Genomic DNA, 57,671 nt, shown 5'->3' with positions numbered 1-57,671 from the left:
GTACCGGCGATGGTGAAAAAGGGCTATAACCGCCCCTTCGCCTGTGCCGTGACAGCCGCCGGCTCAATCATTGGGCCGACCATTCCGCCTTCTAACCTGATGGTGATCTACGGATCCTTAATGGGAGTGTCGATCTCAGGTCTGTTTGCCGCGGGGATCATTCCCGGCCTGCTGATTGCCGTTACCTGTATGGCGATGATCGCCGCCTTCGGCCGCCGCTGGAAGCTCCCCAAAGATAAACGCGGCCCAAGCCTGCGACATATCCTAAGCAGCTTCCGCTCCAGCCTGCTGGCGATCATCATGCCGGTGATCATCCTTGGTTCTATTTTGGCCGGGATCACCACCCCCACCGAAGCGGCGGCAGTGGCGGTGGCCTACGCCCTGTTTGTGGGTACGGTGATCTACCGCAACATCAGCCCTAAAGACCTGCTGGATATGCTGGTGCGCACCGCCAAGATTACCGGCGTGGTGTTCCTGATTATCGCCTCGGCCTCGATTGTCGGATGGTGGATGACCTTCAACCAGATCCCGCAGATGATTGCCGACTTGTTCCTTGGCATCTCCAGTGACCCGGCGATTATCACCCTGTTGATCCTACTGATGCTGATCACCATCGGCATGTTTATGGATATCAACGCGGTGCTAATCATCTTAGCGCCAGTGCTGGTGCCGTTGACTACTGCCATTGGCATGGACCCTATCCACGCCGGGATCATGATCATCCTGGCCCTGAATATCTCTTTGATGACCCCACCGGTGGGCGCTTGCCTGTTTGTGTTGTCATCGGTCACCGGCGAGAAGGTAGAAAAGATCAGCGTTGCGCTGTGGCCCTTCTTGCTGGTGCAACTCACGGTACTGATTTTGATCGCTTTTTGGAGCGGTTTAACCCTAACCATTCCTCGTTATCTTGGTTTCTAAAAGGAGCTTGACCCATGACACTATTTAAAACCGCTGCGAAGTACACCTTGGCAGCCCTACTGGCCAGCAGCTGCCTGGTAAGCCCAGCTTTTGCCGCGAAGACCCTGAAACTGCACCACCTAAACAACAACGACCCGTTTGATAACCCGACCGGTGCGATGGCTACCGTATTCAAAAGCTTGGTGGAAGCGGGAACCAACGGCGAAGTGGAAGTACAGCTGTTCCCTAACTCCCAGCTGGGTAAAGACAGCGAGGTGATCTTCCAAGTGAAAGCCGGGGCGATCCAATCGGGCAGCCACTCGGCGGGCGGTACAGCAGCAGCCTACCCGCTGATCGGCGTGTTAGATGTCCCCTTCGCCTACCCTAATATCAGCTCGACCTATGAAGTGTTCGACGGTCCCTTTGGCCAGCAACTAGCAGAAGATATCCATGCCAAAACCGGCATCAAGGTACTGGGCTTTGGCGATTCAGGCGGCTTCTTCGCATTGACCAACTCTCGCCGTGAAGTGCGCTCGCCAGAGGATATGAAAGGCCTGAAGATCCGCACCATGGGCCTCGATTCACATAAAGCGGTGATTCAATCACTGGGCGGACAGCCCGCCGCCATCGCTTGGTCTGAGGTGTATACCGCACTGCAAACCGGCGTGGCCGATGGCCAGATGAACCCCGTGCCAATCATCTCCTTCGCCAAGTTTGCTGAAGTACAAGAGTACCTGACGCTAACCGGCCACCTGTTCACCCCTTACGTGTGGACCATCAACGATAAGTTCTACAACTCACTGACACCAGAGCAGCAAGAGGTGATCAACTATGCCGCCCGCTCGGCGATCACCGCAGGCCGTGGTATGGCCCGTGCGATTGAAGCCTCTGACCGTGGTCTGGCCCAACTGCAGCAAAGCATGAAGGTCTACACCCCAACCGCCGAGGAGCGTGAAGCCTTCCGCGCCGCCTCTCAGCCGGTGGTGAAGCAAGTGATTGTTGATAAGTACGGCGAAGAAGGGGAAGCGTTGATGAATGCCTTCCTGGCCGCCCTGCAATAAAACCGATTAAGCGAGGGCCGCTCGGCCCTCAAGCTGTAACGAGGATAGAATGAGTTTTCAGATTACTCCCGGGTTTGAGCTGGTTGCCAACCCACAAGTACTTGCGCCTGCAGCGCTCGGCAAGCCCCAGCAAGCCACACTTAGCCCCGCAGGCTTTGCCAAGGCCAAACAAGAAATCACTAGTTGGCCGGGCTATCAGCCCACGCCGCTGATCGCCTTGGACCGAGCGGCTGACGCCCTCGGCTTGGGCCAGATCTACTACAAACATGAAGCTGACCGCTTCAATCTGGGCAGTTTTAAAGCACTGGGCGGCGCCTATGCGGTGGCCAACCTACTCAAGCGCGAGCTGGCCAAGGCTGGATTGTGCGACGAAGCCAGCTACCAAGATCTTACCTCTGGCAAGTATGCCGAGTTTATCTCAAAGGTAGCGGTAACCTGCGCCACCGATGGCAACCATGGCCGCTCAGTGGCCTGGGGCAGCCAGCTGTTTGGTTGCCAGTGCATTATCTACATCCACGCCACGGTGAGCGAAGGCCGCAAACAAGCCATTGAAGGCTTTGGCGCGCAGGTGGTGCGAGTGCCGGGCAACTACGACGACGCGGTTCGCCAAGCCGACGAAGACGCGAAAGCGCTGGGCCGCTTTGTGGTCTCAGACACCTCCTACCCCGGCTATCTGGAAGTGCCCAAGGATGTGATGCAGGGCTACACGGTGATGATCGATGAGGCCATCGGCCAGCTGCCTAAGCAGCAAGCCCCCACCCACTTGTTTGTTCAAGGTGGCGTTGGTGGATTGGCCGCCGCTGCTGTGGCTCAGCTATGGCAGCACTTTGGCGATGCCCGCCCGCATTGCGTGATCGTCGAGCCCGACAAAGCCGATTGCCTCTATCAGAGCGCCCGCAAGGGCGAACCGGTGGTGGTGCATGGCGAGCTGGATACCCTGATGGCCGGCTTGGCCTGTGGCGAAGTGTCACTGCTGGCTTGGGACATCCTGCGCGATGGTGCCAGCCATTTTATGACAGTCAGCGATGAGAGCGCGGTGGATTGTATGCGCCTGTTGGCCGACAACTCGGCCTGCTCCAGCCAAGGCATCGAGGCTGGCGAGTCGGCAGTAGCTGGTTTAGCTGGGCTTATCTTAGCTTGTCAGGACCCAGCGGCGCGCCAGCAACTGCAACTGGATCAACACAGCCGGGTACTGCTGATTGGCAGCGAAGGCGCCACCGATCCCGAGCTCTACCACCAGCTGGTAACCCAAGCCTTGCAACAGGAGCAGAGCTAATGGCCGACTCACTCCAGATTAACAGCGAGCGCTTATGGCAACGCCTGCAGCAGCTGGGTGAGTGTGGCGCCCTGCCCGGTGGCGGCGTCTCCCGCTTAGCACTGAGCAAAGATGACCAAGCCGGCCGTGACTTGGTAGTGTCTTGGATGCAGGCCTTGGGCCTGACAGTGCACACCGATGCCATCGGTAACGTGGTGGCGGTGCTGGAAGGAAAGAATCCACAGTCTTGCGTGATGATGGGCTCGCACATCGACACCGTCTCCACTGCGGGCTTGTTTGACGGCAACTTAGGGGTACTGGCAGGGCTTGAGGTGATCGAGACGATTATCGAGCAAGGCACACTGCCTGAGTGCTCGTTGGCGGTGGCCTTTTTCACCAACGAAGAGGGCTCGCGCTTCGCACCGGATATGATGGGCAGTGCGGTATTTAATGGCTCACTGCCGCTGGAGCAAGCGCTGGCGACCCAAGGCATCGATGGCGCAACGGTCAGCGATGAGCTTGCCGCCATTGGCTATCAAGGCGGCGCGCAGTTTGCGCCAGTGTCTGAGTGGGTTAAGGCCTTTATCGAGCTACATATTGAGCAAGGGCCGATCCTCGACCAGCAAGGCGTCGATATTGGCGTGGTCGAGGGAGTACAAGGGATCTCATGGCAGCAAATCACCCTTAAAGGCCAGTCCAATCACGCCGGCACCACCCCAATGGCCTATCGCCATGACCCGGCAGTGGCGGCCATGCAGTGCATCAACTTTGCCCACAACTTAGCCAGTGCCAACGAAGGGCAGTTGGCCACAGTGGGCTCGCTGGAACTCAAACCCAACCTGGTGAATGTGATCCCGCATACTGCGAGCTTCACTCTGGATATGCGCAACAGCAATGAGCAGCAGCTAAGCGGGGCAGAACGCGAGGTCGATCAACAACTGCAAGCGCTCGCCGAGCAGCATCAGCTGAGCTACTCCAAAACCTCGCTGGCACGCTTTGAGCCGGTGCCTTTTCACACCGGCTTAGTCAGCCGTATTGAACAGCTAAGCCAAGCTCAGGGCTACAGCACCCAGCGCATGTATTCCGGTGCGGGCCACGACTGTCAGATGTTTGCCCCGCACTGCCCCAGCGCCATGATCTTTGTGCCAAGCATCGCTGGCATCAGTCACAACATCGAAGAATTCACCTCACAGCCACAGATTGAGAAAGGCGCCAATGTGCTGCTCAAGCTGGTGATGGAGCTAAGTAATAAGGATATTGATTATGTCTAGAATTTTGGAGGTTGCGGTTGCGCAACTTGGGCCAATTGCCCGTGAAGAGAGCCGCGCTCAAGTGGTTGAGCGCCTGTTAGCCCTACTGCAGCAAGCCAGCCAGAAAGGCTGCAACTTTGTGGTGTTTCCCGAGCTGGCCCTGACCACCTTCTTCCCACGCTGGTACTTTGACAACGAGCAAGAGCTCGACAGCTACTACGAGCGGGAAATGCCGAGCGACGTAACACGCCCACTGTTCGAGGCAGCCGAACGCTTGGGCGTGGGCTTCTACCTTGGCTACGCCGAGCTGGCAGAAGAAGACGGCCAGACCCGCCGCTTTAACACCTCGATCTTGGTGGATGACCACGGGCTGATCGTTGGCAAGTACCGCAAGATCCACCTGCCCGGCCATACCGATCACGAACCATGGCGGCCCTTCCAGCATCTGGAAAAACGCTACTTCGAGGTGGGCAACCTCGGCTTTGGTACCTGGGACTTTATGGGCGGCAAAGTAGGCATGGCGCTATGCAACGACCGCCGCTGGCCTGAAACCTACCGGGTAATGGCATTGCAAGGCGCTGAGATGATTGTACTGGGCTACAACACCCCACTGCACTACCCGCCTGTGCCACAGCACGACCACCTGCAGAACTTCCACAACCATGTGGTGATGCAATCTGCCGCCTATCAAAACGGCTGCTGGATTGTTGCCTGTGCTAAAGCGGGCAAGGAAGAGGGCTGCGACCTGATTGGCCAAAGCTGCATTATCGCTCCCACTGGCGAGATCGTCGCCCAAGCCTCCACACTGGCCGATGAGCTGATCGTCGCGCGCTGCGATTTAGAGCGTACCCGCGAGATCAAAGAGAATATCTTCAACTTTGATCTACACCGGGCTCCCAAGGAATACGCCATCATATCTAAAGAAAAAGACTAGCTAAATTAGATCCTTAGCAGAAATATAACGACAAATTTGCGGCACTAGAAGAGCAAAACCCTGTAGAGTAACGACAACGGAATCGTCACAACAATTAAGGCGCCCTGAACCCGCTAACTGCGGATAGCGGCGCCAAGCACCGAGAGTCAACGATTGCTACTTCCTCGCCTCAGTGACACCAGGCCAAGCACCAAGTCGTATCTCTACTTTCAGTAACACCTTATTGAAAGTTAAAGAGAATTAAGTGTATGAGTAAGCTACTAGACAACACAATTTGCCATCTCAGCGCCGCTGATTTAGAGCAGATCAACCGCAGTGAGAATTGCTACAGCAGCGATTCTGCGCCCATCCCTTCCGCCGAGCGCTCTTGGTCAGGAATAAACTACTTCACCCTGTGGCTGGGCATCATGATTTCCATCCCAGTCTATATGCTCGCCTCTGGCCTGATTGCCAAGGGCATGAACTGGTGGCAAGCGATATTCGTGGTGGTTCTTGGCCATGCATTGGTGATGATCCCCGCAGTACTGCTGGGCCATTTCGGCACCCGCTATGGTGGCTCGTTTACCATGCTCTCTAAGTTGGTATTCGGCCCCATCGGCAATATCGTTCCAACGATGATCCGCGCCTTGCTCGGCTGCTTTTGGTTTGGCGTGCAATGTTGGATTGGCGGTCAGGCAGTAAACACCGTGCTTAGCGGCCTGCTCGGCAGCGCCTGGGAGGGCTTTGCCTATGGCAACGCGCTTGGCTTCTTATTGTTCTTTGCCGGAAACCTGTACATCGCCCTAAAAGGCGCCAACGGCATTAAGGTGCTGCAGAACTTCACCGCCCCGATTCTGGTGTTCCTAAGCTGCGCAGTGGTTTGGTGGTCCTTGGGGGTAGCCGATTACAGCTTGGATACGCTGTTCTCGGTAAGCCAAGAGTTTGATACTGGCGCAAGCTTCTGGCTGCTGTTCTTCCCAGCACTATCGGCGATGATTGCCTTTGATGGCACCTTGGCACTTAACACCAGCGACTTTACCCGCCACGCCAAATCGCAAGGCGCACAGGTGTGGGGACAGCTAACCGCTGCTCCGCTGATGACCCTGTTCATCTGCTTGGTGGGTGTGATTGGTACCAATGGTTCTTACTTGGCCTTTGGCGAAACCATCTGGAATCCGGTGGAGTTGATCGCCCGCTTCGACTCCACCCTTATCACCGTCACCTTCTCGGTGTTTATCATCATCGCCACCATTACCACCAACATTGCTGGCAACCTGGTGCCCCCTTCAATGGTGTTCAGCTCGCTGATGCCCAAGCAGTTTAGCTACAAGCGCGCGGTGCTTGCCGCTGGCGCATTGGCCCTGCTGACACAGCCTTGGGCGGTACTCGATAACCCGGATAACTACATCTTTGTGGTGCTTGGTAATCTGGCAGCGTTCTTGGGTCCGATGGCCGGTATCTATATTGCGGTGTACTGGTTTAGCCTGAAAACCCAGGTGGATATGGTCGACCTGTACAAGACCAACGGCGGTAAGTACTACTACCGAAACGGGGTAAACGGCCAAGCCTTTGGTGTATTGGTGGGGACCACCCTGGTCTGCCTGTTATCCCAGTTTGTGCCGGTGCTGCGGTTTATCTTCGATAACTCCTACGTGATTGGCGCGCTGATGAGCTTCGCCATCACATTGCTGTTGCAACGCGACAAGTCTTAACCGAGTGCTAAGGAGCCCGTTTTGTCATTACTGATTCGCAACGCCAATATCGCCAATGCCGACAGCTCTCAGCTAGCCGACATATTCATTGAAAAGGGCGTGATTCAGGCGGTTGGCGTTCACCTAAGCACCTCGGCTGAGCGAGTCATCGAAGCGACGGGCAAGGTGGTGATCCCCGGTGCCGTGGATGTGCACACCCATATGAACATCGATATGGGCTTTTGCCAAAGCTGTGACGACTTTTACAGCGGCACCGTGGCTGCAGCATTTGGCGGCACCACCGCCATCGTCGACCATATGGGCTTTGGCCCGGCTGGCTGCTCGCTGATGCACCAGCTTGAGGTCTACCATCAGTGGGCCAGCGCACAGGCGGTGATTGACTATGGCTTCCATGGCACCATCCAGCATGTGGATGAGCAGATCCTCAATGAGATGCCCGAGATGATAGCCAAGGGGGTAAGCAGCTTTAAGTTGTACCTGACCTACGGCTACAAACTCAGCGATTACGACGCGCTGCGCGCCTTAAAGCGGCTGGGTAGCTTGGGCGCTATTACCTGCGTGCATCCCGAGAACGATGATGTCATTCGCCTCAACAAAGAGCAGCTACAACGCTCCGAGATGATGCACCTGCCCATCGCCCATGCCTTGAGTCGCCCTGCAGAGTGTGAAACCGAGGCCATCACCCGGATGCTTAATCTGGCCAAGTTGGCCGATGAAGCGCCGCTGTACATCGTGCACCTATCTAACGGGCTCGGGCTAGACTACCTGCGGCTAGCTCGGCAAAAGCAGCGCCACGTGTATGTGGAAACCTGCCCCCAGTATCTGTTTCTCAGTGATGAGCGCTACCGCCAGCCCAATATCGAGGATGGACTGTGCCACATCTTGTCGCCACCACTTCGAGAGAAGCACCACCAAGCCCAGCTTTGGCAAGGCCTGCAGGATGGAAGCATCGATACCGTCGCCACCGACCACTGCGCCTTTACCCGCGCACAAAAACGGCTCGGGCTTGGCGATATCAATCGCTGCCCCAACGGCCTACCGGGTGTCGAAACCCGCTTGCCGCTGATGTTCTCAGAAGGCGTATCCCAAGGGCGTATCACCATCAACAAGCTGGTCGAGCTGCTATGTACCCGACCCGCCCAGCTATTTGGCCTAACCAACAAGGGGGCCATTAAGCCGGGCTTTGATGCGGATATCGTGATTATCGACCCCAGCACCTCAGAGACTATCCAGGCCAATATGGAGCACTCAAAAGCGGGGTTTACGCCTTACGCGGGCATGGAGTGTAACGGCTTCCCCGAGTACACCATTGCTCGCGGCGAGGTGATTGTGGAAGGCGGTGAGCTGCACGCGCAAGCAGGACGAGGCCGCTATATCGCACGCAGCTTGGCTAAGTTGTAAGGCCACACTCTGTTAGAGCTGGCTTTTAGAGCTGGCGCAGCGCCGCCAGCAAGCCAATCACTGCCACGGCCACCATCACCGGTAGCGCAACGTTCTTGAACGATTCCGGCGGGCGGCGGGCAAACAGGTATTGCCCGAGCATAACCCCAACTAAGGTCGGCAGTAGCAGGCGGGCGACCAAGCTAAGTTCCTGCTGGCCAAACAAGCCCTGACCAAACAGTGCGGCTATCGAGATAAGCTCGGTGAGAATAAAGAACAGGATCATAGTGGCCCGCTGATTTTGCGGCTTAAGCGGGCTGGCCAGCATGTAACAGACGATCATCGGGCCGCCGACCGATGCACCGGCCGTCCCCATCCCCGAGGCCATGCCAAAGCCTACCGCCATCTTGGGGCTGCCAGCATTGGCCGGTCGCCAGTCCTTGTGCAATGCCCAGGCAAAAGCGAGTACCGACAGGCAGATCAACAATTTCAGCCAGGCCGCGGGCAACAATAGCAGCAGGCTAAAGCCCACCGGGATCCCCAGTAAGCTGCCCAAGCCGAGCAGCTTTAGCGTGGCAAGATCCACATCCTTCAGAGCGGCTTTGAGCAGGCTTAGGCTGCACAGCACATCCAAGGCCAACACCACTGGAATACTTTGCTGGGGCGAGAAGTAGATATTCATCCCGACAATGGCAATGGCCGCATAGCCAAAGCCGGTATAGCCGCGCACTAGCGCCGCCAAAAACACCAATGGCAAGGCCACTAACAACTCGTTCACGCACTATCTCCCGACTGCTTCACGCAGGTTTATCTTTCTTTGTTAGTGGCATTGTCGGGGAAGGCCGCATAGCCATTTAGCACCAGATCCCAATTTGCATGGAGCCAGATTTTGCAGCCACTTTTGGCAACCACATCGCGCTGGCTCCATTGATTCAAATTACTGGCGCTAAGCCCGTTTTTGCAGCAGGGGTAAGGTCGAGATAAGGGAATAACGCCAAGAGCAACATGATTTCAAGGAGTAGCGAGATGGCCTCTTTCGAACCCGCGGTACAAAGCAAGAAACAGATCAGCCAGGCAGTAGAGCAAGATCGCGCCAATGTTTGGCACCACCTAAGCCAGCACAGCGTCTATCAAAACCAAGACCCAATGATGATGGTGCGCGGCGAAGGCTCAAAGGTGTGGGATATAAACGGTAAATGCTATCTGGATGCCTCCGCAGGCGGTGTCTGGTGTGTCAATGTGGGCTATGGCCGCGAGTCGATCTCCAAAGCCATCAGCGAGCAGCTCACCCAACTTAACTTTTTCGCTGGCACCGCAGGCACTCTGCCCGCCGCCGAGTTTGCCGAGAAGCTGCTGGAGAAGATGCCGGGAATGAGCCGGGTCTACTACGCCAGCTCGGGCTCCGAGGCGAACGAGAAGGCCTTTAAGATTGTTCGCCAGATTGCCCACCTCAAATACGGCGGCAAAAAGCATAAGATTTTATATCGCGAGCGCGACTACCACGGCTCCACTATTGGCACTCTCAGTGCCACCGGCCAGGAAGAACGCCGCAAGCAATACGGCCCCTTCGCCCCGGGCTTTGTGGAATTTCCGCACTGCTGCGAGTACCGCAGCCAGTTTGGCGACGTGGACAACTACGGCATCCTGGCCGCTAAAGAGCTGGAGAAAGCCATCCTGCGCGAAGGCCCCGATACCGTCGGCGCGGTGATCCTTGAGCCAATCACCGCCGGTGGTGGGGTGATTACCCCACCCGAGGGCTACTGGCAGGAGATCCAAGCCATCTGTAAGAAGTATCAGGTGCTGCTGCATATCGATGAGGTGGTGTGTGGCCTTGGCCGCACCGGCAAGTGGTTTGGCTACCAGCACTACGGCATCAAGCCCGATATTGTCACCTTGGCTAAAGGGGTGGCTTCGAGCTACGCCGCCATCTCCTGTGTAGTCACTACCGAAGAGATCTTCGAAGAGTTTATTGCCGAGCCGCGCGACCGTGATGCCTACTTCCGCGATATCTCCACCTTTGGTGGCTGTACCGCAGGCCCTGCGGCAGCGCTAGAGAACCTGCGTATTCTGGAAGACGAGAAGCTGGTTGAGAACAGCGCCCAGATGGGCGACTACTTGCTACAAGGCCTGCAGGATCTGCAAAAGCGCCATGCGCTGATTGGCGATGTACGCGGCAAAGGCTTGTTGCTGGGGCTAGAGCTGGTTAGCGACCTGGCCGCCAAAACGCCAGTGGCAGAAACGGTAAGTGCTCAGGTGGCGGCGAAATGCATGCAAAAGGGGCTGATTATCGGGCGCACCAACCGCTCGTTCACCTTCTTTAACAACACCCTGTGCCTGTGCCCGATCCTGACGCTAACAGAGCAGGAAGCAGACTTTATCATCGATACCCTGGATGAGGTATTTAGCGAGCTGGCCTAAGCCTCGCTGCGCTGAGTCAACCTTGGCTCAGCGCGCTCATTCTCCTGCAATTGCGACTTCCCCCACAGCCTCAACATATCGCCTTTATGCACGTTTCTTGTATTTTTCCCCGTTGCTACTTACTTTTAATTCAACAACTTGACGAAAAAACCCAAGAGGCATCCCTCCATGGTAATCCGATTCAGCGCAGCCTTGTTGGCTGCCGCGTTCTCATTTTCTAGCGTCGCGACTGAAGTGCTTCTCTACAAATCACCCAGCTGCGGCTGCTGCCAAGAGTGGGCCGATATCTTGGAGGGCAAGGGCTATCAGGTGAAGGTGCAAACCGAGCGCGACTGGAGCGAGGTGCGCCGCGCTCACGGACTGCCGCCTCAGGCACTGTCTTGTCATAGCGCGATTATCGACGGCTATTTGATAGAGGGGCATGTACCAGTCGCCGACATCAAGCGTTTGCTGGCAGAACGGCCCGAGCATATCGCCGGGCTAAGCGCCCCGGGGATGCCAATGCACAGCCCGGGCATGGCTGCACCGGGCGAGGTCTATCGCGATTTTGATGTGGTGAGCTTCGATAAAGACGGCAAGCTCACTCTCTTCAACGCGTACTAGTGACCGCACCTGTTTTGGTCAGCTCTAATTCTCGATACCACTTTCAAGCCACCGCTCTATGAAAGGTTCGAACTGTAGTGGTCAACTAATCCCAGCCGATTCTAGTTCATTAAAAACTGTTTTAATGAACTTTTACTACTGATACTTAAAAGTTACGACCTATCTCATAGCCCCTATAGCAAAAGCATGTTCCCACTGATCTGCCAACCCACTTCTCGATAACGCGACAAACGCTAATCTTGCAATCACCTGTTATGGTGATGTCCACTCCATCTCACGCAGCACACCCGCGCCGCTACCACCAACCAAACTAGATACCGGCCCCGATACATACTCAAAACGAATATACTGATACGGGGTAGGATCGGTGATCGCAATACCCTCATTAGTACGCAATCCGAAGTTGCCGCTGATAGGGGTTAAGTTGCTACAAGCCGGATTGGTGCAGGCCAGTACACGCCACGTACCCAGAGCGTTGGCTCGGTTGAGTCGCCAATAACCAAAGAAGGTAATTGTATCTAGCGCTGTAGGCGTGCCAAAGTTGTAGTCGAAATAGGTGTCTTCAGCTACGAAGCCCCAACTATTGTCAGCGCCTGCTGAGAGGCTCATTGCCAAACAGTCAGTGCCATAAGAAGTGTCTTTGTTACCATCGGTCAGGCAGCTCTCACCATCTTCGATACTCCAACCCACACCTACATTCATCACCCCTAATGCATCGACAGTGATAGTAATAGAGTTAGAGCTCAAGCCCGCCAAAGAAGCCGATACATCACTAAGGCCTGAGCGCACGGCCCTAGCCGTTCCAGAAGCGTCGACCGTTAACACGCTGCTTTGCGAACTGCTCCAGAAAACTAAGTTAGTAATATCCAATATATTGCCATCACTGTACGTGCCTTCCGCGGCAAAGCTGATAGTCGTGCCGACCTCAGCATAACTGGCTGAGGTATTAATCGCGATGGACTCTAGAGTTGCCTGAGTCACCGTGAGGGTATACGTGTTGCTCGAGACTCCATCTAGTGAGGCCAGTAATGTTGTACTACCCGCGCTCTCGCCGGTCACGACTCCGCTAGTACTAACCGTTGCCACCTGTGTTGCAGAGGAGATCCAGTTAACTTGAGCGCTGATATCCCGAGTAGAGCCATCGCTATAGGTACCTTCAGCGGCTAAAGCTAGCGTGTAGCCGTCAATCAGCGTTGTTTGACTGCCACTGATGGTAATTGAATCCAGGCTCGCTGCTGTAACATCTAAAGAAGCAGAGTTACTTGAAACACCATCCAGACTGGCGAAGATGGTGGTACTTCCCGGTGTCACGCCAGTGGCCTGCCCCAGACTACTGATGGTTGCGACTGTAGTCTGCTGGCTAATCCAGTTCACCTGAGTGGTCAGATCTATAACCGAGAGGTCAGTGTATGTTCCCAAGGCTCGGTAAGTCACTACATTGCCTTTGGCCACACTCTCACTATCTGGACTAACGGTGATAGATCTAAGCACCGCCGAGCTGATTTGCAAAGATACCTGCTCACTGTTAACACCATCGAGGCCTGCACTGATCATAGCGATACCTTGTGCAGCTCCAGTGGCGACCCCTGTGGCCGAGATAGTCACGATCTGCGGGGCACTGCTCACCCAAGATACCGTATCGCTAATGTCGAGCACAGAACCATCGGAATAGCTACCCAAGGCACGATATTGAACGTCTCTGCCCAAAGGTACATCTGAAGCCTGTGGCGTAACAGCAATCGATACAAGCTCTGCGCTGGTCACATTGAGTATCGCGTCATCATTCTGCACTCCGGACAACATGGCGTGCATCGCGACACTGCCAACGTTAACTCCGGTCGCCAAGCCCTCAAGGCTAATGGTCGCCACGGTAGTATCATCACTGTGCCATGTCACCAGTGATGAGATATCTGCAACTGTATTATCACTATACGTCCCCAAAGCTTGATACTGCTGCGAACGCCCCAGTGGTAGCTCACTGCGCGCTGGAGTCACTTGGATGGAAACCAACGCAGTGCCAGACACGGTTAGCATGGCATCCATATTTCGTATGCCATCCAGCATGCCATGAATCGCCGTGCTCCCAGCCCTTAAGGTGGTGACTTGGCCCTGTAAATCGATGGCCGCAATTTCAGTATCATCACTATGCCAGGTAACCAGGCTGGAAATATCTCGGGTAGTGTCATCACTATAGCGACCAATAGCTTGATACTGCACCACGGAGCCGATCTGTGTGGTAAACGAAGCCGGCTCGAGCTGAATTGCATTAAGGACCGCATCTGTCACACTTAACCTCGCATCATCGTTGGTAATACCCTCGAGACTCGCTACCACGGTGCTGGTCCCCAGCGAAGCAGACTTAAGTAAACCTTGAGAATCAATGGCTGCCACCGCTGAATCGCTGACAAACCAAGAGACCGAATCGCTGATATCGATAGTGGAGTCATCGCTATAAATACCGAACGCTTGGTACTGTACAGTGGTACCTAGTGGCGCTTCTGCCACCAACGGGCTAACTTGTATCGACCGCAGCGATACAGGGGTTACCGTCAATAGGGCGTCGTCATTTCTAACCCCCTCCCAAAATGCATGGATGGCAGTTTGTCCTTCCAGCTTTGCCAACGCAACACCATTGCCGGTAACTTCGGCAAGCCCACTGTCGTCGCTATGCCAACTAGCTTGTTCCGAGACATCGCGGCGAGAGCCATCAGTGAACATAGCGATTGCCTGATATTGCAACTGCCGTCCTATCGGGAGCGATATAGCGGTGGGGGTAACTTGTAACGACACGACCTCCGCATCGCTTACGTTGAGGACCGCACTGGAACTGCTAACTCCATCTAAGGTGGCAACGATGTTAGTTTGCCCTTGGCTAACCGCTTGGGACACACCGTCGGGATCGACTGTTGCTACCGACGTTTGCTGACTGTGCCAAGAGACAAGCGCACTTATATCTCGAGTAGTGTTATTACTAAAAACACCTATCGCTTGATATGGGAGTAAGGTGCCCACAGGTACCTGCTGAGTAGCGGGAACCAGCCGGATAGACTCAAGCACCGTTTGGTCAATGGTTACCACTGACAAATTGCTACTGACACCATCTAGCCATGCTGAGACCGATACACTACCAGGCGCAACCCCTAGCAATAATCCAGTGTTGTCTATGGTCGCCGACTCCGACGCAACGACCGCCCATGCCGCTCGGCTGGAAACATCAACCCTAGTACCGTCGGTATATATAGCCATTGCTGACAGCTGCAGCTCTTCACCCACGCTAATTGGGGCTGAACTTGGGCTAACTTGAATTGAAGAGACCACCGCCGCTGACACGTCAAAATCATCGTAGCTACCACTTTCCCCTTCGAAAGTGGCAGTAAAATCAACTGTACCCACTTCTACCGCAGTGGCAAAACCTGACTCAGAGACCGTTGCAACGCTCGGATCCGAAGAAACCCAATTGGCAAACTGGGTAAAGTCACTGGAGCTGCCATCTTCAAATAAGGCCAAAGCAGTTAGCTGAACGAAGGTTCCCACTGGTGTTTCAGAGCGTTCACTACTCACCTGCACGCGATGCAGCGCCGCATCACTGACCACAGCCAGCGCGGTATTGCTGGTAATATCCCCCAGCGTCGCCACCAACGATGATTGGCCTTCGCTCAACGCCTGCGCTGTCGCCCCATCAACCATCGAGAGCACGCTCTCATCTGCGCTAACCCACGACACCCGTTCGCTTAGATCGGTGGTAGTACCATCACTGAAAAGCCCGGTAGCAGTAAATTGCTGCTGAACATGGGGGTTGAGCAATACGCGAGGAGGAGTCACCTGGATGTCTGTCAAAGCCGCCGAGGTCACATCCACAGTGCTCACATTGTCAGCAGTAAGCGTTCCTAGAGACGCGCTAATGATACTGCGCCCTGCGCTTTCCGCCGTTAAGGTACCTCGCTGGTCAATGCTGGTGGTTGAAGGTGAGTCCACCTGCCAAGAAACTTGATCGGTGAGCAACGCGGTTGAGCCATCGCTGTAGCTGCCGATTGCCTTCATCCCAATAGCTTCGCCCACGGTGAGATTGCGAACCAAAGGGGGAACCAACTGGATGCTTAACAGTTGCGAGTCGGTTACTGTTACGATAATCGTATTTTGGCTGGTTAAACCATTAAATGTCGCAAAAACGTCCACCGAGCCGACAGCCAGTCCTTGAATCGTACCGCTGCCACTGACCTTGGCAATAGTCTCATCACTAACCTTCCAACTCACTAAACCAGTGATATCGCGAGTACTGTTATCATCGAAAATACCGATCGCAACCAGCGGTTGCTGAAGACCTTTCGCCAGGGTCAGACGGCTGAACCCATTCACCGTTGGCTGCTGCACCGCTATATCGACAGCGACTATCGCGTCTACATCAATATCTTGAGAGTTGGTTGAGAATGCACCGCTACTGTCACACCCGGCTAACCCGCCGCAAAACACCACCAGCACGATAAAGTATTTCAATCCTTGCATCACCATAGCAGCCGTCCTTGCTGTCTTATCTGACCATGTCGTAAGCATGATCAATTACGTGCTATTTCCATTGATAACCGAGACCAAGCAACAACGCTTGGCTGTCGTACTCGCCAGTTTTAGAGTCACCGACACTGTAAATATATTGGAACCTTAAACCCACACTCAGTGAATGAGAGAGCTGGTAGCGAGCCCCCAGCTCCATCAAGGGGGAGAAGCCGCGTCGATGGATAAGGGTGTGCTTCGGCTCGTGCTTGTCGACATCCCAATAGGAAAAACCTAAGCGAGCCAAGGGTTGCCACTTGTTCTGTGGAGAAAAAAGCGGCTGAAAAAAGAATTGATAAGAGCGTTCATCCAATGAATAGTGCCGGGCTCTCAACGTACCTCCTGACTGATACGCAAGCCCCATAAGCAACTGATTGCTAATTTGCTTACTCAATGCTATTTGCCATATAGCACTCGTGGGTTCTTGATGAGCATAGCCGCTGTCGTGAGCCCAGCGATTTCCGCCACTCACCTCAACAGTAATAGCAGCATGGGCCAAGCGACCAACCAGCAAGCAGATAGTACCGAGTAACACATACCTAACAGTCATAAACCGCTCCCTGCAGTTGCACAACTCAATTAAGATAACATATCAACACAAATGACAACAAGCTTCCGATTTAAATAGATATTTGCTTGACATCGCATCACCTCTGAGGCCAAAAGCGCGCCACCAGAGACAGCTTGAAAATCCCTTTCAGCATGAGCAAAGCCTCAGCGGCCGTATCGGTAAAGAGGTAAGCCCTGTCACATCCGCGGTAGCGAACTTTACAGCACCGCACCTTCATCCAGCCCAAAGGTGACGGAGTACTGGAAAGCCGAAAAAAGCCAGGCCTCGGTAAAGCCAATGCTATTAACCCTCTGTTTTTCCTTTTTTGCAGGCTCAACTATCAAATTTTGAAGCATAAATGAGCTGGAGCCATCCGCCAACGTTGATACTGCCCTGAGGTAGCAGCTAACAGAGCGTATCCAGAATGCACCAAATAAGCGCTATAAATGAACCAACTCCCCGAGTTCATAATCAGTGACAGTCTCAATCAAGTGCGCTTCATGTTCGCGCCGCTTAAGCAAACCATCCAACCCTTTACCCACCCACAGGCGCTTCATCGAGCGGATATTCTTGGCCATGGCAGAGTAGTCGCTTTCGGCCACGCAGCGGCGCAGGTTCAGCATCTCGGTACGGGTAGCCCCTTTGGTGCTGGTGCCACGGTTGTAGACCAGCGAGATTAGTGCGACCTGCGCATCGGGGTGGAGCTGGTCCAAGCCCGGATACGCCTTTAGGGTTTTGCTGGCGTAGGATGGTAGGGAGCTGCGGGTGAATACGTCTAGTGCGACGGCATAGGGGATCTTGATATTGCGCAGGGAGGCTATCTGGCGTTTGGCTTTGTGGCCTTTTAGTCCAAGTACCTTTATTAGCGTGTGTTTCACTGCATCCGGCAGGGGTTGCCAGTCCTCGGCGAACTGGCTGCGGGAGGCATAGCCTAAGTCATAGCCAATCCCTATGGTTACACCGGATTGCCCGCCGGGCCAGCAGGGCGATTGTAGCTGCTTGTCGTAGTAGGCGGGGGAGCCAATCTCGTAGGCGACGATCTGCTCGATGCCGCTTTTGCTTAAGCGCAGCCCGAGTTGTGCGGGCCCTGCCTGCACGGGCGAGCCATGCCCCTCCTTGCCGAACACTGCTTTTTCGATGGCGCTTAAGGTTTGCGGGCCTAGCTGGCCGTCGGCCTCGACACCTAGTTGGTCTTGTATCCTCTTAAGTCGCTCAACCACAGTCGCCATGTCCTCTCCCCTCTCTATTTATTGATGCGTATACCCGAGCAACCTCAAGATGCTTGTTCAGCGAGAATTTCCAGTCCCTCAGGCAAGGCACTGCTCCGCCGATCTAGTGGTCTAAATCAAGGAGCAGTAACGCTGGATGAGGGGCTGGAAAACTCGCCCTTTGGGAGGCGCTCAATGTTCATAGTTCTTCGTTGAAAACACTCGAAATGGATCATCATTCCTTCGTATTTTCGCCTCGCCCTATGGACATTGAGTGCCTCTGAATCCTGCATCTTGAGGTTGTTCGGGTATATTGAATTAGAAAGTATTGGCCGAACTTTATGGCGTGTAGCCGGGTTAGAGGATCCTCTAAGCAGTGGGTTGTCCCGTATTTTTTACACTTAGCAAAAAAGCGAGAGGTGGCGCTGGACTGCTTAATATTTGGTCATTAAAGTGTAATAAATCAGGCGCATCATCGGCTTAGCAGAAAGCTATGCCTGAGGCGCGATGACCCGAAAGCCGCTAAATCAGTGAGTATCTAAGGTCATCACGCGCTATAAGCACCTGGCCATAAGGCCGTCCAACGTTGATACAAGGAAGCTCCAATGAAACATGCTAAGACGCTCGTCGCACTCGCGCTCTCCTCTTCATTAGTTACAGCCGCAGCCAGTGCTGAAACCCTACGCCTACTCACTTGGGGTGGCTACGCACCGGATGAGGTGATTGCGCTATTCGAAAAAGAGACCGGGATTGAAGTTAAGGTCACCACCTCTAACAACGAAGATATGATCTCTAAACTGCGTGCGACTGGCGGTGCAGGTTTCGATCTGGCTCAGCCAAGCCAAGACCGTATCACCGGTGCCCAGCAAGCATTCAACATCTACCAGCCCATCGACTTGAGTAAGGTTGAAGCCTCTCAGATGATCCCATCGATGCTGGCCGCCACCAAAGCGAACACCGAGCTAAACGGCGATGTATACGGTGTGCCACACGTATGGGGAACCAGTGGCCTGGTGGTGAACACCGCCCAAGCCAAAGACGTGAAAGACTACACCGACCTGTGTAGCAGCGCCTACGAAGGTAAGGTGAGCTACCGTATGAAGCGCCCAACCTTGATTGGCTTTGCCTACGCCATGGGTGAAGACCCATTTGCCGCGTACAGCGATCCTGCCAAGTACCAAGCGATCTTGGACAAGGTAGAAGCCAAGCTGATCGAATGTAAGCCAGTGGTGAAAACCTACTGGACCGGCGGCGATGCGCTTATCAACCTGATCCGCTCTGAAGAAGTGGTTGCCGCCATGGCATGGGATGCGGGCGGCTGGAAGCTGAACCGTGATAACGCCGATGTGAAATTTGTCGCGCCAGCCTCAGGCGCGCTGGGTTGGATTGACACCTTCGCCATTCCACGTAAAGCCAAGGCGGTTGATGCTGCTTACCAATGGATCAACTTCGTGATGCAGCCAGAAATCGCGGCGATGATCACCGAAGCGGCCGGTAACTTTACCGCCTCGCAAGGCTCCGACGAGTTTGTGAACGAGGTGGCCAAGGCCCAGTTCCAAGAGAGCTTCCCACCAGCGGATCTGGACAACATCAAGTGGTACCCAGCAGTACCTCCAGGTCTTGAAGAGATGGAAGGTCTGGCGCTGGATCGCATCCAAGCGGCTAACTAAGCCAACATTATCCTGCATAAGCCAAGCGAGGGCGCCAACTGCCCTCGCCCAAATTCCAAGGGAAGCCACAGCGCTTCCCTTAGCCGCTACTTAACAACGCTGCGGCACCCCGACTTGTATCATGCTCTAGGTCCGACACTGCTATGACATCAAACCCCGCACTCCGCTGCCAGCAACTCAGTAAGCACTTTGGCGATTTCTGCGCCGTTGACCAACTCAATTTCGAAGTAGCGGAAGGCAGCTTCTTCTCGATTCTTGGCCCCTCTGGCTGTGGCAAAACCACCCTGCTACGTATGCTTGCAGGCTTTGAAAGCCCAAGCAGCGGCGATATCTTTATCCAGCAGCAGCGCGTGAATGACCTGGCGCCCAACCACCGACCGCTCAATATGGTGTTCCAACACCTAGCCCTGTTCCCCACCATGACGGTGGGCGAGAACATCGCCTATGGCCTGAAGCGGCAAAAGGTCGCCAAGGCCGAGCAGCAAAAGAAGATTGGCGAGATCTTAGAGCGGGTCGGCCTGCCTGATGCGGCCAACAAAGCGGTGACTCAGCTCTCCGGCGGACAAAAACAGCGGGTGGCCTTGGCGCGTTGCCTGGTGCTGCAGCCCAAGGTGCTGCTGCTCGATGAGCCACTTGGCGCACTTGATTTAAAGCTGCGCGAGAAGATGAAGCTAGAGCTTAAACAGCTACAGCGCGACTTTGGCACCACCTTCGTGTACATCACCCACGATCAGAGCGAAGCAATGGTGATGTCGGATAAGGTGGCAGTAATGAACCACGGCCGCTTTGAGCAGGTGGCTGCGCCAGTCGATCTCTACCTCAAGCCCAACACCCCCTTTGTGGCTCGCTTTGTGGGGAACACCAATATGCTCTCGGCCGAGGTGGTCAGCCAACATGATGACAAGGTCGAGATCACCACCTTAAGCGGTCTGCGCCTGCGCGGTCATAGCCACCAGCAGCTCAGCGTGGGCCAGCGGGTACAGGCCTATATTCGCCCCGAGGCGCTGCACCCATTAAATGGCGCTGACCAAGGCAGTTTCGAGAACCTGATTGTGACCCGCCTGAATCAAGATATCTTCGATGGTGCCAACAGCATGCTACTGGCCGAGTTTGAAGGGCAGCAGCTGCAAGTGTTACTGCCGCTGCAACAGCGTAGCCGCATCAGTGATAACGCTGGCAGCTTGGATGGTAGCGAGCTAAAACTGGGCTGGAACGCTGAGCATTGTTTGGTGCTTGATGACAGCCCTGAGCCAATTGCAGATAGCAGCCCTGAGCCAAGTTCGAAAAGCAGCCCTGAGCTGACCACAGACAAACGCAGCGAGGCCTGATATGTCTCAGCAACGCTGGCAATTCTACTTTCTACTGACCCCCTTCCTGCTGTGGATTGGCCTGCTAATCATCTGGCCCCACTTCAACATGCTGGAGGTCTCGCTCACCGAGCGCTCCTGGACGCAGGGCGACAGCTTCAGCTTTAAGCACTATCTGTTGTTCTTTCAACAGTCGCTGTATTGGAACACCTACCTGCGCACCGCTTGGATGGCGATTCTGGCCACCTTTATCACCTTGCTGATTAGCTTTCCGGTGGCCTACTACATCGCCAAAGTGGCCAAGCCGCGCAGTAAGTTGGCGCTGCTGATGTGCTGCCTGCTGCCGTTCTGGCTCAGCGAGTTGGTGCGCGCCTACGGCTGGATGATCCTGCTGCGTGAGTCAGGCATTATCAGTGGGCTGCTGCAGGCCATCGGCTTGGCGGATGCGCCGATTGAGATGCTCTACCACGATGCCACTATCATCCTTGGGCTGGTCTACAGCGGCATGCTGTTTATGGTGGTGCCACTGGTGAGCAGCCTCGATAGCATGGACAACAGCTATATCGAGGCGGGCTTCGATTTAGGTGGCAATCGCTGGCATATCTTCTGGGAGATCGTCTTCCCCTATGCCATGCCCGGTGTGGTCTCCGGCTGCATTATCGTGTTTATGCTGAACTTGGGTAACTACCTGATCCCCAACCTGATGGGCGGCAAAGACAGCCTGTGGTTTACCGAGATGGTTTACACCCAATTTATCACCCGCTTTAACTGGGAGCTCGGCTCGGCCTTTGGCATCTTGCTGCTGGTTCTCTCGTCTCTTTTAGTGTGGTTGGCGCTCAAGCTCAGCGGCCAATCCCTTAGCACCACGGTGGGCCGCTAAATGATTGCATCGATTCCGTTTAAGGCCCGCGACCTCAAGCTCTATAAGCTGTATATCGGTCTGTTTTTGTTGTTTTTGCTGCTGCCGCTGGTAGTGGTGGTGGTGTTCTCATTCAACGACAGCCTGTTCCCCGCGCTGCCATGGCAGGGCTTCTCTTGGACCTGGTACTTTGGCGATAGCCAACCCAAGCTAGGCCTGCTACACGACAGCCGGATGCTGCGTAGTATCGTGAACAGCTTCTGGGTGGCTTGCGGGGTGACTGTGCTGTCGCTGCTAATGGCCACCATCAATGCACTGCTGTTTGTACGCTTCGAGTTTAAGGGCAAGGGGCTGCTGTATATGCTGATGCAGCTGCCGCTGGTGATCCCCGGGGTGATTCTGGGTGTGTCGATCTTGGTAGCCTCCAGCCAACTGGCCAATGGGCTGGAAGAAGCGATTGGCTGGGACTGGCCATGGCTGCGCCCGGGCTTAGTGTTAGTGGTGTTCGGTCAGGCCTCGTTTATCTCGGCGATCTGCTCGCTGATCCTCATCGCCCGCTACCGTCGCTTTGACCGCAGCTTGGAAGAAGCAGCGCTCAATTTAGGTGCCAATAACTGGGTAGCCTTTAGCACCGTGACCCTGCCCTACCTACGCCCCACCATGATCAGCGCCGGGATCGTCAGCTTCCTGATGTCCTTTGAGAACTTCAACACCACCTTGATGCTGGTCGGCTCCGACTCGCCGCTAACGATTACTATGTATGAACGCCTGCGTGAAGGTTCGACCCCGGTGATCAACGCGGTATCGGTCTGCCTAATGGTGTTTTCGGCTACACTGGCCTTAGTCTACTTAGGATTTAGAAAGGACGCGCAGGACTAACGCGCCACCTGCGGCAGGGAGCGCCGCTAACTACTTTGGACAGGCTATGACTAGCAGATTCGTTTGGGCCGATCTCTCAACCTTCGACTTGGCCAGTGCCGAGCAGTTTTATCGAGACTGCTTGGGCTGGTCCTTCTCCAGCGATGGCCAAGGCTATCATATCGGCTCGGCAGGCAGCACAGCCTGCGCTGGCGTGTATGTTATGCCCGAGCAGTTTCAAAAGATAAAGATGCCATCGTTTTGGATGTCCTATATCCAGGTAGAAGACATCGACGCCACCGTAAGCAAGGCTCAGCAATGTGGCGCCAAGATAGAGCTGCCGCCCCAGCCGGGCCCTGATGGCGGCCTTATCGCACTGATTCGCGACCCCAGCGGTGCGGGCTTTACCTGCTATCAAGGAGAGCTGGGCGAGGGCCAAGGAGCGAGTGCTCAACACGGGCTTAGGCTGTGGCACGAGCTGCATGTGTCGAGCTTGGACAAGGTGAAAACCTTCTACGAGTCGGTGTTTAACTGGCACATCGCTCCCGCCAAAGAGCCTGAGCGTTATCTGATCAGCGCCTCTCCTCACTCCGCCCAGCCCATCGCTGCGATTCAAGTTTCCAGCAATGCGGTCAAAGGCGATAAGGAGTATTGGGGCGTCTATTTCGCAGTGGACGATCTAACCCGCGTAGGCGAGGTGATTACCAAGGCTGGCGGCGAGCTAATCGAACAAGCCCCAGTCAATGGCCTGCCCACTGCGCTGGCCTTCGACCCACAAGGCGCTGCATTTTATATTCAGCAAGTTTCCGATGCAGCACAGATCAACAAAGCAAATGAGGCCCCTGCGATGACGCCAACAACGCCCCCAAAACCGAGCTTAAAATGGCGCTCGATGATTGGCTTAGTGGGGATTGCGGTGGCGATCCTGCTCGATGCCAACTTGCTGTGGGGGCTGTTCTTTCTGTTCTGGGTGATCCCCGATATCAAGTACGCCGAGACCCACTTTATGGAGCGGGTAAGGCGCCAAGAAAACCCGGTATTATATTGGCTGATTATCGCCACTTGGCTGGGCTTGTCGGGGTATTTGTTGCTGGACCCGCTAGTGAATCGCTAGCGGGTTAGTCGAGCGATGCTACTTCTGCACCGCCTTAAAACGCGGATTAGTCTTGCAGATAACGAACATACGACCACGGCGCTTTACGATCTGGCAATCCGGATGGCGGTTCTTGGCCGTCTTCAGCGACTTCACAACCTTCATGGCTACTTGCTCCCTTTCGAGGTAAAGCCAAAGCGCTTGTTGAACTGGGCGACACGGCCGTCTGATTGAACCACTTTCTGCTTACCGGTGTAGATGGGATGCGACGCGGATGACACATCTAGCGTGTAGTAAGGGTAGGTCTTGCCATCCTTCCACTCGATGGTGCGGTCAGTTTTTAAGGTTGAGCCAATGATAAAGTACTCGTCGACACTGGTGTCGTGGAATACCACTTGGCGGTAATCGGGGTGAATGCCGGGCTGCATGCAATTCTTCCTTATCTAGTGTTACAACATAACATTATGCGAATGATAATGATTTACACTTGTAATAACAAGCCGATTTTTGTGATTATTTTTGCAACAGAATTACTGAAGCCTATGAAGCCGGACAGTGAACGCAAAAGAGCCGCATTCGCGGCTCTTTGTTCAAACTTAACGGGCGGTGGAACTACAGAGTAGTTACCACATCGTCCATTGGCAGGCGTGCTTTTGGCAGGCCGTGGTTATAGTCTTCGCCGTCTTTGTGGTAACCGATAGCAAGGGCAACTTCACATACGTGGCCGTCTAGTTCGTCTTTAAAGATCTCACCCAGCAGGCTTGGGTCTACGCCCTCCATCGGGGAGGAATCAATGCCCAAACGCGCCAAGGTGTGTAGCAAGTTACCCAGCGCAATGTAAACCTGTGCTTTGGTCCAGCTGCCGTTGTAGCCGTGCTCGTCGGTGTTAGCTTCGGCGAAGGCATAGGCGCCCATAAACATGTCGTACATGTCCGCAGGTAGGTGGCCTGAGGCTACTTCGGCATCAACCCGCTTGGCAAACTTCTCTTTGGTGAAGTTCGGGTCATAGGCCAGCAAGATGGTGTGCGAGGCCGCTTTGGCGTGTGGCTGGTTAAACTGATGCATGTTGGCAAAGGTGTCGTGGAAGCGCTGCTTGGCCTCATCACTCTCAATCACAATAAACTTCCAAGGCTGCGAGTTAATCGATGACGCAGACAGACGAATCGCTTCTTTGATAACGGCCATATCGTCTTGCGAGATACGTTTGCTCTCGTCGTACTTCTTGGCGGTGTAACGGCTGTTTAGATCTTGAATGATTTGGTGAGACACTTTAATACCCTCTATCAGTTGCTGTTGAGGAGGTACAAAGCGCGTGTACCTCGGAACGGCAGACATCATAAGCGATACCCGGCAGATGATAATGGCCGCTTTTGTTGAATCACTTTCTCGCTTTTTTTGATAATCGCGGCGGCCTCAAAGAGAAAGCAAGCGCACCAACTACGCACATTTGGGTGGAGCTTTGCACCAATAGCAAACACGGCCACCCGCTGCCCTAGCCTCTCCACAAACAAAAAACACCTCCAAAGAGATATCTCCAAAGGGATATTTAGTGCATTTTTCAGTCATTCCGAATCATCGTAAATCATTGTTTTTATTTGATTAACTAAAAGTTCGCTTAATTAAATCAAGCTCTTGGCACCAAATTTGTACTAATGACCACTAAAGGGACTTATTCGTTTATTAGAGGCAATCATGGATACAGATACCAAGTTCAACCTGTTTTCCTTCACCGGGAAAATGAAGATCCTGCATATGAGCTGGATAGCGTTTTTTATCACTTTCTTTGTTTGGTTTAACCACGCGCCGCTGCTGGGTGTAATCAAAGAAACCTTTGGCCTGACCGGCGCACAAGTGAAAACCCTGCTTATCCTCAACGTTGCCCTAACCATTCCCGCGCGGATCGTGATCGGCATGCTGACCGATCGCTTCGGTCCACGTAAAACCTACTCAGCCTTGTTGCTGCTCTGTTCCATCCCCTGCTTTATGTTCGCCTTCGCCGACTCCTTTGAGATGCTGGCGATTTCGCGCTTGCTGCTGGGCTTTATCGGCGCCGGCTTCGTGATTGGTATTCGCATGGTGTCTGAGTGGTTCCCACACAATGAGCTGGGCACCGCAGAGGGCATCTACGGTGGCTGGGGTAACTTTGGCTCGGCGGCCGCCTCGTTCACTTTGCCTTCGATTGCGTTCTACGTGTTTGGCGGTGACGACGGCTGGCGCTATGCGATTGCCTCGACCGGTGTGGCCAGTGTGATTTGGTCGTTTATCTACTACGCCACGGTAAGCGATACGCCAAAGGGCTCGACCTACTTCCGCCCGAAAAACCTTGGTGGCATGGAAGTGACCAGCAAGGGCGACCTGCTGTTTATGATTATCATGAAGTTGCCGATGTACTTTGCCCTCGCCATGTTGACCTGGAAGCTCTCGCCTAAAGGTGTAACGCTGATTAGCGATGGCGCTGCGCTGGCGGCTTACGCAGGCTTGGCGGCGCTGTTGGTGGTGGATTGCTACAAAGCGATTCAAGTGAACAAGAACCTGTTTAAAGAAGAGGTTCCTGAGGTACACCGCTATGAGTTCAAGCAGGTTGCGGTACTAAACGTGCTGTACTTCGCCACCTTTGGCTCGGAGCTGGCGGTGGTATCGATGTTGCCACTGTTCTTCTCGGAAACCTTCAGCCTTAGCCCAGTAATGGCGGGGATGGTCGCCTCGGCCTACGCCTTTATGAACCTGATGTCACGCCCGGCTGGCGGCCTGATCTCCGACCGCTTCGGCCGTAAATCGACCCTGCTCATCCTGACCGCTGGTTTGGCCGCAGGCTACGCGCTGATGTCGGTTATCGACTCAAGCTGGCCACTGGCGCTGGCCGTTATTGCAGCGATGGCCTGTTCGTTCTTCGTGCAATCGGGCGAAGGTGCGGTGTTTGCGGTAGTGCCGCTGATTAAGCGTCGCCTGACCGGACAGATTGCCGGTATGACCGGTGCTTACGGCAACGTGGGCGCGGTGGTCTACCTAACCGTGTACTCGATGGTGGATACCTCAACCTTCTTCCTGGTTATCTCCGGCACTGCGGTTCTGGGCTTTATCACCCTGCTGTTTATGCGTGAGCCTGCTGGCCATATGGCGGAAGTGCGTGAAGACGGTAGCGTTGAGCTGATTCAGGTTTCTAGCTAATCACTCAGCTTATTAATCACTAACTAAGGCAAAACGAGAGAGGCTGCTCTCGTTTTGCTGTTGATACCAATCCGGATAAGTAAGTGATCAGAGATTGCGCAGGGAAAATCATTGAGGACGAGGAAGCGCTTGCCGTGACTAGTGGGCTAATTACAAAAGCGTTGACGCTGTCATCAATGATTTTAACCAGTAAGAATGAGCAGTTACTTATGTGGATTGGTATTATTTGTACCCTACACCGAATGCGAGAACGATAACTACATGAAAAAGCTGCAGGTCGAGATCCGCGGGTTTAGCTCCGAAGGAACTAAGCCCCTTAACCAAGATGCCTTCGCCGCCAAGGTGCCCGAGGGCTTTAGTCTCGATCTTAAAGGTGCCGCCATTGCCATCGCCGATGGTGTAAGCATCAGCGCCAACTCGCACATCGCCAGCCAGACCTCGGTCACCAACTTCATCAACGACTACTACGCCACGCCCGATAGCTGGAGCGTCAACCAATCTGCCGCCCGGGTGATCACCGCCCTTAATAGCTGGATGTTCAACAAGAACAGCAAAAGCCACGAAGACAGCTTGGTGTGTACCCTGAGCACCCTGATTTTTAAGTCCACCTCGGCCCACCTGTTCCACGTTGGCGACAGCCGCATCTACCGCTTAAGCGAGCAAGGCTTTAAACCGCTCACTCGCGACCATGTGCAGTTCCATGGCAACCAAGATATCTTGTCGCGCGCGGTGGGGATCGACAGCCACCTGGAGGTGGATTACTCAAGGGTCGACCTCAAAGAAGGCGATGTGTTCTTACTGAGCACCGATGGCGTACACCATTTCCTTAGCAACCAAGCAATAAGTGAGTGCTTCCTTACCCATCAAGACGATTTGAGCAAGGCAGCCGAGCAGATCTGCCAGCAAGCGCTAGCCCAAGGCTGCGACGATAACCTCACCTGCGTGCTGGCACGGGTGCTTAGCCTGCCCGAAGAAGATATCAACGAAGCCCATCGGCGCATCACCAAACTGGCGATCCCGCCGGTACTTAAACCCGGTAATGTGCTGGAGGGTTACACCATCTGCCGAGTGCTGTTTAGCGGCACCCGCAGCCACGTTTACTTGGTTGAAGACGACAAAGGCAAACAGTTCGCCCTAAAAACCCCCTCAGAGAACTTCGCCGACGACCCGTTGTACTTGGAGGGCTTTCTGCGCGAAGAGTGGGTCGGTAGCACCCTGAACCACCGCTGCATTATGCGCATCTTCCCGCGTCAGGAAGAGAGCCGCTTTATGTACCACCTGTGCGAATACCTCGACGGCCAGAACCTGCGCCAGTGGATTATCGACCACCCCAAGGCGCCGCTGGATGAAGTCAGAGCGATTATCTATGAGGTGTGTCGCGGCCTGCGCGCCTTCCAACGCAGCGGCATGGTGCACCGCGATCTTAAACCCGAGAACGTGATTATCGACCGCTTCGGTCAGGTGAAGATCATCGACTTCGGCACCGTGTGGGCGGAAGGACTGGATGAGATAAAGTCGGTGATCAACGACAACGTGCCGGTGGGCTCGGTGGACTATATCGCCCCCGAATACCTGATGGGCGCGCGCGGCGACTTTAAATCCGATATGTTCTCACTGGGCATCCTCTGCTACGAGATGCTTTGCGGTAAAACCCCGTTTAACACCAGCAACTTCCGCAACGCCGTGCCCAAAAGCTACAGCGCCTGGAAGTACCAAGACCTCAGCGAGAAGCGCCCCGACCTCCCCAAATGGTTCGACCTAACCTTGGAAAAAGCCTGCAGCCCCAACCCCAACGAGCGCCAGCAAGCCTTCTCCGAGTTCACTCAGGATTTAAAGAACCCCAACCCCAGCCTCACCGCTCGCTATCAAAACGCCCCACTGATGCAACGCCACCCCACCAAGTTCTGGCAGATTGCCGCGACCTTGTCGTTGTTGGGGAATTTACTGTTGTTGGTGGTGATATTTAAGTGAGGCTCACCTAGCCTCACCGTTCCTAGCAATGCCACTACATCAATGATCTAGTGTCGGTATGGTTAACACTTCAAGCCTATACTCATTACTCGATTAACTTTCCATCAGCTAAATCAATAAGTTACTTTTCTGGAGAGGATCTTGCTGCTTTAAAAAAGTAGGTAGGCAATATGCCTCTACTCTATTTTCAGTCAAAAAACTTAACCACATAGGACGTCGGTTATGCTTAATAAGCTGTTGTTCTTAATTTCTTTTTTTCTTGTCAGTTCATGCGCAAATACAACTAGCGCCCCTCAGGGCTCGTCTAGCTCAAGCGAGCTACTTTACTACGAAGCGTTTGAAGCCCCATCTTCCACTGAGCCCCAAACATTAGTGGTGTACTTGCCCGGTGATTTAGCAAGTAGAAACGGCTTGGATCCTCGCTACCTTTTCACTGAAGCAGAGCAAATACCTGAAACCTATGACGGTGCAATCGGTGTATCTATCCTTCGGCCATCGACGCATGATGAGTTCGGTAATAAGAGCCCAGGAAAAAAATTGTACGGCAGTGATGACAACAAAACTGAAGAAAACATTCACTATGTCGCCAGCACTATCGAACATATTCAAGAACAGTATTCAGTGACTCGAACCATTGCCGTTGGCCACTCTGGCGGAGCAATGACATTAGGGGTGATAATCGGTAAGTATCCGCTGTTACTCGACGCAGTTGTCTTGGTATCTACCGTTTGTGACATTTCAAAATACCGGAAAGATAGGGGTAAAGGTAAATGGCCCAAAAGCTTGTCGCCTGATGACTACGCAGCTTCAATACCATCAGCAACGGAAATCGTGCTCGTTACAGGAGCAAAAGACTCTAACACTAGGCCTAAGTTTGCGAGGCAGTGTGAAGAGCTCTACCAAGAAGCCGGACTAACTGTATCTCTCGTTCTGGTAGAGGGCGCTTCCCATCGGTTCAGCACCATGAAAGATGCCATTTCAATAGCTGTCAGTGACCTATTGGATTAGGGAGAAAAAGACTATCTTCGCAAAATGACAACCAACACTTAAGTGACTACTTACCATTCGGCCATAATTACCAGAGAACCAACTCACGATTAAAAACAGACAGAATCTATACCTCGCTCTTGAACGCTTCACGCACTAGGTAGATAGGTTTTCTGAGCGAATCATTAGCAACCAAATGCCTTGCAATACAATCCCAGAGGCCCTTCAATCATTTGCGAATTTAAGGCATCGCGGTCTCGATTGCAGTTCATCGCCAAGGCAAAGCCATGCAGATAATCCACCAACAATGCCAAGGCTGACTCAACCACCTGTGGGTCTAACTCAAGTGGCTCCACAATGATGCTAAAGCGCTGGGCAAACACCTCTGCCGGTCCTTCCGATTCCATTGAAAGCAAGGTTTCCAGCAAACCCGGGTATTGCTCTAGTAAGTTCAGGTAGCTCAGGCACAGCTGGCGCAGCTCTGTTTGCCACTCAGTTGCTACCTCAGCCCCATTCTCTACGCTTACAACAGGCTGATAGATATCGCTGATTAGCGAGGTGGTCACGGCCTCTAACAATACTGCCTTACTTTTGAAGTAATGGTAGATCGCCATCGCGTCCACCTGCAGCGCCGTGGCTAACTGTCTGATACTGGGAATCTTCCCTTGCTCCACCATCAGCTGTTTAGCGGTGTCGATAATCTTCTCAGGCTTAAGTGCGGTGCCTTCTCGGCTAGGGCGGCCGCGTTTCTTCACGTTGACATTCACAAAAGGATCTCGTTAGACTTGCGCTATTATTCTACACTGTAGAATTTATTCTATAATACCTGCATTCACTTGCCAATCACTTAAACCGGAGTCAACACATGGCCAACTACGTTTATATCGCAACCAGCCTTGATGGCTTTATTGCCGACCAAAACAACCAGCTAGACTGGCTGCATGAGATCCCTAATCCAGAGGGCTCCGACTTTGGCTTTCAGGCTTTTATGGATCAAGTAGACGCCTTAGTGATGGGCAGAAATACCTTTGAGACCGTGGTGGGTTTTGATTGCGACTGGCCCTATAGCAAGCCGGTCTATGTGCTAAGCAACTCGCTAAGCGCCATCCCCGATGGTTATCAAGACAAGGCCTTTTTGGTAAGCGGCGACTTGAAGCACGTGGTTAATGAACTGGCCACACAAGGCATGCGCAACCTGTATATCGACGGCGGTAAAACCGTTCAGAGTTTTCTCCGCGAAGACCTCATCGACGAGCTGATTATCACCACCATCCCAACCGTGTTAGGCGGCGGTGCACCGCTGTTTGGCGAACTGACGGCGCCTCTGCGTTTTCGCCATGTAGAGTCACAGCGTTACCTGGACAGCCTGGTGAAAAACCGCTTTGTTAGGGTGCGGTGACTGTTAGTCGGTTTGCTAGCTTTCGCTCCAATGGCGAACACCTCAGGAATTGATGCGGATTACGATAAACTAGTGTAAGTAACTCTCCATCAAAGGCTGGCTATACTTGAACCCTTCACGCGCCAACTCTTGCTGAGCATATAGCTTCTTAACTTGTAGGAACTGTAACTGCGTGTTAACCGTAATGGAGGCCCCGCCAGCCGCAGAAGATTGCTGATTCCAGTCAGTCTTGTCATCCACTATAGCTTCGGGAGGAAGTGCGCTACCGTTCAATGCAAAGCGGAAAAAGTACTCTTCACCAGCCTCTAACTCAGCAGTGATTTCCATGCCTAGATCATCAATGGCGCTTAGATGCAGCAGGTGTGTACCTGGTTTAACCAGCATGTAAGAATAGCCACCCGCTCGAACACTCATAACTTTAGTTCTATCAATAGAAAAGGTTACTGGCCATGCTGCGCCCGCAAAAGTCTTCTCTCTATAGAAAAATACTCTCGCCATGTTCGAGTCTGCTGAAGACAACTCTGGCGGGGTCACATACTCAGGACCAGAAGCGGCGCACCCGACAAGCCCAGCAAGTAAAACTGCAATAAACGTCCATTTTTGCTTGAAGAAAAACATAACTATCCCTGTTAAACATCGATACAACTGATCAGGTACCCAGTACCCGCAACCACTCTACGCGGTACGCGTAACACCCTGTTTCGTCAACTTGATAATCACTTTATCACTACATATTTATCTTATCCATCATAACGTTAGCTAGCATAGCGGGTTGCGATAAAGTTCGAACGGTAGAGCATTCAGAGACGTAAAAACACAATGTATAAAAGGGTGTATCCGGAGGAATCTAAAGTAGATAGACAAGGACGTCTTATCGTCAGTTTTTGTTTGGAACAGTGTGTAAAAAGAGGACGTAATGTGAAGAAGACGGGCTTAAGGACTAAAGAGCCATGCCCTCAGGTTTTCCGGACGTACCCGCAAGCCTTTGAACGGCATACTGCGTTTGAGCGCCTTGGTACTAACCACCGCGACGATTCGCCCTCCAACGCTTAGGTAGGCAGTGCTCACAGCCAAATTAGAAGCAGCCAAGTGGCTTGCGCCCGAATAGCGATTGAGCAGACCGAGCCCCAACAAGACAAACCGGAACAACAAGCGGCGATTCTCAAAATTCAGAATCGCCCGGCTGCGCGACGCTCGAATGTCGATGCAGGCACCTTGATGTTCAACCTGCAACGACGCGCTGGCATCAAGCAACCGCTTTGGCGGGCTCGATGCAACTGCAGTGGCTATTGCACTAGCCAAGGTTTTTGGCCCGAATGCTTACTGCGCCGTTGATCTTCCAACGGGCCAAGCTTGCCTCATTGCTTGAGTTGCTGGGGACTTGCAGCTCTACGTCGTGAAAGTCGTAGGTGAGCTCTGCATTGCGTTCGTTGAGCTTGTCGTAAAGGGCTGCGGCCAGTTCTGGCCAATTGGTGGTGTTATTGCTATCCGCCATAGGGATTCCTCCAATCGTTTAGGGTAATTCCAAAATGCTCATCGGGTTACGCAGAGAAAGATTGTGAGGTTCACCGGAAAGGTGGTGATTCAGCGTTACACGTCATCCAGCCTAAGCAATATGGTTGAGCGCATGCCTCCCGCATGCCATAATCGCGCCCACTGAATTTCTGTAACAATTCTTCGTATAATCCCCAAGATATGGTTGGGGAGTGTCTACCAGAACCCGAACAGTTCTGATTACGAAGAGGTGCTCATACCAATCTACATAAGTAACTGATCATTCTTGCTGGTTTAAATCATTGATGACAGCGTCAACGCTTTTGTAATTAGTCCACTAGTTACGGCAAGCGCCTCCTTGTCCTCAATAATTTTCCCTGCGCAATATCTGATCATTAACTTATCCAGATTGGTATTAGCTGTGCCTCTTCGTCGCCCAATACCTGACGTCGAGCCAGCGCTCAACTATCTAAGGCGACAGGTAAACCATGAACTTCTCTCAACTGCCCAAAATCGAACTTCACTGCCATCTTGACGGTAGTGTGCGCCCCCAAACAGTACTGGCATTGGCCAACGAGCAGAGAATCAAACTCCCAACAGAGCAACTCGATGCGCTAACCGCGATGATGCAAGTGCCAGAGACTTGCAAAGATTTGGTGGAGTACCTGAAGCGTTTCGACCTTCCCCTGCAAGTTATGCAGACCCAAGCGGGTTTGTCGCGTGTGGCCTACGAGCTGGCACAAGATGCCGCGGCTGAGCAGGTACGCTATATCGAAGTTCGTTTTGCCCCCTTGCTGCACCTGGAGCAAGGCCTGACAATGCAACAAGCTATTGCAGCCGTGCTGGAGGGTTTGAGCCAGGCCGAACGTGATTTCGCTATCCACACCAACGTCATTCTATGTGCCATGCGCAACGCGCCATTGGAGACAGGCTTCGCAACCTTAGAAGCGGGCAAACCCTTTATTGGTCAAGGCCTTGTCGCATTTGATTTAGCAGGACGCGAAGACTTGGGCTTTGCCAAGGATTACATTGAGCTGTGTCAGCAAGCGAAACAAGCAGGCTATCGCCTTACGGTGCATGCAGGGGAAACCGGCTACGCCCAAAACGTTATCGACGCCATTGAGCTACTCGGGGCAGAGCGTATCGGCCATGGCGTGTTTGCCGTCGATGACGAGCATGCCCTAGGGCTACTCAAAAAGCACAAGGTGGCGGTAGAGGTGTGTCCAACCAGTAACTTGCACACAAAGGCTTTCCCATCGTTAAGTGCCCACCCGGTTGCAAGCTTTGTACGCCAAGGCTTGGAAGTAAACGTAAGCACCGATAACCGCACCGTTAGCAACACCAACATGAGCAATGAACTGGCCCAGATTGATACTACCTTCAACCTAAGCGAGCAGGAGTATTCAGCGATCTACCGCGCCAGTGTTATGGCGAGCTTTGCCAGCCAAGCGGTAAAGGATGAGCTGCTTGCGCTTGCCAATCTCGATTGGGAGCTTTCTTAACGATAACTAACTCTTTGATAGATAGAGGCAATGACCAGTGATAAAGTTCACAACAAGCAACCATTGGAAGGTCGTTGTAAATGGAAAAGAAGAGTTCGTTTTCTAGAGAAGAGCTGTTGCAGTGTGGTCACGGCTTGATGTTTGGCGAAGGCAATGCCCGATTGCCCCTGCCACCAATGTTGATGGTCGATCGCATCACATCCATCACTGAAACGGGTGGGAAGTATGGTCAAGGCGAACTGGTCGCGGAGTTAGATATCTCACCAGACCTGTGGTTCTTTGACTGTCATTTCGAAAATGACCCGGTCATGCCGGGCTGCTTGGGCTTGGATGCCATGTGGCAACTTCTCGGATTTTATCTTGGCTGGATGGGCTTCCCCGGAAAAGGCAGGGCTCGTGGGGGGGAAATTAAGTTTAATGGCGAGGTGTTGCCCACATCTAAGTTGGTTCGCTTTCAAATCGATATCAAACGGGTCTTAAATCAACGGCTGAAGATGGGGATTGCCGATGCCACGATGTCGGTAGATGGGGAAGTCATTTATAGCGCAACGGACCTGCGCACAGTGCTCAAAACCTCATGATCAACTCCGAAACAAGCAAATGAGTATCAAGGTTACAAGTGAAGCCCCGCTAGAGCTGTTTTCCAAGAATAGTTTTCCCTTAGTATTTAAAGCGTTAGCAGGGCTCGCTTTCATCGTATTTCTTTTTTCGCTGCCTTTTATTCTCGCCCAAGCAGAGCCTCTTTGGCTCAAAGCCTTTCTATTGGTGTTTCTGGCAACATTTGGGGGCTTTGTTGTCTATCTGTCTTTTGACGAAAGGCTCAGAATCGACAATGACCAACTGGTTCTTTCACGTGAAGTGCTGGGTTTACGCTACTTAAAAAAGACCTATTTAATCGCTCACATACACCGCTTGCATGTTTACCCCAAGATGAATCAAAGGACGATCTTTGACCCTCAAGGTTTGTTTTCAGACAACCTTCGGTTACAGGATCTGGGTGGGTCGGTAGTTTTCGAGTATGGGCCGCTGTACCGCTCTGTCTTGATGTTTCGAGGCCTAGATGAAAGCGAGGCCTCTCACGTGGTCAGCATACTGCAGCTTCACATCGCGCATTGAGATGAGAACCGACTTGAGCAGCGCGCTTAACGCGCCATATCCGGCAACTCTCCTGCCAAGCCCAAAGCATGCTTCATCACCTGCTGTTTAACCGGCGTGAGCTTATCAAAAGCGCTCATGCCCAGACCGCGCAGCAGTTTAACCGGCGCTATATCATTGCCGAATAAGCGCTTAAAGCTCTCCATGGCGGCAATCATTTGGGTGGCTTCAGCCTTGCGCCAGCGTTCGAAGCTGCGTAGCTGTTGGTAGTCGCCAATCGCCTTGCCCGCTTGCTTGAGTTCGATAAGCGTTTGCGCCAGTGCCGCTGCATCCATAAAGCCGAGGTTTACCCCCTGCCCCGCTAGTGGGTGAATGGTATGGGCGGCATCGCCAATCAGGGCGAAGCCGGGGCCAGCGAAATCGCGAGCATAGCGCATTCGTAGCGGGAAGCTGGCCAACTCGCTTTGCCGCTCAACCATGCCTAAGCGGGCATCGAAGGCGATGGTGATGGCTTTATTGAAGGCCTGCGCATCCATGGCTTGCAGCTGCTCGGCGCGCTCAGGCGGCACCGACCAAACAATTGAGCACAGATGCGAGTCGCTTAGTGGCAGCAGCGCCAATGGGCCTTCGGGTGAGAAGACTTGGCGGGCACAGTTTTCATGAGGCAGCTCGGTGCGCACGGTACCGACGACGGCGCTGTGCTGGTAGTCCCAGAAGGTAACCGGTACATCCAGCTGCTGGCGTAGCCACGAGTTAGCGCCATCGGCGGCCACCAGTAGCTTGGCGCTAATGGCTTGGCCATTTTCAAAGCTCAGCCAGCTTTCGCTCTCGCCGCGATGCAGCTGGGCGATGGGTTGTTCGATCACCTGCAGGTTGTCCAGCAGCTGTGCCTGTTGCCACAGTTGTTGGCGAATTAGGCCATTCTCGACGATATGGCCGATATGCGGCAGGCACAGCTCTGAGGCCTGAAAGCGCACCTTGGCAAAGCTGTCGCGCTCCCATACCTGCATATCGTCATAGGCCGCGGCGCGGGTATCGACAATGCCCTGCCACGCGCCCAAGCGGGTGAGAAAACGCTGGGAAGAGAGGCTAAGTGCGCTGACTCGTAATTCGTGCTCGCCATCAAACTCTTGCGGCTGCGGTGGCTTGGCTTCGATAAGCGCCAGGCGCAGGCCGCTGTCTTTAAGCGCACACGCCAGGCTCAGCCCTACCATTCCACCGCCGACAATGGCTACATCTACGCTTTGCATGCTGCCTCTCCTAGTAATTGTTGATTATTCATAGTGATGCCGTACTTACGCTAAGGGATCAAACAGACCAAGGCTCTGCCTGACCAAAGGCACCTTCAAGCAGTCGAGGTGCTGCATCGCCACCAGCCCGATATTGCGCGCCACGATTGAGAGCTTGTCTTTCGAGGCGAAGCCCGAGGCCAGTAGGCTGGTCATCAGCACGGTGCGTTGAATATCCTGCTCGCGGCCTTGTTGGTAGGCGTGCAGCAGTGCAAAGCTGCCGGGGTCTTGCTCGCTATCGGCGAGAAGCTTACACAGCGCTGCCACATCGCGCAGGCCCAAATTAAAGCCCTGTCCGGCGATAGGATGCAAGGTGTGCGCGGCATTGCCCATCACTAGCATACGGTGGCTAAACAGCCGTGGGCTGTAGCGCAGCAGCAGCGGATAGCAGTGGCGCTGGCCAACCCGCAACATGGCTCCGGCCTGCTCGCCCACTTGGACTTGCAGGGCGTTGAGGAACTCTTGCTCCGAGCACTGCTGGTAGTAGTCGGCTTGCTCTGGGCTTAGGCTCCATACCAGCGACCAGCGCTGGCCGGTCATCGGTAGCAAGGCCAGCGGGCCGTCTTCGGTAAAGCGCTCAAAGGCGCGACTATTTGGGGCTTGCTCGCCCTCGATATTGGCGATAAGCGCCACCTTGCCAAAGCCGTGATGATGCTGAGTGAGATCGGCCCAGCCACGCACCTGAGAGTTGCCGCCATCGGCGCCAACCAACAGCGAGGCGCTGAGGCTTTCACCACCTTCCAACTCCAGCTCCACCGAATCATCGGTGCGCTCAAAGCTGCGGATGGCATTGGGGCAAAACAGCGTCACTTGCGGGCATTGGCTAAGCCGTTGGTGGAGTATCCGCCCGGCGTGTTCCAGCTCAATCACCTGACCAAGGCTATCCAACAGATAGTCATCGGGCTGCATATCGACCCGGCCGAGATGGCCACGGTCGGAGACTTGGATATGCGAGATGGGGGCTGCAAAGCTGGCCAGTTCATCCCACAGTTGAGCCTGCTTGAGCCAGTTCACCGAGCCAGCCGACAGCGCAATCGCCCGCCCATCGAAGCCGGGGTGCTGACCAAAGTCCAGCGGCTGGGCTTCAATCAGTGCTAGCTTTAGCTTGGGGGCATAGTGGGCGAGGCCCAAGGCGAGCGATGCGCCAACCATGCCGCCACCCACGATTACGAGATCAAACTGCTGTCCGGTCATCCCTTTCCTCGCTTGCTTAAACCTTGCTCGAATCGCTCATTAAGGCTTCGATTTCGCTGATTTCCTTGGGCACAGCCGCAGTGAGTACTTGGTTACCGACCTCGGTAATCACGATATCGTCTTCGATGCGAATGCCAATGCCGCGATATTGTTCGGGTACGTCGGCATCCTCAGCGATATACAAACCGGGCTCAACGGTAAGCGCCATCCCCGGCTCGAGGGTACGAGAGCGGTGGATATCGCGATAATCCCCCACATCGTGCACATCGATGCCGAGCCAGTGGCTCAGGCCGTGCATATAAAATGCTTTGTGGGCCTCTTCGCTGATCAGCTGCTCCAGCTCGCCTTCAACAATGCCCAGCGCTAGCAAGCCTTTGAGCATAATCTCAATCACCTGCTGCTGGGCTTGTTGGATGGAGGCACCGGGTTTGAGGGTATCCAGCGCAGCTAACTGAGCGTCCAGCACGATTTGGTACAACTCGGCCTGCGGCTGGCTAAAGCGGCCGTTCACCGGGAAGGTACGGGTGATGTCGCCGGCGTACATCTGGTACTCAGCGCCAGCATCGATCAGCACCAAGTCGCCGTCTTGTAGCTCGGCCTCGTTCTCGGTGTAGTGCAAGATACAGGCGTTATCGCCGCCACCGACGATGGTGCCATAGGCCGGCGCGCGGCAGCCCGCCATAGCAAACTCATGGTGGATTTCCGCTTCTAGCTGATACTCCCACATCCCCGGGCAACAACTCTGCATGGCGCGCACGTGGCCGCGGGCAGAGATCTCCCCGGCCTGGGCCATCAGCGCAACCTCTTGCTCTGACTTAAACAGGCGCAGCTCGTCGACAATCGGTCGCCAGTCTTCTAACTGGGCAGGCGCTTTCAGGCCCTGACGAATGCCTTGGCGGCAGGCTTCGATGGCCGCAAACAGCTGTTGGTCCATCTCTGGGTAGCGGCCTTGAGCCAGGTACACCTTGTCGGCACCACTTAATAACTTGGGCAGGTGCTCAGCCAGCTCTTCGATGGGCAGCGCTTCGTCGACATCCAGCGCCTCTGGAGCGGCATCTTGGCCTAAGCGGCGGCCGTGCCAGATCTCGGCCAGCTTGTCTTTACGGCGGTTGAACAGCACACTGCGCGGCTGCTCAGCGTTGATGAGCAACAACAGCGCGCCGGGCTCGGTAAAGCCGGTGAAGTAATAGAAATCGCTATCTTGACGATAGAGGTGCTCGGTATCGCGCGAGCGCACCTGTTCGGGTGCGCTGGAAAATACGGCAATGCTGTTGGGGCTCATGGCCGCCAACAGCGCTTCTCGATGTTGTTTAAACACGACGTCTCCTTGTGCGTAACAACTTGTCCGTTACTACTTGTGCGTAACAACTTGTCCGTAACAACGGGTATTTAGGTTTAGTGCAGGGTAGGTTCTTCGCCGTCGCCGCTTTCCGGCTCGTTGAGGTGGGCAAAGATGGTTACCGCGCCAATTCGCACGTACTCCACCACCTGGAACAGGGCTTGTTCGTTGTCTTCTTCAGAGCCTTCCAGCTCGGGAGAGAGCTTGGAGATTTCGCTGAAGTCGTGGATCAACTCTTGTACGTCTTCGGCCAGCTTAGACAGATCGCTTTGCATCAAACCAAAACCGACCAAGAAGCTTTGCACCCACTGGGCAATCGCTTCGGCGCGCTCTTCCGGCGAGTAGTCATCGTCGGGCATCAGCAGCTGGAAGCTCAGCAGGCTGTCAGACAAGCCTTGGAAGGTAGCCAGATGCAGTTGCCCCATCTCGCGCTTCACATCCGCTGGCAGGCCTTGGCCGTCGTTAATCATATCGTTGATATTGCTCAGCCATTCATCCTTGCTGGCCATGCCACCGGCGAACATGCCGGTAATCAAGCCGTGCACCTCTGATGGATTCACCATCAGTTCGTGTTTTTCCAGTAGTTCTTCAAAGTCGTCGAAATTGGGATAGGAATAGCTAGTCACAGTATTTCTCTGGGGTGGTAAATTCCTTTAATCCTAACACCTTAGAAAGCCCGGATCATGTTTAGAACTGTGCACTCTCCAGCAGCAATTGCCGACGCTCGCGCATCCGCTCCAGGTATTTCTCTCTAAACATCTGAATTAGCATACTTTCTTGCTGACGGATCAGGCGCTGATCGAGCTGATTATCCTTATGAAACTGGAACGAAAAAATCGGATAGGGCGAGCGGTGAGAATGCACCACCCGATTGACTCGCGCGCACACCTGAACACGTTGGGTGCCAGCCGCGGCCACCTCAATAAGGCTTTTGCCATCGAGAATCACATCGCGGGGAAAGTGCTCCAGGTATTTGGCTAAATCAGGGTTAAACACCAAGGTGCCGTGCATAATATCGCCACGTGTTAGGAAGGCATCATCTTGGGTGCGCCACTGGGTGCGCAGTCCGCCTTCGCTCACATCGAGTACCGGGAAACAGTAATGGTTTACGTGCAGTGCGGGCATTAGGTGCAGCCAGCGCAGGCCGCCTTCTTTCTCGAAGTTCGCCTGGCCAACGCTGGTGCGCATGCGGGCGTTGATCATTTTTACCATGGAATGGATCAGCGCCGCCGGGTATTCCACCCGGTAAAAACGCCGACGCTCCAAACCATTGGCGTCAGTTTTTATTATCGCGTCGCTCAACGGTAGAATTCTCTGTTGTATGTCTATTTACCAGCGCGATAATGCGCATTGAACGAATATTTATCAATGCCTTAGCTACAAATCGCCCAGTAATTGCTCAGTTAATAATCAGGCTGTCGTTTTTTTATGTGGGCGTTCCGATCTGGCTGATTCGGGTGTTGCAAGTTACCAAGGGGCGCTATATATTCTGCGGAAGTAGGCGGAGGCACACACACCATGACTCAAGCAGTAGATATCAGCTTGTTAGGCAAGTCTTACAAGATTGCTTGCCCGGAAGGCGAAGAAGCAAAACTGCGCGCTGCGGCAGAAGAGTTTGGTGAACGTGTTGCATCGCTTAAGCAGAATACTAAGATTGCCAATCTGGAACATTTGGCAATTATGGCCGGATTGAATCTGGCCTACGATTTGCGTGACGAGCAGGATAAAAACCAGCACTACGCAAATAACATGAATAAGCGAATCAAAGACTTGCAGGTCACGATTGAACGGGTGCTGATGGAACAAAGCCAAGGCATCGACAACGACCCGCAACAGTAAATTCGCCAGCTCGCTAGCTAAGCAGTAGCGCGTGGGCTATACAGTTAGTTTCCTGGGGTGTTCGTGAGTTGATCACGTCCCTGAGCCGATACTCTTTTTTAAAGGACGGTTTTTCCCCGCTATTGAGCATGCTCAGCTCGACTGAGAAGCCTACGGCGACGGATTTATTGTCCGCCATGAACCTTCTGGTTCAGGCAAAAATCAACAACGGCACCCTGGGTTCTATCCCCCTCTCGAACTCCCAAAACATCATTCCTCACTCGAAACAGCGGCCATACTAAGCGGTCATACTACTAGCCGAGGCTTAACACGCCTGAAACTTCCAAAGTTCAATGCTTAAGCTGCGAGTGCAAAACGAAACTTTTCAAATTTCAGCGGCTATTTAAGGAGCCGATCACGTACCTCAATGCCGGTGCTGGCGCGCTGATTTGCTGTGATAGGATGTTGTTTTCTCAACCATTGCTTATGAGAAGTAGCAACCATGGATCAAGGTAATCAGCACATTCTTCAAGGAAAGATCAGCAGCACCACCTTCAAGCTAGCCATGCCGGTGATCATCGGTCACCTGCTACTGCTGTGCTACAACATCGCCGACACCCTGTTTATCTCAATGATCGACCGCGAGTCCACTGCGCTTATCAGTGGTGTGGGTTTGATCTTCCCGGTGTACTTCTTGTTTATCGCCATCTCGGTGGGCCTGTTCTCAGGTCTCGGCTCGGTGGTGTCGCGGGCTATTGGCGCCAAAGACAAAACCGTTCTCGAATCGGTTGCCAGCTCAGGCCTGGCCTTGGGGCTGGTGATTGCGCTGTCTGTGCTGGTCCTGTTCTACAGCTTTAGTCGCCCACTGATTGAGGCGCTGGCTGGCAGCGAGATGTCGCGCGATGCGATCACTTATGCCCATGACTACCTGCTGTTTATCATTCCCGGCTTCTGCCTGCTGGTGTTTAACAATGTGCTACTGGGGATCTTACAGGGAGAGGGAAAACCGCAGTTCTACGGGATTGTGATGGCGCTGACTACCGTGCTCAACATCGCCCTCGACCCGCTGTTTATCTTCACCTTGGGTATGGGTGTGGCCGGGGCGGCGCTGGCGTCTACCTTGTCGATACTCTGTGCCACCTTGCTGCTGGTCTATGTGTTTGTCTGCCAGCGCTCCAGCCTACCAATCTGCTGGAATGTACTCAGAGCTAAACTGCAGATTATCGGCCAGATATTAGCCATTGCCGTGCCGCAAATGCTGGCACTGATTATTCTGGCGGGCGGCTTTATCGCTTTGAACAAGCTGGTGGGCTCACTAAGTGAGCAGATGATGAATGCCTGGGTAATCAGCGGACGGGTCAATGAACTAGTGCTGCTGATTGGCTACGGCATCGGTCAAGCCAGCCTGACCATGACTGGGCAAAACTACGGGGCAGGGCAATGGCAGCGCCTGCAGCAGATCATGCGTACTAACCTGCTCAACACCTTGGTGCTGGCGCTGTGCTTTGTGTTGCTGCTCAATCTGGCGGCGCTTATCCTGCTACCGCTGTTTAGTGCGGTATCCGAGGTGATTGTGGCAGCCCAATACCAGATCCGTTTCTTGTCGCTAGCCGGTGCGGCAGTCTGTATTGAGATTGTCTGTGGCAATATCTTCCAAGGGATTGGCCGCCCCTTCCCCGGGCTGATACTGATCTTTGTGCGAATGGCCCTGATTGTAGTGCCGCTGAGCTACTGGCTGATTCAGTCGCTTGGCTATGGCATGGAGGCACTTTTATGGGTGAGCCTACTGTCGAACTTGGCCTCGGCCTCCGCTGCTACCCTGTGGTGTCGCCATACCCTACGCCGCTTGCCAATGCTTAGCGCCACACCAAGGACAGCCTAATGACTAGCGATAACCCCATCGACGACCAACACGAACGGGATGCCATCCGCAAGCAGATGCGCATTCGCCGCGAACGCCTAACCCGTCGCGAGCAGCAGGCCGCCAGCGCGGCGGTGTTTGAGCGCCTAAGCACGGACCCGGAGCTCAATGCCTGTGAGCATGTGGCGGTATACCTGGCCTTTAACGGCGAGCTATCCCTCACCCCGCTAATCCACTGGTTATGGCAGCAAGGCAAGACCGTATCGGTGCCCTTGGTCGACCCCGACAAGCCCGGCGTGATGGTGTTCCAGCGCTTTTTGGCCGACTCCCCAACCCATACCAACCGCTACGGCATCGTCGAGCCCCTATTCGACCGCGCACTGCTCAGCAAGTTACCGGCTATTGAGCGGATCTACGCGCCACTGGTTGCCTTCGACAGCAACGGGAACCGCCTCGGCATGGGCGGCGGTTATTACGACAGACTGCTGGCGACCATCCCCGACTACCCCGCGCGCACCATCGGTATAGCCCATGACTGCCAGTTCACCGACAATGTGCCCAGCAAACGCTGGGACAAGCCGCTAAAGCAAGTGGTGACTCCCAGTAAAGTCTGGTGTTGGTAAGGCACTGTTTTCGGTTTTTGAAGAGATTCTTGCGGTTTTTGCGGTGTTTAGCACAAGGCCTTGACCAATCCGATTTGTCTAAACAGGGCTGGATCGTTAAAATCCTCCGCAATGTGATTAGCCAATGAGCGAAAGGTAAGATGGGAAGAGCTTTTGAAGTGCGCAAGGCCTCGATGGCCAAAACCGCAGGCGCCAAAACCAAAGTTTATTCAAAATATTCGAAAGAAATCTATGTTGTAGCGAAGAACGGCGGCCCGGATCCGGACGCTAACCTGCAACTCCGCAGCCTGATGGATCGCGCTAAAAAGGACCAGGTACCTGGCCACGTGATCGACAAGGCGATTGAAAAAGCCTCCGGTGGTGCTGGCGAAGACTACGCCGCAGCCCGCTACGAAGGCTTTGGCCCGGGTAACTGCATGGTGATCGTTGATTGCCTGACCGACAACAACAGCCGTACTTTCACTGACGTTCGCCAGTGCTTCGTTAAAACCAAGTCAAAGATTGGCGCGCCAGGCTCAGTAGCCCACATGTTCGAGCACCAAGCCGTGTTCTCGTTCAAAGGCGACGACGAAGATGCGATCCTTGAGATCCTGCTGATGGACGATGTAGAAGTGACCGACGTGGAAGTAGAAGACGGTATGACCACCGTATTCGCCCCACACACCGAGTACTTCAAAGTGAAGACCTCGCTAACTGCTGCCATGCCTGAACTTGAGTTCGAGGTAGAGCAGATCACCTTCATCCCTCAAACCTACACCAAGATTGAAGGCGAAGACGATCTGGCGATGTTCGACAAGTTCCTGGCGATGCTGGAAGACTGCGACGACGTGCAAAACGTGTATCACAACGCAGAACTGGCCTAAGTTGCCACAATAATTTAGAGCCCAGCTATGCTGGGCTTTATTGTATTTACTGGCAGTAAAACGACACTGCCACCCCCTCACTTTTTTTACTAGGGTCAAAAACCAATGACACAGGATGAGATGAAGAAAGCAGCTGCCTGGGCTGCGCTGGAGTTTGTAGAAGACGATAGCATTGTTGGCGTGGGCACCGGCTCCACCGTTAACCACTTTATCGACGCCCTTGGCAGCATTAAGGACCGCATCAAAGGTGCGGTATCCAGCTCAGAAGCCTCCACCGAGCGCCTGAAAGAGCTTGGTATTGAAGTGTACGATCTCAACTCTGTTGCCAGCTTCTCGATCTATGTAGACGGCGCCGATGAGATCAACGCGCGCAACCATATGATCAAAGGCGGTGGCGCGGCGCTGACCCGCGAGAAGATCGTAGCGGCAGTCGCTGACAAGTTCGTGTGCATTATCGACAACACCAAAGAAGTCGATGTATTGGGCAAGTTCCCACTGCCAGTGGAAGTGATCCCAATGGCCCGCAGCTACGTGGCGCGTGAACTGGTGAAACTTGGCGGTGACCCGGTTTACCGCGAAGGCGTGGTGACCGATAACGGCAACGTGATCCTGGATGTACACAACATGCAAATCACCGACCCTGTGGCCACTGAAGAACAGATCAATGCCATCGTAGGTGTCGTCACCAACGGCCTGTTCGCAGCACGTGGCGCTGACCATGTGATTATTGGTACCCCAGAAGGTGCCAAGCAGCGCTAAAGACCCGTAGGCCAGCGTCAGTGCTGGCCTATCCTCTCTATATTTATTACTCTCCACCTCACGAAGCTACTCTCCCCTCAAACGATCTTTTTGTTACATTTGCAGCTAAGTCCCCAGCAAGGTCAGCAAAAACTTCCGCCTATAGTTCCGATCCCGATGTAGTTATAACAAGATCGTCTAGCATTTCTGCCTTTGATAGCCGCATTCCCCCACGGTTAGTAAGAAAATTACGTTTCTTTAGTAAACGATTTTTGATAGTTTACTGCTTCTGCTGTATTCAAGGATCAGGAAGCGACACATGGCAAAATTCTCTCTCGGAAAGGAAAAAATTAAAGTTCTTCTGCTGGAAGGTCTTCACCCCAGCTCCCTTCATACCTTTCAAGCCGCCGGCTACGATAACGTTGAAATGATCAAGACCTCTCTGTCGGAAGAAGAGCTGATTGAGAAGATCAAAGACGTTCACTTTATCGGTATTCGCTCCCGAACCAACCTGAATGCACGTGTACTTGAAGCTGCCAACAAACTGGTAGCGATTGGCTGTTTCTGTATCGGTACCAACCAGGTCGACCTGGCTGCCGCACAAAAACTGGGCGTTCCAGTATTCAACGCGCCATTCTCTAACACCCGCAGCGTCGCCGAGCTCAGCTTGGGGCAAATCATTCTGCTGCTACGTGGCATTCCACGTAAGAACGCCATGGCCCACCGCGGTGAATGGCTAAAATCGGCAGATAACTCCTTCGAAGCGCGTGGCAAGAAGTTAGGGATCATCGGTTATGGTCACATTGGCACCCAGTTAGGTATCTTGGCCGAAACACTGGGTATGCAGGTGCAGTACTACGACATTGAAACCAAGTTGTCGTTGGGTAATGCTGTACAGGTAAGTAGCATGCAAGAGCTGCTGGCTACCTCGGACGTGGTTAGCCTGCACGTACCAGAAACCCCGCTGACCAAGAACATGATTGGCAAGGTGGAGCTGAGCCAAATGAAGGCTGGCGCAATCTTGATGAACGCAGCGCGCGGCACCGTGATTGATATTCCTGCTTTGGTTGAAGCGCTGGATAGCGGCCACCTACGTGGTGCGGCCATCGACGTATTCCCGACCGAGCCAAAGTCCAACAAAGAGAAGTTCGAATCACCACTGCAGCAGTTCGACAACGTGATCCTCACCCCGCATGTGGGTGGCTCTACCCAGGAAGCGCAAGAGAACATCGGTATTGAAGTCGCCTCGAAACTGGCTAAGTACTCGGACAACGGCTCAACCTTGAGCGCCGTGAACTTCCCAGAGGTATCACTGCCTGAGCACACCGACACTAGCCGCCTGCTGCACATCCACCACAACCAACCGGGCGTGCTCACCAAGATCAACTTGGCCTTTGCCGAAGAGCAGATCAACATTGCGGCGCAGTACCTACAAACCAATGAGAACATCGGTTACGTAGTGATTGACGTGGAAACCGCGCAAAGTGAAAAGGCACTGGAGAAGCTGAAGGAAATTGAGGGCACCATTCGCGCCCGTATCCTGCACTAAACCTTGCAGCTGTTTTTGTGCAAAAAAGTGGGCCAAGGCCCTAATGCCGTTCACTTAAGGTGAGCGGCATTCTTATTTTTGGCATAGCGTTGCGGTCTTGGTTTGACCGCTCTTGGGAATGTCCTACTTCGTCTTGGTTCTAGTATCAAACTTCTCGCCATCCCCATCATGTGCTTGAGCTGGCGGGGAATGTTTCCGGGGGTCGCATACGGTAAGGTCACCAGTAAGCGCGTCACGCAAGCCAGTGCGCCGGTAAAACTCAATTGATAAGGCAGGTAGTCTCCTTTTAGGGTGAAACACATCTCGACCATCTGGTAACGCACCAAGTTATAGCTCAGCAGCCCCCCCCATAACTCTTGCCTTATCAGCTCCGGCCTGCGACTGCGTAGGGTTAGCCGATTACCCAGCATGAACTGCTTCTGCTCACGATAACCCAGCTCAATCTCCCAGCGATGGCCATACAGTGAACCAATATCAGCCGCAGGAAAGCGCATCGGGTCGGTCATCGAGGTAAGAACAGCGAAGTCTTTGCCGTTGATTTTGCGGGTCACTAAGCGAGCATGTACCTGCTCTGGGAGCTCAGGCCAGCGCTTACGCGCCTGGGGGCTGGAGGTTAGTTCCACCAGTTTGTCATTGCGCCCCAAGCTTCTCTCGATGCGATATTGGGTGTTCTTCTTGAGAGGAATGAGCCAGTGACGCTCAGTCCCTGCGCGTTGCCACGCATGGAGTAAGCCCAATGAGTAAAAACCGCGGTCAAATAGGGTCAAGCTATGGTCGGGGGTGTCGGCAATCAGCTGTTCGGCCAGTACCATTTCGTTGACCGCATAATCATCGAAGGCCGAAGCCGTTATCAGGTGGCTGCTGAGTTCCATTTGGCAAACCATGCGTACCTGTGGATATTGCGTCCCCTTTTGTCGCGAAAAGGCTTGGTTGTTCTCATCTGACTCAGGCGTGCGCCAAACCACACCATCAACCCCCAGTAGGGTTAAGCCATTCCAGTGTGGCAATTGCGCCTGCTGACACCAGCGCTGAGACATCAACCGAAACACATCGGCAATCGCTTGCTCTCCAAGCTGCTTACGCCGCTGCGTTAAGGCGCTTGGGGCAACAAAGGGCTTACCTTCTCGGTCAATGATGTCCAAATGATTTACCACATCGGTAATCGACAAATCGTGATATAGGCTCATGCCAACAAGCAGCCAGACTAAAGATTCGAGTGGGAGTTTACGTTTTCTCAGGGTGACAGTGTCACTGAGAGAATAAGCCTCATGTATCAGCTCAAGCGGCGGTATGTCCGCGAGGGTTTCGGGCTTAATGGGGGCGATTTGGTTGATGATATCGAGAGCTTGAGCAACGTCCATGACGAAAAAAATCCGATGCCAGTAATGACATCGGATTTTGAACCTCTCAGAAAGATCGTCAATGGATCTGTCTTAACTGATCGGCATTAGGCCAAGGCCCACTTTTTTAGTATCAGCCCGGTGTTGCTCACTGATACTTAAAGCGCTTAATTTGCGCCACCATCTGCCCGCCAACTTCCAGTAAGCGCTGGGTGGTTGACTGCAGTAGACGGCTATCATCGTTCATCGACATAGCGCCTTGGCTGAGGCTCTCCATGTCTTGAGTCACCGCATCCGTTACGTTCGCCTGCTCTTCGCAAGCACTAGCAATCATGGTGATCATATCGTTCACGCTGTTCATTTCGTTGGTGATTTGCACCAATGAGTCGCCGGTAGACTGGGCAGTGTTAATGGTTTCCGACACCATGGATTTACTGGTTTGAGTGGCTTGATAAGAGACATCAGCCTGTTTTTGCAGGTGTTCAATGATGTTTTCAATCTCAGTCGTCGAGTCATGGGTCTTGCTGGCTAGCGCGCGCACCTCATCGGCCACCACCGCAAAGCCACGTCCAGACTCTCCGGCTCGGGCCGCTTCAATCGCGGCGTTCAGCGCCAGCAAATTGGTTTGCTCTGCGATCCCCTTAATCACATCGAGCACTTGGCCAATGTTATCACTAGCCTGCTTGAGGCTACTTACTTCATCGGCAGTTTGCTCCAAGTTTGAGACCAAGGCCTGTACCTGCTCGATGTTAGTGTTGATAAGCTGATAGCCCTTCTCCGACAGCTGATAAGCCTGTTGGGTTTGGCCGGCAGTGGTTTCCGAGTTACCGGCAATCTCCTTGGTCGCAACACTCAACTGATTGAGATTACTCAAGGAGGTCTGAGTCAACTCGGACTGCTGTAAGGTGCCATTGCTAGCTTTATCACTGACCATACGAACTTGTTCAGACAGGCTTTCCAGCTGCTCAGCCGCCTTGGCAGTATCACCAACAATCACTTGCACAGTCTCGATAAAACTATTGAAGCTCATGCCGAGTTGGCCAACTTCATCGTTGCGCTCAACTGGCACACGGGCGGTTAAATCACCACCGCCGCCAGCGATATCGGCCAATACCTTGTTGACGTTGTTCAACGGCAAGATCACATTGCGGCGAATCACTTGGCTAAGTAGTAATCCAAGCAACACTAGCAATATCACCACACTCACGACACTTTGCATGAGCTGGTTTGACAAAGCGTGCGCAACATGGCCATCAACAAAACCGATCTCGGCTCGTCCTGTTTGCTCCCCCTCCCAAGTAATATCGATGCTAACACTACTGCTGTTGGCCGAGCCTGCGCTCGTCTCAGCCATCAAGCGCCCCCGCTGATCTTCAATGCGAATGCTGTTGATGTACACTTCTTGGGTAAGCGCATCGATGATGTTTTGGATAACGGCAACGTCGTAGACAAACACCGGTTCTTTGAGGATCACCTGCAACTGCTCTTGGAAACGCTGCTGATCATTGCTGTACTCTTGCATCAACTCACTGCGGTTAAGGGCATAGCCTACCGCGCTCACTAACACACTTACGAGTAACACCACGACTACCAGCCAGGCCATAATTCTTGCTGTAATTGTATTCACTGTTATTCTCCAGCCAGGGGATCAAACCACACTTCAGAGGGGATCTGCTGTACCCGTTCGGTAAGGTTTGGGTTGGTTAAATCAAAGATCTTGCGCTGTTTAAGCTGGCCCAACTCTAGGGCATTTTTGACATCGGGATGGTTGAAAAACATCGCTTGGAAGCTGCCATCTGCAAACATTTGGTAGAGGATCTCTTCAATATGTTGAGCCACTTGCTGGTTCCCTTTCTTGGTAAAAAAGAAAAATGGCATTTTGTAGCGCAACATAATGTGGCTATCGACACTTAGCGGATACTTCGATTCCCTTTCCAGCTCAGCCCAAGGCTCGAAGATCGCGCGCGGAAAATAGCGACAACGCTCGGCATCGAGCATCGCAAATATGTTGAAGTAACCCAGGCTCTTAGCTACCGGAATCCCATTTGCTTCGAGGATCGCAGTGTCAGCCCATAACTTACCTTGGCATGCTCGATGTTGGCGCAACTGCTGCAGGGTCGTCACCGATGCAAGGGCTTGTTGATCGTTGCTGCGAACGATCCCCAAACGCATTCCAAGAGTTCCGCGGTATAGTGGGAAGTAAACTGCTTGCATCTGCTCTTCATAGTCCTTAGAGGTCGCCGTCCAGAGAAGGTCAAGTTTGCCATCGTCCAGATCAGCCTGAGTACGAGCAAACGAACTGTCTCCTGCTTCTCCATAGGGATACTCGACACTGTCATAGATATCAGAACGCTCTACGATGGCATCTAATAGCTGGTTAGGGAGACTTTGCCCGTTGGAAGAGCCCGACGCTTTAAGGGGCTGACCTTGGGCGCTTGATATCACCACCAATATTGACAAAATTATCGCTTTTTTCATCTTTTCCTCCGTCAGTCAAATTATAGGCAAGCCTCGCCAAAACGCTGGTTTAACACTGAAACCTCGTTTTTTATCTCGGGAGGGCCAGAGGCAAGGCATTCTGACGTTAAGGTAGCGGCGTCGACAGCTAGAGCCAGAAGCGTTTACGGAAGCTGGCAGCCACAGCCGTCAACTCAGTTTGAACAGAGTCAAACTTGGTGTAGAAGCAGAGAAATACGGTTTGGTTAATATGAAACAGGCGGGAGAAGAAGATAGAAATAAGCAAAATAATTCACCTGTATATGTAAGTACTTATCTACAGAGAGGCTATTTCATATCTAAATCATTGCCTTAGCTTTGACGCTACCGCAACAAAATAGCCATCACCAGGTTCATTCCTAGGAGCTAAGCTTATATTTGTCTCTGGCTAACCCACATAAGAATGTCCCGACTTATCCTACTCTGCGCGCTCTATATATTTAGCTTACCAAGTCACGGCCAATACTCCTCTGTGCTGTTTCTCAATCCAGGTAAAGCGGAAGAAAGCTTTTGGTCCGATGTGGACCACTTCGCCAAAGAAGCGGCCAAGCAGCTGCTTATCGATCTGGACATTGTCCACGGCGAGCGCGAGGAGTACACCCTGGTCAATCATCTGCAGAAGCTAATCGCTCGTCGGCAGCTGCCGGACTATTTGATTTTGGTTAACGAAAAGCAGGTGCTGCCGAGACTAATGACACTGCTGGAGGGCCACCCAGTATACATTGTCATCATCCTCAACGACTTAAGCCAAGGTGAGCGCACTAAGGCAAAGCTGTCGGCTCATTGGGAAGAGTTCTTACTGACTACACTGATCCCCGACAACTACTGGATTGGTCAGCAGACCGCCAAAGAGATGGTGTTAGCTGGCGGCCAGCAAGCGGGTGACTTGCTGGTGTTATCCGGCGATAAACTTACCCCGGCGTCTATCCAGCGTACTCAAGGGGCGCTGGACTATGTTAAGCACAACACTCAGCTTACGCTCAAACAAGTGGTGTATACCGATTGGAATGAGCAACAGGCATACAGCAAGACAATGCGTTTACTTAAGCGCTTTCCGCAATCACGCTATATCTGGACGGTGAATGATCACAGTGCATTGGGGGCGATAAAAGCGCTAAACAAGACAGGACTGACCCCCGGAAAAGATGTATACATCGCCACAGTAAACAGCTCGGCAGAGATTATCCAACGTCGCCAGCAAGGTGAGATAAGCTCGCTAGGAGCAGGACACTTTGCCCTCGCAGGCTGGGCCTTACTGCTAATCGATCGACACAGTAAAGGCTCGGGTGTTCCCAAACGGATCAATCGCCCCTTCTTTGAGCTGATAAACGAAAATAGTCCTATCTATCAATGCCTGATAGACAAAGATTGGAGCCGTTTCCCGTTTCGCCAGCTCGCCGCGCAAGACTCGCTGCCCACTAACTTCCAGCTGAACAAGCAACGACTTACTGCCTTACCCTAAGCCCAGTCTAGGGCAGGTAGCTGTCCAATAACTGTGAGAGATTGCTGGCCCACTGACGGCTGCTTTGCTCCATGTCCCATTCGCTTTGGTTGATCGGCTGACATGCTATGTCACTGCGCAGGGCCTCAGCAGCAGCGAAGTAGCGCGTGACTTGCTGTTGCATCAGCTCGCGCTGGCGAGTGAGTGGCAGCGGCTCCTTGGATTGGATTAACTGTTCAAGCTGCAGGCTGGAATCGGCCAGCTCACTCGCAGCCAACTGATAACTGAGCGCAGGCAGCCGGCAGCTCAGATGGGTCTGAAACTTGGTAAATTCCTGATAGTAACGAGGCTTGAGGTCCATGCCGTATTTGCGCTCACAGATATCCAAGTCCGGCTGCTGAAGGTCGCTGAGGATCTGCTGATAGACGCGCAGCTGCTTCTGGTGATCGCTTTGCTTATCTTTGTGGACCTCTCGATAGCGAGTGAGATTGCCGTTGAGGTTGCTGATAGCTTGGCGCTGCTTGGCTTCGCAATGATGCTGCTGCGTGTTGTCCCATTGCTCCAGCGAGCTTGATGAATCGGCCTGAGCGGCTGCGGATAAGGCCACCATCCCTAACGCGCCGATCCCACATACTGCTGCGCTACCACGCCCCAAACTGCTCATCTCCTACTCCCTGGAAACTGTTAACGAGTGGTTAAATATTAACATAAGCATTTACTTTATTTCATTGCTCAAAGCTTGAGCTAGCTCCCACGCCTACACATCCGACCAGTTGTGAGATAAGCTAAGCGCTCGGACACAAATGGACAGGGAGGAGCCGGTTAATGCAACATGCACTGGTTGTTGAAGGTGGAGCGATGCGCGGGATTTTTGCCAGCGGGGTGCTCGATGCGTTTATGGCTGAATCCTACTACCCCTTCAATTTTGTCATCGGCGTTTCAGCCGGTGCATCCAACCTGGTGGGTTACCAAAGTCGGCAGCCGCGACGCAGCTATCGCGTGATCACCGAGCTGGCCACCAGTGATGAGTTCTTAAGTGCTCGCCGCTTTGTACGTGGCGGCCATTTGATTGATGTAAAGTGGCTATGGGAAGAGTCGAAGAAACGCTTTCCGGTCAACGAGCAGGCACTTTACGCCGCCAGCCCCTTCTATGTATCGATCACCGATGTCGAGAGTGCAGAAGCACATTATCACCGGATCAGCCCGACCACTATCGACCCCTTGATTGAAGCCACCTGCGCCCTGCCCTTTGCCTATAAAGCCACCCCGCGCATTGATGGCAAGCGCTACACCGACGGCGCCGTGGGGGATTCAATCCCAGTGAGGCAAGCCTACCAAATGGGGGCACGGCACATCACCGTGATACTGTCCCACCCAGAGGGCTACGAGAAGGCCCAGACCCGCTATCCGTGGCTAATGAAGCAGCTGTTTCGCCAGTACCCGGGGCTGGCCAAGGCAGTACTGCAACGTGCAGAAAGCTATAATCAGGCGCTGGAGTTTATTGCCAAGCCACCTGCCGATTGCCGGGTGGATGTTCTCGCGCCACCCTTAGAGTTTGATGTCAGTCGCCTGACTATGGACCTCGACAAGCTCAATCAGGGCTACCAGATGGGCTTGCAGGTCGGAGGCGTGTATCTGTCGCGCAAAACCGCCAGCCAGCACGCCAGTCAAATGTCGCTAACTGGCTAGCTGTAGGGAGCAATCCTGCGGGCTCTCGCCAAAGTAGCGTTTAAACTCGCGGCTAAACTGGTTAGGGCTCTCATAGCCGACTTGCGCGGCCGCCTGTTTAACCTTCAAGCCTTGATCGAGTAACAGCTCCCGCGCCTTGGATAAGCGCAGCTTCTTGAGGTATTGGATCGGCGAGCTGGAGGTCACCTGACGGAAGTTTCGGTGGAAGGATGAGGGGCTCATATTAGCCATACCCGCCAACTGATTGACATCCAGGGCCTGATAGTAGTTCTCATGGATATGTTTAAGTGCCTTCTCCAGCCGCGACAAATGGGTATTGTGCAGCGCCAACGCAAACAAAGGCACTGCGTTAGGGCCGCTGAGCACCCAAAACAACACTTCGCGCAGTAAGGCTTTGCCCAGCACATCGGCTTGCAAGGGCGAGCTTAGACTCTGTACCAAACGCAGCAAGGCGCAACGCAGCGCCTCTGGGGCATGGCTGACGAACAGGCTTTTGTTCTCACTCAACCGCTCTACCTCGACCGGCGTTTGCTGGTGCTCATCAAACTCTCGCACCAACTGATGCAACATCCCCATATCGATGTCGACTACCAAACCGAGCAGAGGCTCTCCCGCTTTAACATGAGTCGCACACTCCGCAGGAATAGGCAAGGTTAATACCAAGTAGTTATCTGGATTGTAATCATAGACTTGCTGCTCCAAAAACACCTGCTTGGAGCCCTGTGCCACGAAGATAATCCCCTGGCTATAACACAAGGGTTCACGCGAGCGAGATTGGCTAGCTTTAAAAATGCCAACCCCGGGAATGCGTGTCGCATTGTAACCGTCGCTATGGGCCAGCGGTTCAAGCAGCTTGGCGAGTCGTTGCATAGGGAAATCCTGTAAAACCGTGAGTGGTTGCGCTTTAAGGTAAGCATAAAACAAGCCACAGCCTAAAAACACCTTTTTGCCAGCGGTGATAGTTTTAGGCACGAATTTGAGCGATATCCCCCTTTCGAATTCCCCGTAAGCGACTAGGATATACCCGAACAACCTCACTGGAAGGAGAGAGCATGAACAACTTCGATTATCGCAACCCTACTCATATCGTATTCGGCAAAGACCGCTTGGGCGAACTGGACAAGCTGGTGCCCCAAGATGCCAAAGTCATGGTGTTATATGGTGGCGGGAGCGTAAAACGCTTCGGTACCTTGGATAAAGTACTGGCCGGCCTAGGTGAGCGCCAAGTGGTGGAGTTTGCTGGCATTGAGCCTAACCCACAGTTCGACACCCTGATGAAAGCCATTGAGATCGTACGCGCAGAGAAGGTGGATTTCCTGCTGGCCGTGGGCGGGGGTTCGGTGATGGATGGCACCAAGTTTGTTGCCGCGGCCGCTAACTACGATGGTGATGAAGCCGACATTCTAAAACATGGCTTTGCGCCACCACCAATTGAGAGCGCGCTGCCACTAGCTACTGTAGCCACTCTGCCAGCAACTGGCTCAGAGATGAACATGGGCGCGGTAGTGTCTTATCAGGGCGGTAAGTTCCCGGTGATGCACCCGTTACTGTTCCCACAGTTCTCGGTATTGGACCCCAGCCTGACCTTTAGCTTGCCACCGGTACAGGTGGCGAATGGCGTGGTAGATGCCTTTGTGCATACTCTGGAACAGTACGTTACCCTGCCTGCCAACGGCCATATTCAGGACCGTACCGCTGAGGGCATCCTAAAAACTCTGATCGAGATAGGCCCGGTCACTCTGGCCAACCCAGAGGACTACGAAGCACGCGCCACCTTGGTGTGGGCGGCAACGTCAGCACTGAATGGCTTTATTGGCGCAGGGGTACCACAAGATTGGACCACCCATATGATTGGCCATGAGCTAACTGCGCTGTTTGGTATCGATCACGGCCAGAGCCTGGCGATCATCCAGCCATCGGTGTGGAAGCTACGTAAACAGAAGAAACACGCCAAGCTGCTGCAATATGCTGAGCGCGTATGGGACATTACCGAAGGTGACGATGACCAGCGCATCGATGCGGCGATTGCCAAAACCCGTGAGTTCTTCGAGTCACTCGATGTAAAAACCCGCTTGTCGGAGTACGGCGTTGAAAAATCGCAGATCGACAGCATCGTACAGGCACTGGAAGATCACGGCATGGTCGCCCTGTCTGAAACCGGCGATCTGGACCTGAGCATCAGCCGCCAGATTATCGAGGATGCCTACGCGTAAATCGCGATTTGACCCTGTCGATTATTCCCTTTGCAAACCGACGCCCAGTGCGTCGGTTTTTTTTGATATTTCACTTCAGTTTTTCCGAATCTGCTTTGCAGTGTTACGAATGTCACCTTCTGGTTTGCCAGATCCCTCAACCCAAAGGGTTATTGATCTAGGTCAATTCACAGCTTTTACCTAAATACCGCACACTTGCCAGCAATTAAAACAAGGTCATCAGACCATCGTGTTGGAGCGAGTTATGATTAATATCCCACAAGTTAAAATGGGTGTTGTTGCGGTTAGCCGTGACTGCTTTCCTCTGTCGCTGTCAGAGTCTCGTCGTAAGGCTGTAGTTGCAGCTTGCACCGAGAAAGACATCGAAGTTGTTGAACTGCAAACCATCATCGAAAACGAAAACGATGTGGTTAAAGCGCTGGAAGAAGCCAAGCAAACTGGCATCAACTCACTGGTTATCTACTTGGGTAACTTTGGTCCTGAAGGCCCACTGAGCTTGATGGCTCAACGCTTTGACGGCCCAACCATGTTCGTATCAGCGGCAGAAGAAGCCACTGCTTGCCTGCAAGATGCGCGTGGTGACGCATACTGCGGTATGTTGAACGCTTCTCACAGCGCTGGCCTACGTAAAGTTAAAGTACATATCCCTGAGTACCCAGTGGGCACGCCTACTGAAGTGGCTGACATGATCGGCGATTTCGTACCAGTAGCTCGCACTATCCTGGGTATGAAAGGCCTGAAGATCTTCTCGTTCGGTCCTCGCCCACAAGACTTCGTTGCGTGTAACGCGCCTATCAAAGCCCTGTTCGATTTGGGCGTTGAAATCATGGAAAACAGCGAACTGGATCTGTTTGATATCTACCAGCAAGCTGAAGGCCACGCTGATATCCCGCGCATTGTTGCAGAGATGGAAGCAGAGCTGGGTGACAACAATCCTTACCCAGATCTACTGCCTAAGCTGGCTCAATACGAAGCTGCCCTGCTTGATTTCCACAAAGACAACCTGGGTGCATCAACCTTCGGTATCTTTGCGAACAAGTGCTGGCCTTCATTTGAGAAGTTCTTCGGTTTCGTGCCTTGCTACGTAAACGCTCGTCTGGCTGAGCGCGGCATTCCAGTTGCGTGTGAGGTTGACATCTACGGTGCCCTGTCTGAGTACATGATCACCTGTGCAACCAACCATCCAGCAACCCTTCTGGACATCAACAACTCTGTACCTGCAGATATGGTTGAAGCCAACCCAGAAGCAATGGGCAACTACACCGATAAAGACGTATTCATGGGCTTCCACTGTGGTAACACCGCACCTAGCTGCATGAAGAACTCTGCACTACGTTTCCAGAAAATCATGCACAGCCTGATGGAGCCAGGTGAAGAGCCAAACATCACCCGCGGTACTCTGGAAGGTCAGATCAAGCCAGGCGCAACCACGCTGTTCCGTCTGCAGTCTACTGCTGACACCAAGCTGCGTGCTTACGTTGCTCAAGGTGACATCCTGGACATCGACCCACAATCGTTCGGTGCGATTGCGGCCTTCGGTATCCCAGAGATGAAGCGTTTCTACCGCCACGTGCTGGTTCAGAAGCGTTACCCACACCACGCGGGTATTGCCTTCGGCCACGTTGCTAAGACCATGTACCAAGTACTGGATCTGCTGGGTGTAGAAGAAATCGACTACAACCAACCAGCTTCTGAGCGCTACCCTAACGAAATCCCAAGTGTATTCTTGGGCTAAGCGTTAGCGTCAGTATCAGAAAAGGCTCCCTAGGGCTGTCTCTTATACACAAATCCCCGAACATCGTTCGGGGATTTTTTTTGAACTCAATCCTCACCTTGTGATCAGATCATTTAGATTTCTCAATGAGATGGTTACGATGGACAGTTCAAACCCAATGGAGTGGGCACAAGCGCAGTTTAGTCAGGCAGAGCTCAATGACCCCAGACGTACTCAAAGGCTTATATCGCTAGCTGCTTCACTTGCCAGCCAACCCGGAGTCGCTGTGTCTAAACTGGCTATTTC

Annotated in this window: 53 protein-coding genes, 1 other RNA gene and 1 riboswitch (1 of these 55 running past the window's edge); of the genes, 33 read left to right on the top strand and 21 right to left on the bottom strand. The window is 53.4% G+C overall.

Annotated elements, in window-relative coordinates; translation table 11 throughout:
* From G462_RS0109855 to hydA, 7 genes are all read left to right on the top strand, one after another.
* Positions 1-918, top strand: partial view of a TRAP transporter large permease gene (locus tag G462_RS0109855; RefSeq protein ID WP_035477423.1) — the 3' portion only. 366 nt of this gene lie to the left of the window's left edge; only the last 918 of its 1,284 coding nucleotides appear in the window; its start codon lies beyond the left edge, outside the window; the stop codon is at positions 916-918.
* 14 nt (positions 919-932) lie between these two features.
* Positions 933-1,958: a TRAP transporter substrate-binding protein gene (locus G462_RS0109850; protein ID WP_035477421.1), complete on the top strand. Its 1,026-nt coding sequence runs from the start codon at positions 933-935 to the stop codon at positions 1,956-1,958.
* A gap of 49 nt (positions 1,959-2,007) precedes the next feature.
* Positions 2,008-3,234 carry a diaminopropionate ammonia-lyase gene (locus tag G462_RS0109845; protein WP_026958848.1) on the top strand — a complete coding sequence of 409 codons (1,227 nt, stop codon included), beginning with the start codon at positions 2,008-2,010 and terminating at the stop codon, positions 3,232-3,234.
* Positions 3,234-4,484 carry a Zn-dependent hydrolase gene (locus G462_RS0109840; RefSeq protein ID WP_026958847.1) on the top strand — a complete coding sequence of 417 codons (1,251 nt, stop codon included), beginning with the start codon at positions 3,234-3,236 and terminating at the stop codon, positions 4,482-4,484. The genes G462_RS0109845 and G462_RS0109840 overlap by 1 nt, the downstream gene beginning before the upstream one ends.
* Positions 4,477-5,397, top strand: coding sequence for an N-carbamoyl-D-amino-acid hydrolase (locus G462_RS0109835; protein WP_026958846.1), 921 nt, complete (start codon positions 4,477-4,479; stop codon positions 5,395-5,397). Before G462_RS0109840 ends, G462_RS0109835 begins: the two co-directional genes overlap by 8 nt.
* Before the next feature lie 248 nt (positions 5,398-5,645).
* Complete coding sequence (locus G462_RS0109830; protein WP_026958845.1) at positions 5,646-7,088, top strand: NCS1 family nucleobase:cation symporter-1; 1,443 nt, start codon at positions 5,646-5,648, stop codon at positions 7,086-7,088.
* Between the two features lie 21 nt (positions 7,089-7,109).
* On the top strand, positions 7,110-8,489 hold the full coding sequence (hydA, locus tag G462_RS0109825; protein WP_026958844.1) for a dihydropyrimidinase: 1,380 nt from the start codon (positions 7,110-7,112) through the stop codon (positions 8,487-8,489).
* A gap of 25 nt (positions 8,490-8,514) precedes the next feature.
* On the opposite strand, the gene G462_RS0109820 is transcribed toward hydA, so the two are convergent.
* Positions 8,515-9,246: a sulfite exporter TauE/SafE family protein gene (locus G462_RS0109820; protein ID WP_026958843.1), complete on the bottom strand. Its 732-nt coding sequence runs from the start codon at positions 9,244-9,246 to the stop codon at positions 8,515-8,517.
* A gap of 248 nt (positions 9,247-9,494) precedes the next feature.
* Here G462_RS0109820 and G462_RS0109815 point away from each other — a divergent pair, with 248 nt between their 5' ends.
* Both G462_RS0109815 and G462_RS0109810 read left to right on the top strand, forming a co-directional pair.
* Positions 9,495-10,886: an aminotransferase family protein gene (locus G462_RS0109815; protein WP_051326658.1), complete on the top strand. Its 1,392-nt coding sequence runs from the start codon at positions 9,495-9,497 to the stop codon at positions 10,884-10,886.
* A 168-nt stretch (positions 10,887-11,054) separates the two neighbouring features.
* Positions 11,055-11,489: a DUF411 domain-containing protein gene (locus tag G462_RS0109810; RefSeq protein WP_026958841.1), complete on the top strand. Its 435-nt coding sequence runs from the start codon at positions 11,055-11,057 to the stop codon at positions 11,487-11,489.
* Positions 11,490-11,741: 252 nt separating this feature from the next.
* Here G462_RS0109810 and G462_RS0109805 read toward each other — a convergent pair whose 3' ends face one another.
* From G462_RS0109805 to G462_RS0109790, 3 genes are all read right to left on the bottom strand, one after another.
* Positions 11,742-15,992: a beta strand repeat-containing protein gene (locus G462_RS0109805; RefSeq protein WP_169720158.1), complete on the bottom strand. Its 4,251-nt coding sequence runs from the start codon at positions 15,990-15,992 to the stop codon at positions 11,742-11,744.
* A gap of 61 nt (positions 15,993-16,053) precedes the next feature.
* The gene (locus tag G462_RS23920) at positions 16,054-16,587 is read right to left on the bottom strand and encodes a hypothetical protein (protein ID WP_026958839.1); all 534 of its coding nucleotides are present in this window, start codon (positions 16,585-16,587) and stop codon (positions 16,054-16,056) included.
* Between the two features lie 440 nt (positions 16,588-17,027).
* Positions 17,028-17,816, bottom strand: a complete 789-nt coding sequence (locus G462_RS0109790) for a glycoside hydrolase family protein (protein WP_035477419.1) — start codon at positions 17,814-17,816, stop codon at positions 17,028-17,030.
* Positions 17,817-18,400: 584 nt separating this feature from the next.
* On the opposite strand from G462_RS0109790, the gene G462_RS0109785 reads away from it, so the two are divergent.
* The 5 genes from G462_RS0109785 to G462_RS0109765 all read left to right on the top strand — a co-directional run bounded on the left by G462_RS0109785 (position 18,401) and on the right by G462_RS0109765 (position 23,603).
* Positions 18,401-19,465: an extracellular solute-binding protein gene (locus G462_RS0109785; RefSeq protein WP_026958837.1), complete on the top strand. Its 1,065-nt coding sequence runs from the start codon at positions 18,401-18,403 to the stop codon at positions 19,463-19,465.
* A gap of 143 nt (positions 19,466-19,608) precedes the next feature.
* Positions 19,609-20,793 carry an ABC transporter ATP-binding protein gene (locus tag G462_RS22365; RefSeq protein WP_084405009.1) on the top strand — a complete coding sequence of 395 codons (1,185 nt, stop codon included), beginning with the start codon at positions 19,609-19,611 and terminating at the stop codon, positions 20,791-20,793.
* A 1-nt stretch (position 20,794) separates the two neighbouring features.
* Positions 20,795-21,652 carry an ABC transporter permease gene (locus tag G462_RS0109775; protein WP_026958836.1) on the top strand — a complete coding sequence of 286 codons (858 nt, stop codon included), beginning with the start codon at positions 20,795-20,797 and terminating at the stop codon, positions 21,650-21,652.
* Positions 21,653-22,510, top strand: coding sequence for an ABC transporter permease (locus tag G462_RS0109770; protein ID WP_026958835.1), 858 nt, complete (start codon positions 21,653-21,655; stop codon positions 22,508-22,510).
* A 46-nt stretch (positions 22,511-22,556) separates the two neighbouring features.
* Positions 22,557-23,603, top strand: coding sequence for a VOC family protein (locus tag G462_RS0109765; RefSeq protein WP_026958834.1), 1,047 nt, complete (start codon positions 22,557-22,559; stop codon positions 23,601-23,603).
* Between the two features lie 18 nt (positions 23,604-23,621).
* Here the strand turns inward: G462_RS0109765 and ykgO are convergent, their stop codons facing one another.
* From ykgO to G462_RS0109750, 3 genes are all read right to left on the bottom strand, one after another.
* Positions 23,622-23,747, bottom strand: coding sequence for a type B 50S ribosomal protein L36 (ykgO, locus tag G462_RS0109760; RefSeq protein ID WP_026958833.1), 126 nt, complete (start codon positions 23,745-23,747; stop codon positions 23,622-23,624).
* A gap of 2 nt (positions 23,748-23,749) precedes the next feature.
* Positions 23,750-24,010 (bottom strand): type B 50S ribosomal protein L31, encoded by a 261-nt coding sequence (locus G462_RS0109755; RefSeq protein ID WP_026958832.1) that lies wholly within the window; start codon positions 24,008-24,010, stop codon positions 23,750-23,752.
* Between the two features lie 184 nt (positions 24,011-24,194).
* Positions 24,195-24,851 (bottom strand): NAD(P)H-dependent oxidoreductase, encoded by a 657-nt coding sequence (locus G462_RS0109750; protein WP_026958831.1) that lies wholly within the window; start codon positions 24,849-24,851, stop codon positions 24,195-24,197.
* A gap of 423 nt (positions 24,852-25,274) precedes the next feature.
* Between G462_RS0109750 and G462_RS0109745 the strand changes: the two genes are divergently transcribed.
* From G462_RS0109745 to G462_RS0109735, 3 genes are all read left to right on the top strand, one after another.
* A complete protein-coding gene (locus G462_RS0109745; protein WP_026958830.1) occupies positions 25,275-26,750 on the top strand; it encodes a NarK family nitrate/nitrite MFS transporter in 1,476 nt (491 codons plus the stop codon).
* Between the two features lie 261 nt (positions 26,751-27,011).
* Positions 27,012-28,721, top strand: a complete 1,710-nt coding sequence (locus G462_RS0109740) for a bifunctional protein-serine/threonine kinase/phosphatase (protein ID WP_026958829.1) — start codon at positions 27,012-27,014, stop codon at positions 28,719-28,721.
* Positions 28,722-28,943: 222 nt separating this feature from the next.
* Positions 28,944-29,729 (top strand): alpha/beta hydrolase family protein, encoded by a 786-nt coding sequence (locus G462_RS0109735; protein ID WP_026958828.1) that lies wholly within the window; start codon positions 28,944-28,946, stop codon positions 29,727-29,729.
* 164 nt (positions 29,730-29,893) lie between these two features.
* Here the strand turns inward: G462_RS0109735 and G462_RS0109730 are convergent, their stop codons facing one another.
* Positions 29,894-30,475, bottom strand: coding sequence for a TetR/AcrR family transcriptional regulator (locus tag G462_RS0109730; protein WP_026958827.1), 582 nt, complete (start codon positions 30,473-30,475; stop codon positions 29,894-29,896).
* A gap of 98 nt (positions 30,476-30,573) precedes the next feature.
* Between G462_RS0109730 and G462_RS0109725 the strand changes: the two genes are divergently transcribed.
* Entirely contained in the window at positions 30,574-31,107 is a 534-nt protein-coding gene (locus G462_RS0109725) for a dihydrofolate reductase family protein (RefSeq protein WP_026958826.1), read from the top strand.
* Positions 31,108-31,176: 69 nt separating this feature from the next.
* On the opposite strand, the gene G462_RS0109720 is transcribed toward G462_RS0109725, so the two are convergent.
* The 3 genes from G462_RS0109720 to G462_RS0109710 all read right to left on the bottom strand — a co-directional run bounded on the left by G462_RS0109720 (position 31,177) and on the right by G462_RS0109710 (position 32,602).
* On the bottom strand, positions 31,177-31,725 hold the full coding sequence (locus G462_RS0109720; RefSeq protein ID WP_026958825.1) for a DUF2846 domain-containing protein: 549 nt from the start codon (positions 31,723-31,725) through the stop codon (positions 31,177-31,179).
* A 315-nt stretch (positions 31,726-32,040) separates the two neighbouring features.
* Complete coding sequence (locus tag G462_RS0109715; protein ID WP_026958824.1) at positions 32,041-32,409, bottom strand: hypothetical protein; 369 nt, start codon at positions 32,407-32,409, stop codon at positions 32,041-32,043.
* Entirely contained in the window at positions 32,402-32,602 is a 201-nt protein-coding gene (locus G462_RS0109710) for a hypothetical protein (RefSeq protein ID WP_026958823.1), read from the bottom strand. The genes G462_RS0109715 and G462_RS0109710 overlap by 8 nt, the downstream gene beginning before the upstream one ends.
* A gap of 162 nt (positions 32,603-32,764) precedes the next feature.
* A riboswitch (purine riboswitch) is annotated at positions 32,765-32,864 on the top strand.
* Positions 32,865-33,089: 225 nt separating this feature from the next.
* Here G462_RS0109710 and add point away from each other — a divergent pair.
* The 3 genes from add (at position 33,090) to G462_RS0109695 (ending at position 35,219) form a co-directional block, all read left to right on the top strand.
* Entirely contained in the window at positions 33,090-34,103 is a 1,014-nt protein-coding gene (gene add / locus G462_RS0109705) for an adenosine deaminase (protein ID WP_026958822.1), read from the top strand.
* Positions 34,104-34,183: 80 nt separating this feature from the next.
* Positions 34,184-34,684, top strand: coding sequence for a bifunctional 3-hydroxydecanoyl-ACP dehydratase/trans-2-decenoyl-ACP isomerase (fabA, locus tag G462_RS0109700; protein WP_026958821.1), 501 nt, complete (start codon positions 34,184-34,186; stop codon positions 34,682-34,684).
* A 19-nt stretch (positions 34,685-34,703) separates the two neighbouring features.
* A complete protein-coding gene (locus G462_RS0109695; RefSeq protein ID WP_026958820.1) occupies positions 34,704-35,219 on the top strand; it encodes a hypothetical protein in 516 nt (171 codons plus the stop codon).
* Between the two features lie 26 nt (positions 35,220-35,245).
* On the opposite strand, the gene G462_RS0109690 is transcribed toward G462_RS0109695, so the two are convergent.
* The 5 genes from G462_RS0109690 to G462_RS0109670 all read right to left on the bottom strand — a co-directional run bounded on the left by G462_RS0109690 (position 35,246) and on the right by G462_RS0109670 (position 40,322).
* Positions 35,246-36,448, bottom strand: a complete 1,203-nt coding sequence (locus G462_RS0109690; RefSeq protein ID WP_026958819.1) for an FAD-dependent monooxygenase — start codon at positions 36,446-36,448, stop codon at positions 35,246-35,248.
* A 45-nt stretch (positions 36,449-36,493) separates the two neighbouring features.
* Positions 36,494-37,681: a 2-octaprenyl-6-methoxyphenyl hydroxylase gene (gene ubiH, locus G462_RS0109685; RefSeq protein WP_026958818.1), complete on the bottom strand. Its 1,188-nt coding sequence runs from the start codon at positions 37,679-37,681 to the stop codon at positions 36,494-36,496.
* Between the two features lie 16 nt (positions 37,682-37,697).
* Positions 37,698-38,999, bottom strand: a complete 1,302-nt coding sequence (gene pepP, locus G462_RS0109680; protein ID WP_026958817.1) for a Xaa-Pro aminopeptidase — start codon at positions 38,997-38,999, stop codon at positions 37,698-37,700.
* Positions 39,000-39,076: 77 nt separating this feature from the next.
* Positions 39,077-39,646, bottom strand: coding sequence for a UPF0149 family protein (locus G462_RS22360; protein ID WP_026970914.1), 570 nt, complete (start codon positions 39,644-39,646; stop codon positions 39,077-39,079).
* A 61-nt stretch (positions 39,647-39,707) separates the two neighbouring features.
* Positions 39,708-40,322 (bottom strand): hypothetical protein, encoded by a 615-nt coding sequence (locus G462_RS0109670; protein ID WP_157378596.1) that lies wholly within the window; start codon positions 40,320-40,322, stop codon positions 39,708-39,710.
* A gap of 216 nt (positions 40,323-40,538) precedes the next feature.
* Between G462_RS0109670 and G462_RS0109665 the strand changes: the two genes are divergently transcribed.
* The 7 genes from G462_RS0109665 (at position 40,539) to serA (ending at position 46,472) form a co-directional block, all read left to right on the top strand.
* Positions 40,539-40,859: a cell division protein ZapA gene (locus tag G462_RS0109665; RefSeq protein WP_026958815.1), complete on the top strand. Its 321-nt coding sequence runs from the start codon at positions 40,539-40,541 to the stop codon at positions 40,857-40,859.
* A 46-nt stretch (positions 40,860-40,905) separates the two neighbouring features.
* Positions 40,906-41,085: non-coding RNA, 6S RNA (gene ssrS / locus G462_RS24240), on the top strand.
* Positions 41,086-41,340: 255 nt separating this feature from the next.
* A complete protein-coding gene (locus G462_RS0109660) occupies positions 41,341-42,720 on the top strand; it encodes an MATE family efflux transporter (protein ID WP_026958814.1) in 1,380 nt (459 codons plus the stop codon).
* Positions 42,720-43,322, top strand: coding sequence for a 5-formyltetrahydrofolate cyclo-ligase (locus G462_RS0109655; RefSeq protein ID WP_051326657.1), 603 nt, complete (start codon positions 42,720-42,722; stop codon positions 43,320-43,322). The genes G462_RS0109660 and G462_RS0109655 overlap by 1 nt, the downstream gene beginning before the upstream one ends.
* Positions 43,323-43,462: 140 nt before the next feature.
* Positions 43,463-44,185, top strand: coding sequence for a YebC/PmpR family DNA-binding transcriptional regulator (locus tag G462_RS0109650; RefSeq protein ID WP_026958812.1), 723 nt, complete (start codon positions 43,463-43,465; stop codon positions 44,183-44,185).
* Positions 44,186-44,290: 105 nt separating this feature from the next.
* The gene (gene rpiA / locus G462_RS0109645) at positions 44,291-44,944 is read left to right on the top strand and encodes a ribose-5-phosphate isomerase RpiA (RefSeq protein WP_026958811.1); all 654 of its coding nucleotides are present in this window, start codon (positions 44,291-44,293) and stop codon (positions 44,942-44,944) included.
* A gap of 298 nt (positions 44,945-45,242) precedes the next feature.
* Entirely contained in the window at positions 45,243-46,472 is a 1,230-nt protein-coding gene (serA, locus tag G462_RS0109640) for a phosphoglycerate dehydrogenase (RefSeq protein WP_026958810.1), read from the top strand.
* Positions 46,473-46,522: 50 nt separating this feature from the next.
* Here the strand turns inward: serA and G462_RS0109635 are convergent, their stop codons facing one another.
* From G462_RS0109635 to G462_RS0109625, 3 genes are all read right to left on the bottom strand, one after another.
* Positions 46,523-47,833, bottom strand: a complete 1,311-nt coding sequence (locus G462_RS0109635) for an IS4 family transposase (protein ID WP_026958809.1) — start codon at positions 47,831-47,833, stop codon at positions 46,523-46,525.
* Positions 47,834-47,960: 127 nt separating this feature from the next.
* Positions 47,961-49,439: a methyl-accepting chemotaxis protein gene (locus G462_RS0109630; RefSeq protein ID WP_026958808.1), complete on the bottom strand. Its 1,479-nt coding sequence runs from the start codon at positions 49,437-49,439 to the stop codon at positions 47,961-47,963.
* 2 nt (positions 49,440-49,441) lie between these two features.
* Entirely contained in the window at positions 49,442-50,290 is an 849-nt protein-coding gene (locus tag G462_RS0109625) for a hypothetical protein (RefSeq protein WP_026958807.1), read from the bottom strand.
* A gap of 421 nt (positions 50,291-50,711) precedes the next feature.
* On the opposite strand from G462_RS0109625, the gene G462_RS22355 reads away from it, so the two are divergent.
* On the top strand, positions 50,712-51,770 hold the full coding sequence (locus G462_RS22355) for an ABC transporter substrate-binding protein (protein ID WP_084405008.1): 1,059 nt from the start codon (positions 50,712-50,714) through the stop codon (positions 51,768-51,770).
* A 7-nt stretch (positions 51,771-51,777) separates the two neighbouring features.
* Here G462_RS22355 and G462_RS0109610 read toward each other — a convergent pair whose 3' ends face one another.
* Complete coding sequence (locus G462_RS0109610) at positions 51,778-52,413, bottom strand: hypothetical protein (RefSeq protein ID WP_026958806.1); 636 nt, start codon at positions 52,411-52,413, stop codon at positions 51,778-51,780.
* Positions 52,414-52,574: 161 nt separating this feature from the next.
* On the opposite strand from G462_RS0109610, the gene G462_RS22350 reads away from it, so the two are divergent.
* Entirely contained in the window at positions 52,575-53,438 is an 864-nt protein-coding gene (locus G462_RS22350; protein ID WP_035477415.1) for a patatin-like phospholipase family protein, read from the top strand.
* Here G462_RS22350 and G462_RS0109600 read toward each other — a convergent pair.
* A complete protein-coding gene (locus G462_RS0109600; RefSeq protein ID WP_026958805.1) occupies positions 53,427-54,308 on the bottom strand; it encodes an AraC family transcriptional regulator in 882 nt (293 codons plus the stop codon). The two genes, G462_RS22350 and G462_RS0109600, sit on opposite strands and share 12 nt — an antisense overlap.
* Positions 54,309-54,490: 182 nt before the next feature.
* On the opposite strand from G462_RS0109600, the gene G462_RS0109595 reads away from it, so the two are divergent.
* The 3 genes from G462_RS0109595 to G462_RS22345 all read left to right on the top strand — a co-directional run.
* Positions 54,491-55,651 carry an iron-containing alcohol dehydrogenase gene (locus tag G462_RS0109595; protein ID WP_026958804.1) on the top strand — a complete coding sequence of 387 codons (1,161 nt, stop codon included), beginning with the start codon at positions 54,491-54,493 and terminating at the stop codon, positions 55,649-55,651.
* A gap of 244 nt (positions 55,652-55,895) precedes the next feature.
* Positions 55,896-57,386, top strand: a complete 1,491-nt coding sequence (locus tag G462_RS0109590; protein WP_026958803.1) for an L-fucose/L-arabinose isomerase family protein — start codon at positions 55,896-55,898, stop codon at positions 57,384-57,386.
* 139 nt (positions 57,387-57,525) lie between these two features.
* On the top strand, positions 57,526-57,671 hold a 146-nt coding region (locus G462_RS22345; RefSeq protein ID WP_035477413.1), incomplete at its 3' end, for an IS4/Tn5 family transposase DNA-binding protein.

Origin of the sequence: Aliagarivorans taiwanensis DSM 22990, from assembly GCF_000429505.1 — a bacterium.
Taxonomy (GTDB): domain Bacteria; phylum Pseudomonadota; class Gammaproteobacteria; order Enterobacterales; family Celerinatantimonadaceae; genus Aliagarivorans; species Aliagarivorans taiwanensis.
This window is presented reverse-complemented; position numbering and strand designations above follow the sequence as displayed.

Bases quoted from the DNA above. Each gene is read 5' to 3' on its own strand.
- add (WP_026958822.1), top strand. From the start codon at position 33,090: ATGAACTTCTCTCAACTGCCCAAAATCGAACTTCACTGCCATCTTGAC.
- G462_RS0109830 (WP_026958845.1), top strand. From the start codon at position 5,646: ATGAGTAAGCTACTAGACAACACAATTTGCCATCTCAGCGCCGCTGAT.
- G462_RS0109735 (WP_026958828.1), top strand. From the start codon at position 28,944: ATGCTTAATAAGCTGTTGTTCTTAATTTCTTTTTTTCTTGTCAGTTCA.
- G462_RS0109745 (WP_026958830.1), top strand. From the start codon at position 25,275: ATGGATACAGATACCAAGTTCAACCTGTTTTCCTTCACCGGGAAAATG.
- G462_RS0109650 (WP_026958812.1), top strand. From the start codon at position 43,463: ATGGGAAGAGCTTTTGAAGTGCGCAAGGCCTCGATGGCCAAAACCGCA.
- G462_RS22350 (WP_035477415.1), top strand. From the start codon at position 52,575: ATGCAACATGCACTGGTTGTTGAAGGTGGAGCGATGCGCGGGATTTTT.
- G462_RS0109710 (WP_026958823.1), bottom strand. From the start codon at position 32,602: ATGGCGGATAGCAATAACACCACCAATTGGCCAGAACTGGCCGCAGCC.
- G462_RS0109810 (WP_026958841.1), top strand. From the start codon at position 11,055: ATGGTAATCCGATTCAGCGCAGCCTTGTTGGCTGCCGCGTTCTCATTT.
- rpiA (WP_026958811.1), top strand. From the start codon at position 44,291: ATGACACAGGATGAGATGAAGAAAGCAGCTGCCTGGGCTGCGCTGGAG.
- G462_RS0109770 (WP_026958835.1), top strand. From the start codon at position 21,653: ATGATTGCATCGATTCCGTTTAAGGCCCGCGACCTCAAGCTCTATAAG.
- G462_RS0109835 (WP_026958846.1), top strand. From the start codon at position 4,477: ATGTCTAGAATTTTGGAGGTTGCGGTTGCGCAACTTGGGCCAATTGCC.
- G462_RS0109690 (WP_026958819.1), bottom strand. From the start codon at position 36,448: ATGCAAAGCGTAGATGTAGCCATTGTCGGCGGTGGAATGGTAGGGCTG.
- G462_RS0109790 (WP_035477419.1), bottom strand. From the start codon at position 17,816: ATGGCGACTGTGGTTGAGCGACTTAAGAGGATACAAGACCAACTAGGT.
- G462_RS0109720 (WP_026958825.1), bottom strand. From the start codon at position 31,725: ATGTTTTTCTTCAAGCAAAAATGGACGTTTATTGCAGTTTTACTTGCT.
- G462_RS0109695 (WP_026958820.1), top strand. From the start codon at position 34,704: ATGAGTATCAAGGTTACAAGTGAAGCCCCGCTAGAGCTGTTTTCCAAG.
- G462_RS0109610 (WP_026958806.1), bottom strand. From the start codon at position 52,413: ATGAGCAGTTTGGGGCGTGGTAGCGCAGCAGTATGTGGGATCGGCGCG.
- G462_RS0109840 (WP_026958847.1), top strand. From the start codon at position 3,234: ATGGCCGACTCACTCCAGATTAACAGCGAGCGCTTATGGCAACGCCTG.
- fabA (WP_026958821.1), top strand. From the start codon at position 34,184: ATGGAAAAGAAGAGTTCGTTTTCTAGAGAAGAGCTGTTGCAGTGTGGT.
- G462_RS0109775 (WP_026958836.1), top strand. From the start codon at position 20,795: ATGTCTCAGCAACGCTGGCAATTCTACTTTCTACTGACCCCCTTCCTG.
- G462_RS0109625 (WP_026958807.1), bottom strand. From the start codon at position 50,290: ATGAAAAAAGCGATAATTTTGTCAATATTGGTGGTGATATCAAGCGCC.
- G462_RS22355 (WP_084405008.1), top strand. From the start codon at position 50,712: ATGTCCCGACTTATCCTACTCTGCGCGCTCTATATATTTAGCTTACCA.
- G462_RS0109590 (WP_026958803.1), top strand. From the start codon at position 55,896: ATGATTAATATCCCACAAGTTAAAATGGGTGTTGTTGCGGTTAGCCGT.
- G462_RS0109765 (WP_026958834.1), top strand. From the start codon at position 22,557: ATGACTAGCAGATTCGTTTGGGCCGATCTCTCAACCTTCGACTTGGCC.
- G462_RS0109785 (WP_026958837.1), top strand. From the start codon at position 18,401: ATGAAACATGCTAAGACGCTCGTCGCACTCGCGCTCTCCTCTTCATTA.
- G462_RS0109595 (WP_026958804.1), top strand. From the start codon at position 54,491: ATGAACAACTTCGATTATCGCAACCCTACTCATATCGTATTCGGCAAA.
- G462_RS0109850 (WP_035477421.1), top strand. From the start codon at position 933: ATGACACTATTTAAAACCGCTGCGAAGTACACCTTGGCAGCCCTACTG.
- G462_RS0109725 (WP_026958826.1), top strand. From the start codon at position 30,574: ATGGCCAACTACGTTTATATCGCAACCAGCCTTGATGGCTTTATTGCC.
- G462_RS0109845 (WP_026958848.1), top strand. From the start codon at position 2,008: ATGAGTTTTCAGATTACTCCCGGGTTTGAGCTGGTTGCCAACCCACAA.
- ykgO (WP_026958833.1), bottom strand. From the start codon at position 23,747: ATGAAGGTTGTGAAGTCGCTGAAGACGGCCAAGAACCGCCATCCGGAT.
- G462_RS0109815 (WP_051326658.1), top strand. From the start codon at position 9,495: ATGGCCTCTTTCGAACCCGCGGTACAAAGCAAGAAACAGATCAGCCAG.
- serA (WP_026958810.1), top strand. From the start codon at position 45,243: ATGGCAAAATTCTCTCTCGGAAAGGAAAAAATTAAAGTTCTTCTGCTG.
- G462_RS0109740 (WP_026958829.1), top strand. From the start codon at position 27,012: ATGAAAAAGCTGCAGGTCGAGATCCGCGGGTTTAGCTCCGAAGGAACT.
- G462_RS22365 (WP_084405009.1), top strand. From the start codon at position 19,609: ATGACATCAAACCCCGCACTCCGCTGCCAGCAACTCAGTAAGCACTTT.
- ubiH (WP_026958818.1), bottom strand. From the start codon at position 37,681: ATGACCGGACAGCAGTTTGATCTCGTAATCGTGGGTGGCGGCATGGTT.
- G462_RS0109635 (WP_026958809.1), bottom strand. From the start codon at position 47,833: ATGGACGTTGCTCAAGCTCTCGATATCATCAACCAAATCGCCCCCATT.
- G462_RS0109660 (WP_026958814.1), top strand. From the start codon at position 41,341: ATGGATCAAGGTAATCAGCACATTCTTCAAGGAAAGATCAGCAGCACC.
- G462_RS0109655 (WP_051326657.1), top strand. From the start codon at position 42,720: ATGACTAGCGATAACCCCATCGACGACCAACACGAACGGGATGCCATC.
- G462_RS23920 (WP_026958839.1), bottom strand. From the start codon at position 16,587: ATGACTGTTAGGTATGTGTTACTCGGTACTATCTGCTTGCTGGTTGGT.
- G462_RS0109805 (WP_169720158.1), bottom strand. From the start codon at position 15,992: ATGCAAGGATTGAAATACTTTATCGTGCTGGTGGTGTTTTGCGGCGGG.
- G462_RS0109755 (WP_026958832.1), bottom strand. From the start codon at position 24,010: ATGCAGCCCGGCATTCACCCCGATTACCGCCAAGTGGTATTCCACGAC.
- G462_RS0109665 (WP_026958815.1), top strand. From the start codon at position 40,539: ATGACTCAAGCAGTAGATATCAGCTTGTTAGGCAAGTCTTACAAGATT.
- G462_RS0109600 (WP_026958805.1), bottom strand. From the start codon at position 54,308: ATGCAACGACTCGCCAAGCTGCTTGAACCGCTGGCCCATAGCGACGGT.